This window comes from Gelidibacter sp. (genome assembly GCF_053579655.1).
Genome location: NZ_JBMDWE010000025.1, coordinates 1 through 57,671 on the forward strand (window position 1 = coordinate 1; position 57,671 = coordinate 57,671).

At 37.1% G+C, this 57,671-nt stretch carries 48 protein-coding genes and 2 tRNA genes; 28 read left to right on the plus strand and 22 right to left on the minus strand.

Annotated features, from left to right (window positions below; all coding sequences use genetic code 11):
- Positions 1-142: 142 nt before the first annotated feature.
- Positions 143-1,057, plus strand: a complete 915-nt coding sequence (locus ACOH2D_RS12825; protein ID WP_449535483.1) for a GYDIA family GHMP kinase — start codon at positions 143-145, stop codon at positions 1,055-1,057.
- Between the two features lie 57 nt (positions 1,058-1,114).
- On the opposite strand, the gene ACOH2D_RS12830 is transcribed toward ACOH2D_RS12825, so the two are convergent.
- The 6 genes from ACOH2D_RS12830 to ACOH2D_RS12855 form a co-directional block, all read right to left on the minus strand.
- Positions 1,115-3,262 (minus strand): peptidylprolyl isomerase, encoded by a 2,148-nt coding sequence (locus tag ACOH2D_RS12830; protein WP_449535484.1) that lies wholly within the window; start codon positions 3,260-3,262, stop codon positions 1,115-1,117.
- 603 nt (positions 3,263-3,865) lie between these two features.
- Positions 3,866-5,155, minus strand: coding sequence for a hemolysin family protein (locus ACOH2D_RS12835; RefSeq protein WP_449535485.1), 1,290 nt, complete (start codon positions 5,153-5,155; stop codon positions 3,866-3,868).
- Between the two features lie 297 nt (positions 5,156-5,452).
- The gene (lptC, locus tag ACOH2D_RS12840) at positions 5,453-6,019 is read right to left on the minus strand and encodes an LPS export ABC transporter periplasmic protein LptC (RefSeq protein WP_449535486.1); all 567 of its coding nucleotides are present in this window, start codon (positions 6,017-6,019) and stop codon (positions 5,453-5,455) included.
- Entirely contained in the window at positions 6,020-7,402 is a 1,383-nt protein-coding gene (locus ACOH2D_RS12845; protein WP_348035155.1) for a tetratricopeptide repeat protein, read from the minus strand. It lies immediately after the preceding gene.
- A gap of 18 nt (positions 7,403-7,420) precedes the next feature.
- On the minus strand, positions 7,421-8,728 hold the full coding sequence (gene bamG, locus ACOH2D_RS12850) for a BamG family beta-barrel-assembly machinery protein (RefSeq protein WP_348035154.1): 1,308 nt from the start codon (positions 8,726-8,728) through the stop codon (positions 7,421-7,423).
- A complete protein-coding gene (locus ACOH2D_RS12855; RefSeq protein ID WP_449535487.1) occupies positions 8,725-9,456 on the minus strand; it encodes a type III pantothenate kinase in 732 nt (243 codons plus the stop codon). Before ACOH2D_RS12855 ends, bamG begins: the two co-directional genes overlap by 4 nt.
- Before the next feature lie 102 nt (positions 9,457-9,558).
- Here ACOH2D_RS12855 and ACOH2D_RS12860 point away from each other — a divergent pair.
- A tRNA-Phe gene (locus ACOH2D_RS12860) sits at positions 9,559-9,634 on the plus strand.
- A 216-nt stretch (positions 9,635-9,850) separates the two neighbouring features.
- Complete coding sequence (locus ACOH2D_RS12865; protein WP_449535488.1) at positions 9,851-10,474, plus strand: transposase; 624 nt, start codon at positions 9,851-9,853, stop codon at positions 10,472-10,474.
- A gap of 158 nt (positions 10,475-10,632) precedes the next feature.
- On the opposite strand, the gene ACOH2D_RS12870 is transcribed toward ACOH2D_RS12865, so the two are convergent.
- The 3 genes from ACOH2D_RS12870 to ACOH2D_RS12880 form a co-directional block, all read right to left on the minus strand.
- Positions 10,633-11,589 carry a TerC family protein gene (locus tag ACOH2D_RS12870; protein ID WP_449535489.1) on the minus strand — a complete coding sequence of 319 codons (957 nt, stop codon included), beginning with the start codon at positions 11,587-11,589 and terminating at the stop codon, positions 10,633-10,635.
- A 77-nt stretch (positions 11,590-11,666) separates the two neighbouring features.
- Positions 11,667-13,004: an MATE family efflux transporter gene (locus tag ACOH2D_RS12875; protein WP_449535490.1), complete on the minus strand. Its 1,338-nt coding sequence runs from the start codon at positions 13,002-13,004 to the stop codon at positions 11,667-11,669.
- A 33-nt stretch (positions 13,005-13,037) separates the two neighbouring features.
- Positions 13,038-13,787: a hypothetical protein gene (locus ACOH2D_RS12880; RefSeq protein WP_449535491.1), complete on the minus strand. Its 750-nt coding sequence runs from the start codon at positions 13,785-13,787 to the stop codon at positions 13,038-13,040.
- 184 nt (positions 13,788-13,971) lie between these two features.
- Here ACOH2D_RS12880 and ACOH2D_RS12885 point away from each other — a divergent pair, with 184 nt between their 5' ends.
- The 6 genes from ACOH2D_RS12885 (at position 13,972) to ACOH2D_RS12910 (ending at position 22,442) form a co-directional block, all read left to right on the plus strand.
- Positions 13,972-14,658, plus strand: coding sequence for a response regulator transcription factor (locus tag ACOH2D_RS12885; protein WP_348036545.1), 687 nt, complete (start codon positions 13,972-13,974; stop codon positions 14,656-14,658).
- 167 nt (positions 14,659-14,825) lie between these two features.
- Positions 14,826-16,193: an ATP-binding protein gene (locus ACOH2D_RS12890; RefSeq protein ID WP_449535492.1), complete on the plus strand. Its 1,368-nt coding sequence runs from the start codon at positions 14,826-14,828 to the stop codon at positions 16,191-16,193.
- A gap of 440 nt (positions 16,194-16,633) precedes the next feature.
- Positions 16,634-17,890 carry a TolC family protein gene (locus ACOH2D_RS12895; protein WP_449535493.1) on the plus strand — a complete coding sequence of 419 codons (1,257 nt, stop codon included), beginning with the start codon at positions 16,634-16,636 and terminating at the stop codon, positions 17,888-17,890.
- Positions 17,890-18,894 carry an efflux RND transporter periplasmic adaptor subunit gene (locus tag ACOH2D_RS12900; RefSeq protein WP_348036209.1) on the plus strand — a complete coding sequence of 335 codons (1,005 nt, stop codon included), beginning with the start codon at positions 17,890-17,892 and terminating at the stop codon, positions 18,892-18,894. The genes ACOH2D_RS12895 and ACOH2D_RS12900 overlap by 1 nt, the downstream gene beginning before the upstream one ends.
- A 14-nt stretch (positions 18,895-18,908) precedes the next feature.
- The gene (locus ACOH2D_RS12905; RefSeq protein ID WP_348036210.1) at positions 18,909-19,208 is read left to right on the plus strand and encodes a DUF190 domain-containing protein; all 300 of its coding nucleotides are present in this window, start codon (positions 18,909-18,911) and stop codon (positions 19,206-19,208) included.
- 78 nt (positions 19,209-19,286) lie between these two features.
- Positions 19,287-22,442 (plus strand): efflux RND transporter permease subunit, encoded by a 3,156-nt coding sequence (locus tag ACOH2D_RS12910; RefSeq protein WP_449535494.1) that lies wholly within the window; start codon positions 19,287-19,289, stop codon positions 22,440-22,442.
- Positions 22,443-22,568: 126 nt separating this feature from the next.
- Here the strand turns inward: ACOH2D_RS12910 and ACOH2D_RS12915 are convergent, their stop codons facing one another.
- Positions 22,569-23,024 (minus strand): FKBP-type peptidyl-prolyl cis-trans isomerase, encoded by a 456-nt coding sequence (locus ACOH2D_RS12915; protein ID WP_449535495.1) that lies wholly within the window; start codon positions 23,022-23,024, stop codon positions 22,569-22,571.
- Between the two features lie 351 nt (positions 23,025-23,375).
- On the opposite strand from ACOH2D_RS12915, the gene ACOH2D_RS12920 reads away from it, so the two are divergent.
- The 5 genes from ACOH2D_RS12920 to ACOH2D_RS12940 all read left to right on the plus strand — a co-directional run bounded on the left by ACOH2D_RS12920 (position 23,376) and on the right by ACOH2D_RS12940 (position 27,809).
- The gene (locus ACOH2D_RS12920) at positions 23,376-23,987 is read left to right on the plus strand and encodes a laminin B domain-containing protein (RefSeq protein ID WP_449535496.1); all 612 of its coding nucleotides are present in this window, start codon (positions 23,376-23,378) and stop codon (positions 23,985-23,987) included.
- 257 nt (positions 23,988-24,244) lie between these two features.
- Positions 24,245-24,487, plus strand: a complete 243-nt coding sequence (locus ACOH2D_RS12925) for a hypothetical protein (protein WP_348034940.1) — start codon at positions 24,245-24,247, stop codon at positions 24,485-24,487.
- Entirely contained in the window at positions 24,478-24,795 is a 318-nt protein-coding gene (locus ACOH2D_RS12930; RefSeq protein WP_449535497.1) for a type II toxin-antitoxin system RelE/ParE family toxin, read from the plus strand. The genes ACOH2D_RS12925 and ACOH2D_RS12930 overlap by 10 nt, the downstream gene beginning before the upstream one ends.
- Positions 24,796-25,115: 320 nt before the next feature.
- Positions 25,116-26,408: a S28 family serine protease gene (locus ACOH2D_RS12935; protein WP_348034939.1), complete on the plus strand. Its 1,293-nt coding sequence runs from the start codon at positions 25,116-25,118 to the stop codon at positions 26,406-26,408.
- Positions 26,409-26,963: 555 nt separating this feature from the next.
- Positions 26,964-27,809 (plus strand): YqiA/YcfP family alpha/beta fold hydrolase, encoded by an 846-nt coding sequence (locus ACOH2D_RS12940; RefSeq protein WP_449535498.1) that lies wholly within the window; start codon positions 26,964-26,966, stop codon positions 27,807-27,809.
- 290 nt (positions 27,810-28,099) lie between these two features.
- Here the strand turns inward: ACOH2D_RS12940 and ACOH2D_RS12945 are convergent, their stop codons facing one another.
- From ACOH2D_RS12945 to ACOH2D_RS12955, 3 genes are read right to left on the minus strand one after another with little or no spacing between them, the layout of a single operon-like run.
- Complete coding sequence (locus tag ACOH2D_RS12945; RefSeq protein ID WP_348034937.1) at positions 28,100-29,086, minus strand: MlaD family protein; 987 nt, start codon at positions 29,084-29,086, stop codon at positions 28,100-28,102.
- Between the two features lie 4 nt (positions 29,087-29,090).
- Complete coding sequence (locus ACOH2D_RS12950; protein ID WP_348034936.1) at positions 29,091-29,843, minus strand: ABC transporter ATP-binding protein; 753 nt, start codon at positions 29,841-29,843, stop codon at positions 29,091-29,093.
- Complete coding sequence (locus ACOH2D_RS12955) at positions 29,844-30,626, minus strand: MlaE family ABC transporter permease (RefSeq protein WP_348034935.1); 783 nt, start codon at positions 30,624-30,626, stop codon at positions 29,844-29,846.
- A 264-nt stretch (positions 30,627-30,890) separates the two neighbouring features.
- On the opposite strand from ACOH2D_RS12955, the gene ACOH2D_RS12960 reads away from it, so the two are divergent.
- Together ACOH2D_RS12960 and ACOH2D_RS12965 are read left to right on the plus strand one after the other, a co-directional pair.
- Positions 30,891-31,841, plus strand: a complete 951-nt coding sequence (locus ACOH2D_RS12960) for a L,D-transpeptidase (protein ID WP_348034934.1) — start codon at positions 30,891-30,893, stop codon at positions 31,839-31,841.
- 131 nt (positions 31,842-31,972) lie between these two features.
- On the plus strand, positions 31,973-33,466 hold the full coding sequence (locus tag ACOH2D_RS12965; RefSeq protein WP_449535499.1) for a M28 family peptidase: 1,494 nt from the start codon (positions 31,973-31,975) through the stop codon (positions 33,464-33,466).
- Positions 33,467-33,662: 196 nt separating this feature from the next.
- Here ACOH2D_RS12965 and ACOH2D_RS12970 read toward each other — a convergent pair whose 3' ends face one another.
- Positions 33,663-34,445, minus strand: a complete 783-nt coding sequence (locus ACOH2D_RS12970; RefSeq protein WP_449535500.1) for an SOS response-associated peptidase — start codon at positions 34,443-34,445, stop codon at positions 33,663-33,665.
- A gap of 260 nt (positions 34,446-34,705) precedes the next feature.
- On the opposite strand from ACOH2D_RS12970, the gene ACOH2D_RS12975 reads away from it, so the two are divergent.
- The 3 genes from ACOH2D_RS12975 (at position 34,706) to ACOH2D_RS12985 (ending at position 38,279) form a co-directional block, all read left to right on the plus strand.
- Positions 34,706-36,958, plus strand: a complete 2,253-nt coding sequence (locus ACOH2D_RS12975; protein WP_449535501.1) for a S41 family peptidase — start codon at positions 34,706-34,708, stop codon at positions 36,956-36,958.
- Between the two features lie 121 nt (positions 36,959-37,079).
- The gene (locus ACOH2D_RS12980) at positions 37,080-37,931 is read left to right on the plus strand and encodes an SMP-30/gluconolactonase/LRE family protein (protein ID WP_449535502.1); all 852 of its coding nucleotides are present in this window, start codon (positions 37,080-37,082) and stop codon (positions 37,929-37,931) included.
- A gap of 210 nt (positions 37,932-38,141) precedes the next feature.
- Positions 38,142-38,279, plus strand: a complete 138-nt coding sequence (locus tag ACOH2D_RS12985; protein ID WP_449535517.1) for a transposase — start codon at positions 38,142-38,144, stop codon at positions 38,277-38,279.
- A gap of 109 nt (positions 38,280-38,388) precedes the next feature.
- Here the strand turns inward: ACOH2D_RS12985 and ACOH2D_RS12990 are convergent.
- The 7 genes from ACOH2D_RS12990 to ACOH2D_RS13020 all read right to left on the minus strand — a co-directional run bounded on the left by ACOH2D_RS12990 (position 38,389) and on the right by ACOH2D_RS13020 (position 44,544).
- A tRNA-Met gene (locus ACOH2D_RS12990) sits at positions 38,389-38,461 on the minus strand.
- Positions 38,462-38,627: 166 nt separating this feature from the next.
- Positions 38,628-39,533 carry a leucine-rich repeat domain-containing protein gene (locus ACOH2D_RS12995; RefSeq protein WP_348037892.1) on the minus strand — a complete coding sequence of 302 codons (906 nt, stop codon included), beginning with the start codon at positions 39,531-39,533 and terminating at the stop codon, positions 38,628-38,630.
- A gap of 212 nt (positions 39,534-39,745) precedes the next feature.
- Positions 39,746-40,276 (minus strand): DUF4136 domain-containing protein, encoded by a 531-nt coding sequence (locus ACOH2D_RS13000; protein WP_348037890.1) that lies wholly within the window; start codon positions 40,274-40,276, stop codon positions 39,746-39,748.
- 454 nt (positions 40,277-40,730) lie between these two features.
- On the minus strand, positions 40,731-41,456 hold the full coding sequence (locus tag ACOH2D_RS13005) for an SDR family oxidoreductase (RefSeq protein ID WP_348037888.1): 726 nt from the start codon (positions 41,454-41,456) through the stop codon (positions 40,731-40,733).
- A 93-nt stretch (positions 41,457-41,549) separates the two neighbouring features.
- Entirely contained in the window at positions 41,550-41,783 is a 234-nt protein-coding gene (locus ACOH2D_RS13010) for a hypothetical protein (RefSeq protein WP_348037886.1), read from the minus strand.
- A gap of 523 nt (positions 41,784-42,306) precedes the next feature.
- On the minus strand, positions 42,307-43,305 hold the full coding sequence (gene obgE, locus ACOH2D_RS13015) for a GTPase ObgE (protein WP_449535503.1): 999 nt from the start codon (positions 43,303-43,305) through the stop codon (positions 42,307-42,309).
- Between the two features lie 129 nt (positions 43,306-43,434).
- Positions 43,435-44,544, minus strand: coding sequence for an adenylate kinase (locus tag ACOH2D_RS13020; protein ID WP_348035440.1), 1,110 nt, complete (start codon positions 44,542-44,544; stop codon positions 43,435-43,437).
- Positions 44,545-44,698: 154 nt separating this feature from the next.
- Between ACOH2D_RS13020 and ACOH2D_RS13025 the strand changes: the two genes are divergently transcribed.
- The 4 genes from ACOH2D_RS13025 (at position 44,699) to ACOH2D_RS13040 (ending at position 49,671) form a co-directional block, all read left to right on the plus strand.
- Positions 44,699-45,853, plus strand: coding sequence for a 5-(carboxyamino)imidazole ribonucleotide synthase (locus ACOH2D_RS13025; RefSeq protein ID WP_449535504.1), 1,155 nt, complete (start codon positions 44,699-44,701; stop codon positions 45,851-45,853).
- Positions 45,854-45,950: 97 nt separating this feature from the next.
- Complete coding sequence (gene purE / locus ACOH2D_RS13030; RefSeq protein ID WP_348035438.1) at positions 45,951-46,436, plus strand: 5-(carboxyamino)imidazole ribonucleotide mutase; 486 nt, start codon at positions 45,951-45,953, stop codon at positions 46,434-46,436.
- Between the two features lie 212 nt (positions 46,437-46,648).
- A complete protein-coding gene (locus tag ACOH2D_RS13035) occupies positions 46,649-48,682 on the plus strand; it encodes a M3 family metallopeptidase (RefSeq protein ID WP_449535505.1) in 2,034 nt (677 codons plus the stop codon).
- A 431-nt stretch (positions 48,683-49,113) separates the two neighbouring features.
- Positions 49,114-49,671 carry a sigma-70 family RNA polymerase sigma factor gene (locus ACOH2D_RS13040; protein ID WP_348038312.1) on the plus strand — a complete coding sequence of 186 codons (558 nt, stop codon included), beginning with the start codon at positions 49,114-49,116 and terminating at the stop codon, positions 49,669-49,671.
- Positions 49,672-49,910: 239 nt separating this feature from the next.
- Here ACOH2D_RS13040 and ACOH2D_RS13045 read toward each other — a convergent pair whose 3' ends face one another.
- Entirely contained in the window at positions 49,911-50,741 is an 831-nt protein-coding gene (locus tag ACOH2D_RS13045; protein ID WP_449535506.1) for a UbiA prenyltransferase family protein, read from the minus strand.
- A gap of 209 nt (positions 50,742-50,950) precedes the next feature.
- Between ACOH2D_RS13045 and gcvP the strand changes: the two genes are divergently transcribed.
- The 5 genes from gcvP (at position 50,951) to ACOH2D_RS13070 (ending at position 56,951) form a co-directional block, all read left to right on the plus strand.
- Positions 50,951-53,800, plus strand: coding sequence for an aminomethyl-transferring glycine dehydrogenase (gcvP, locus tag ACOH2D_RS13050; RefSeq protein ID WP_449535507.1), 2,850 nt, complete (start codon positions 50,951-50,953; stop codon positions 53,798-53,800).
- A gap of 186 nt (positions 53,801-53,986) precedes the next feature.
- On the plus strand, positions 53,987-55,045 hold the full coding sequence (locus tag ACOH2D_RS13055) for a 3-oxoacyl-ACP synthase III family protein (protein ID WP_348038306.1): 1,059 nt from the start codon (positions 53,987-53,989) through the stop codon (positions 55,043-55,045).
- A gap of 1 nt (position 55,046) precedes the next feature.
- The gene (locus ACOH2D_RS13060) at positions 55,047-56,246 is read left to right on the plus strand and encodes a glycosyltransferase family 4 protein (RefSeq protein WP_449535508.1); all 1,200 of its coding nucleotides are present in this window, start codon (positions 55,047-55,049) and stop codon (positions 56,244-56,246) included.
- A gap of 154 nt (positions 56,247-56,400) precedes the next feature.
- Positions 56,401-56,634, plus strand: a complete 234-nt coding sequence (locus ACOH2D_RS13065) for a hypothetical protein (protein ID WP_449535509.1) — start codon at positions 56,401-56,403, stop codon at positions 56,632-56,634.
- Positions 56,634-56,951 carry a type II toxin-antitoxin system RelE/ParE family toxin gene (locus ACOH2D_RS13070; RefSeq protein WP_449535510.1) on the plus strand — a complete coding sequence of 106 codons (318 nt, stop codon included), beginning with the start codon at positions 56,634-56,636 and terminating at the stop codon, positions 56,949-56,951. The genes ACOH2D_RS13065 and ACOH2D_RS13070 overlap by 1 nt, the downstream gene beginning before the upstream one ends.
- Positions 56,952-57,671: the final 720 nt, after the last annotated feature.

Genomic DNA, 57,671 nt, shown 5'->3' on the forward strand with positions numbered 1-57,671 from the left:
GACGGATGACCGAAGACGGATGACAGAGGACGGATGACCGAAGACGGATGACAGAGGACGGATGACCGATGACGGATGACAGAGGACGGATGACCGAAGACGGATGACTGAAAACTGAAAACTATAAAACATACCCAACCAATTGACACTTCAAAAATTCTATAGCAACGGAAAATTACTCATTACAGGAGAATATCTCGTTTTAGATGGCGCACTTGCCTTAGCCATTCCTACTAAATACGGGCAATCACTGACTGTGGAGTCCTTTGAAAAAGGGCAATTAAAATGGGAAAGTTTTGATCAAGACGATAAATTATGGTTTGAAGCTAATCTTTCCATAAGAGATGGATTTCAAGTTTTGGATGATCTGGATGACCCTATTATTAATCGATTGTTAGAAATCCTCGGTGCTGCAAAAAGACAGAATGCCTCATTCTTAGATCAAGAAATAGGTTTCAAAATAAAGACCCATTTGGATTTCCCGCGAAATTGGGGCCTTGGCACGTCATCTACTTTAATAAATAATATAGCACAATGGGCAAATATTGATCCGTATATATTATTAGCAGACACTTTTGGTGGAAGTGGTTATGACATCGCCTGTGCAAGTCATAACAAACCAATAACCTATCAACTTGATAAAACCGGTCGAACCATTGTCGAATGCGATTTTGATTCGGAGTTTAAAGACCAGCTCTATTTTGTGTTTCTCAATAAAAAGCAGAACAGTAGAGACGGCATTGCCACTTACAAAAAGAATAAGCGCAACAGTAACTTGGCGCTTTCTGAAGTTAATGCCATTACCAATGAAATGATAAGTTGTACGAGTTTAGAGAGCTTTCAATCTTTAATAAACAGCCATGAAAGAATTATAGCCGACATTATTAAGCAGACACCTGTCAAGGAACTGCTTTTTAAAGATTTTAAGGGCAGCATCAAAAGTCTTGGGGCTTGGGGAGGTGATTTTATTTTGGTGGCATCTGAAGGAAACCCACAACACTATTTTAAAGACAAAGGATTTGAGACGACCATCGCCTATCGCGATATGATATTATAAAAAAAGAGGTCTTAAAAATTTAAGACCTCTTTTTTATTTAGTATAGCTTATGTTTCACTAGTAAAACGTAGCTCTATTGTCGTCAATAACTGCCGCAACTTTTAAAGCTTCGTATGCTTGTGATGGTGCTGCATTTATTTTCATCATGTTTAATCTGTTAACAATAGCGGTGTAATTATCAAGTTTAGGCGCTTCGGTTTTCTTAGTAACCTCTACCATAAACACACCTTTATTACCATCAATTAATTTAGAAGTTTGACCTTCTTTCAATCCAAATGCTGTTCCTACTACTTTAGGCTCTAAACCTGCGCCAGAAAGTGTTGGATTTTTCATATTGACTGCACTTGCAGTGGATACCGAAACATTTTGACTTTGAGCAACGGCTTCCACAGTTGAAGCAGAAATTTTCTCACGAATCATTTTTGCTTTTTTCTCTTTTCTAATTTCAGGAATCACAGTTGCTGAGGCCGCTTCTGGAGTCATTAATCCTTTTTTATTGATACTTGAAACCTGAACAACAGCATAACCTACTCCAGGAATTGAAAAGCGTTTGCAATCTCCAACTTTCGTGCCTTTTTCAAAAGCCCAACGTACAATAGATCTTTGAGCACCTAATCCTGGGATGTTTTCATCAAGTTCTTTGATATTATTTACCGGCTTAACTTGTGCATCGTTTTCTTTCGCCACATCTTGGAAATCTTTATTCTGTAATGCAATTTCAAACTTTGAAGTTCTGTTGAAAACATCATCAATCGTGTTTTCAGAAGGCTCAATTCTTTGGGCAAGCGTTGCAACTTTAATCATACGCGTTTTAGCTTTTTGATCTAAGATTTCAACAACGTGAAAACCAAAGTCAGTTTTCACAACACCGATATCACCTTTATTGTTTTCAAACGTGTAATCTCTAAATTCAGGTACCATAGAATTGTAGGTGTACCAATCTAAAACACCTTCTTTTTCATTACTTACTTTATCGATAGAAAAATCTAATAAGTCAGCAAATTTCGAACGGTTACCTTTAATGACATTCATCAAACTATCAGCAGTAGCTTTAGCTTGCGATTCTGTTTGCGTTGTCGTTTCGTCAGATGCACGTGAACCTACAAAAGGAATTAGTAAATGTCTTGACTTTACAGAATCTGGCATGAATTTCTCTTCAACCACTTTAGTGATTTTGTACATCCCATTGTCTTTGTATGGTCCATAATACTGACCAACACTTAGTTTGAAAATACTATCCTGTGCCACATCTGGTAAACTTGATTTAGTCACATAAGTATTCGTGTATTTTACATCAGAGTTTGCGTTGATAAAGCCTTCAATGTCTTTAGTCGCTTTTAATCCAACAATAGTATCATTCAATTTTGACACTTCATTGTATTCTACTCTAGTGTCCAACATTGCCGCTACGTTCGCTTTTACAGCGTTTTCATCTTCCAGTGATGCAGATTCGGTAAATTGTACAAAGTTGATATCTCTTGAAGCCTCAACTTCAAATCTCTTTTTGTGTTTGCTGATATAATCTGAAATCTCAGATTTTGATACTTTAATCAAGCTGTCTGATATTGAAGTGTAAGGTACATTTACAAATTTCACATCTACATTAGCGCTTTCAGCTTCGTATTCTACTTTTGCTTCAGCAAGCGTTGCACCAACACCAGCTTTGATCATGTTAAAATAAGTTTGCTCCTGCGCTCCAATCGCAATTGAAGCTTCATTATTAACCCACTCGAAATAATTGATTTGGAAGTTACCTAGTGGCGCTCTTTCAGGAGCAATGGCTTTTAAATTGGCGATAAACTCATTCAATTTATTTTCATCGAACATGCCAACTTCATTGGTAAATTCAGGAAAGTCTGAAAAGTTATTTCTCAAAAGGTTTCTCATTTGATCTTTTTCAACCGTAAGACCCAAACCTTCAATTTGTTCTTCCATTACAACACGTCTGACCTCTTGATCCCAAACTCTATTCATAGTTTGTGTGGTACTGGCACCAGGCCCCAATTGACGTTGCATATTTTCAACGCGGTTCATAAACTCTTCACGCTTAATTTCGTTGCCATTAATAGTCGCTATAGTGTCTTGTGAACTACCAAAAGCACTACCGTTTTGGAACAAGTCAGAAAGCACAAAAGCAAATAACGCCAATGCGATAATTGCGATAAGGAAAATAGAACGTTGCCTAATTTTATTTAAAACTGCCATTTTATTGTATATGTTAGAAAATATAAGTGCGCGAAAATACCAATTTCTATCAAATAATAAAAGTAGAACTCTATTTTATTAAATTAATATTGAATTGTTTGCTGTTTGAACTGTTTTTAGGGGAAAAAGATTGAAGATTGAAGATTATTGATTGTTGATTGGCGATTTTTGATTTTTGATTTATGACAGAAGACGGATGACGGATGTACACGTTGATAACAGATAATCGATAAGGCTAAAAATATCGCCTTCCCCTTTACACATTTAAAGCTGACAATGAAAACAGCCAAAAAATAGCAATTGGCCTTTAAACACCGAATGCTCTCCCTTTAAATGCTTTTGCGCGGGTGGAAAGACTGCTGACTGCGAGCGGAACACTGAAGACTTAAGACTGCCCGCCCGAAGCTTTAGCGGAGGCGGAAGACCGAAGACTGTAGATTGGCAGATTTTGATTTATGACAGAAGACGGATGTTTCCAATTGCAGACCAGACATTCGAAGTTAAAAAAGAAGATTCCTGATTTTTAAATAAGAATGATTGCCCAATGAATACTGAATACTGCCGACTGCCGACTGAAGACTGAAGACTGAAGACTAAAAAAAACTAATCCTCATCAAGGACCTTGAGCGACACCAAATTAATCTTAGTAGTGGAGACATCCAAAATGGTGAAAAGATAATGCCCAATTTGAACCTGATCATTGACGTGTGGAATTTCTTCGGTTTCATCAACGATCAATCCACCTAAAGTCTCATAATTCTCACAATCTGGGAGATCCAACTTGTAGACTTCATTAATATAATCAACTTCCAATCGCGCGGAAAACTTATAATTGTAGTCATCTATTTTCTCTTCGATCAATTCAATAGTATCGTGCTCATCTTCAATCTCTCCAAACAGCTCTTCAATAATATCTTCAACAGTTATAATCCCCGAAGTCCCGCCGTGTTCATCAATAACCACAGAAATACTTTTTCGTTTTTTGGTCAACACATTCAACACGTCCTTGATCAACATGGTTTCGGGAACAAACTCCACACCCATGACTATAGATTTAATATCCTTAGGTTTTTTGAACAATTCAAAAGAGTGCACATAACCTACAATTTCATCTACGGAATCTTTATATACCAAAATCTTGGACAATCCGGAAGAAGTGAACAAAGCATTCAAATTTTTAATAGAATCACTAATGTCCACCGCAATAATTTCAGTTCGCGGCAACATAACTTCTCTTGCTTTTACGTCTGAAAAATCAAGGGCATTCTGGAATATCTGTATCTCGCTATCCACTTCATCATGTTCTTCAACCGATTCCATTTGCTCACTGATATAATTGCCCAACTCCACTTTCGTCATTACCAATTGCACATCTTCTCCTCCGGTTTTGAAAAAACGTTTCAAAATCATATTTGAAATCCAAATGACAAAATCCGAAACCCAAGAAAACAATCCGTAGAAAAAATAAGCAGGCACTGCCAATATTTTAAGGAGTGAATTGGCATAAATCTGAAAAAAGACTTTCGGTAAAAACTCCGCAGTAATCAAAATAAGTAAGGTTGACAAAACAGTTTGAGTCAACAAACTCAAATCGGTCAACAAATAATTCAAAAAACCATAGTCGGTTGGCACCATGGATGCAAACCATTGCACCAGTTTTTGCCCCATTAAAAACCCATAAACCACTAATGCGATATTGTTTCCAATAAGCATGGTCGCAATAAATTTAGAGGGTTTAGCCGTAAGCTTTGTAAGGGTTTTTGCTAGAAAATCATTTTGCTTTTTTGCTATTTCTATATGGATCTTATTGGAAGATACATAGGCAATTTCCATACCTGAAAAAAAAGCAGATAAAATAAGGGACAGAATAATGATAAGTGCATTACCGTCCATAAATTATTGGTTGTTTTTCATTTTTCTTCTGAAAAACTTTTTGAAAAAATACATTCCAACTGCTAAGAGCGCAAATACTAGAAGCATAATTGCTTTGCCATTATCTTCATTCCACCATCTTACTGACTCGTAAATAAAAAAGACAGCGATGAATAAATAAGCGTACTGAATAACTTTTTGAACCGTTTGCATGGGTAATTTTAATTTAGCTACAAAGATAACCAATTATTTATCTGAACGTAAAATTTAAAAAATTGATTTGCGATGGATCTTGCTAGTTATAGATCAAAAAGAAGTCTATAAAGACGAATCATCATCTAAATAAACCGTACTGGTGACCTCGCTGATGCCGTAGCTTGTAAAATCACGGTTAGAGTCGAAGGCATTTCCGGTAACTATTTTGGTAGGAGACACGTATTTTATGGGCTTGTTGGAGAATACCCAATCGCGCTTTTGATCATAAAACAGTTGTTCTGCAAAAATACTGTCTTTGGTTTCTGTTGTAATCCGAACATTGCCTCTTAAATCAATTAAATCGGTATTGTTATAGACAACACCATAATCAGCAACGATGGTGCTTTTTTTATCGTTTTCATCAAAAAGGTAAAGCGTGACCCCTTCTGGAAATTCGTTATACGAAAAGTCTCTATTTGAAAAATCTAACATTTTAGGACTGATCAGATTTGCTTTAAGACGTCCGGAATCCGTGTATTTCAGATTCATATCCTTAGCAATACCAATAGGTTCATTTTGCAGAACACCTATTTGCTGCACCTCCTTAAAGTTGTTTTTACATGAAAAAAACATAGTCACAGCAAACGCTGTGACTATGTTTATTAAACTATATGATGTTTTTCGTTTCATTTATATTTTCGGAACGGTCACACTTAAACCAATCCAACATCCAATTTTTATGACTTCGCCACCATTACCTTTAGAGAATATTTCTGCTCTGGTAGGTGCTGAACCTTCATAATTTGCAGCTACACCGTCAGCATACGATTTTAAGTTACCATCAACTCTTCCTGCTTTTCTTGCTTCGGCAGCAGCTAACCAGAATACGGCTCTTTTGCTAAAGTGATCATCTCCACAGCTGTTTGCGCTCGCCGCATACATTTGAGCAATTTCAATGTGCGCTCTACCATTAGATGGATTCAACTCCAAAGACTTTTGGAAATAATTTCTCGCCGCACCTAAATTACCTTGTTTTCTTAAACTTTTACCAAATCGCATCGCCAAAGCTGCTTTTTTCAATGGGTTTTTTTCAAGATCATAAGATTGATCCAAATATGGTTTAGCTTCTCTTTCTTTTCCTTGTTTCATCAACAAATTGTAAACAAAGTATTTTGTATCTGCAGATGGCGCAGAAGCATCATAAGCTTTTACCAAATCAACATATAAAGGATCGTCCGTACATTCTTTGCTAAACATTCTGTTTACAGCACGTTTCAACCATACAGAATCATCTTTATACTTATCAAAATCTCTTTTGTATAATGGAATCAACACTTCACAATTGGCCAGTATACCCAATTTGCTGTCAATACTTCCTGAGATCTTCTCATAGTTATCCAAATAGCTCTCGTACTGTTTCTTGTATTGTGCAGTTTTAGCATCCAAGGTTTCGCCAGCTTCTTCTTTTTCAACAAGTGGATTCAACATTTGAGTGTAGTTGTCAACTTCCTGTCCAATTTTATCGATGACATCATCATACTTATTAAAGACATCTTGAACTTCTACTTCCTTAGCTTCAAACATATCAACGATGGTAGAGAAATAAACATACAAGCCTTTTGGATTTGTAAAACTTTCAGGAGATTTTTTGTATAGCTCATCAAAGGCATCATATACCTGCTTGTTGCCATAGCCTAAAGCCTCTCTGTAATCATATTTCAACATCGCTTTATCTTGAAGATTGCCGCCTGCTGTATATTTGTCGGGAAAATTTGCAAGACCTTCGTCCCAAAGTTTCATCAAATCATTGATGAATGCCACTTTCTCGGCTCCGGTTGCTTTTTCAATTTTGTCCTTTAGTATTCTATCGCCGTAGGCATAAGTTGCATAACTGTATTTAGGACAATTATTACGCACTTTCATGAAAGGCTCATAAGCCTCATCAAACCTTTTGCTTTTAGCATAATCGCTCATTAAAGTTATGTTGATCATGCATTCTTCATCCTGTTGGGCAAAACCCACATTGAAACTCAAGAATAAAGCAAGTAATATTAAAGTAACCCGTGTTTTCATGTTGTTAAATTTATCCTGTTAGTTATATTTTCTTTTTAAGAACCATCTATCGTTTAAAGATAAACTAATTTGCAAATTCATAAAATTCTCCTGAATTAAATTTGCTTTAGTTGTCCCTTTCTTACCGAACTCAAACCCAATATTGGCATTTGAGAAGAAGTCTGTCCCTACTGGTAACCCCACTCCAAAAGATATGCCAAACTCATTTATGGCCTCATTATTTATCTCCAGCCCTGTGTGTTCGAAACGCATACCTGCTCGGTAAACAATTCGTTTTAAGTAACTTGAGTATGAATTATAATCTGGGATAAAATATCCACCAATTGCAACTGCAGAAGCATCTACATATTTCGCATTTCCAATGGTAAAGATTGGATTGCCAAATTCGCTCGTTTTTTGTAAAGAATATTCAGCGCCAGCGAACCATTTTTGCGGCTTACCAATACCTGCACCAAATGAGAACATCGTTGGCAAAGTCAAATCTGTAGTTTTTAAATTGTCGCTTTCCAAATCAGCTTCAATCGTACTTATTACGACTTCCTGATTTACTGCCGGATCGGCAACTACCGAAGAGAATGCACGTTTGTTTTCTGATTTAATCGTGCTTTTCGGCATATAAGTCAAGCCTGTGGTGAGCTCTAGCTTACTAGTAATCATCGTCCTATAGCTCAACCCGAAGTTTAGATTGATACCACTTAAATCAGAACGATTATTCTCAAGCGTATGGTATTGCAAGGGCTGACCATCTTGATACCTGAATTGAAGTGCACTATTTTGGATGTTTCCAAAGTTATAACTCGCATCGACACCTATGCTCAAATTAGTGATAATTTCATACCCTAATCCCACAAAAGCTTTGTTAAGTCCACCATCGCCTTTATAGCGTTGATCAACCTCACCAGCAGCATTTAAATTCTCTAACCGATAGCCCACTGAAGTATATGGAACGAGCCCGAACCCTAGTCCGAATTTCCCCATTGGAACAGAAAGTGCCAAATAATCAAATGTAGTTGAGTTAGCGTTTTGACTACCACCATCTGATTTAAGGCTTAAATTACTTGAGCTTCCGCCAACCGTAAATACAACCGGCCTACTTTCATTATTCCAAATCTTAAGATTATTCCCAGCATAACCAGCAGGATTGCTGAAGTTGACGTGGATACTATCCGTAAAGACACTCAAGCCTCCCATGCTTCTGTTTTCCGCTGTTCCTTTGAATTTTAAATTTCCAATGCCGTAAAATGAATAAGGAGATGCTGTGCCGTCTTGTGCTTGCGCTTGAATTGCAAAAACGGTGATGAAAACTATTACAAGTTTTTTTATCATGAGTGTGTATTATATTCTAAAATAAAGTTTAATCCCTCCAAAAGAAAATTCGAGTTGGCAAATATGCTATTTTTTAATTGCTTTGACAAGAAATTGGCATCGCCTCCTGTTAAAATAACTGTTAAATCTGAATATTTGTCTTTATATTCATTAATGACCCCATCAATTTCTTTGATTACCCCATACATAACACCCGAGTGAATTGCCTCTGAAGTACGGTCTCCAATGATGTTTTTTGGCATCTCGGTATCTAATAACGGAAGATTTGCAGTGAAATTATGTAAACTCTTATAACGCAATCTTATTCCTGGAGAAATAGCACCGCCTAAATAATCGTTTTGATCGGTTATAAAATCGTAAGTAATGCAACTGCCGGCATCAATGATCAATACATTGCGGTTTGGATACTGTTTAACTGCGCCCGCTACAAGTGCCATCCGATCCACGCCCAAAGTATTTGGTGTGGCATAGCAATTATAAAACGGAAATTTCAAACTTGCATCCAAAATTAGCGTTTTATGCTTTTTTTGGAGGTCAATAATGACCTGTTTAGGCAATTTTCCCACCGAAGCGAGCATGCATTTATCGATTTTTGGATAATTTTTGAAAATTTTTTTAAGGGTGTTTTCAAACGCAGAAACCTCAACCACCATTTTTTCTAAGAGTTTATCTTCCTGAAAAACAGCAATCTTCAACAGCGTATTCCCTACATCTATAATTAAATTCATATCGAAACTTAAAGCTGCAAAATTACAAAAGCAATTTTTATATCTTTTATTTTTGCGAATATTAAAAATGCTTCTATATTTGCATCCTCGTTTAAAGCGACTGGTGCCTTAGCTCAGTTGGTAGAGCAAAGGACTGAAAATCCTTGTGTCCCTGGTTCGATTCCTGGAGGCACCACCAGAAAAAACCCGAACTTATGTTCGGGTTTTTTGGTTTTTAATACTTTTGGTTTTTGGGGATTTTTAAAAATGCTCATAGTTTCTCCTAAAACCCATCACCACTCGAGATTCATAACCATCTCACAGAGAGCTAGTTGTAAAAACATAAAGATAAATACTATATATTGCCTATAAATAAAAACGCATCGAAAGGGACTCCAAAGGGAAAGGAAAAAACGTGGAAAGACGCAATGCATTGCGTCTCAACGGCGTCTCAACAGCGTCTCAACGGCCTCTCAATATGGATAAATACAAAAACAAATATCGCATAGCATCCACCCGTCTACAAACTTGGGATTATGGCTCGAATGCCTCTTATTTTGTGACCATAAACACAAAAAATAGACTTCACTATTTCGGTAATGTATGTGATGCTAAAATGGAATTATCTGAAATAGGCAGAATTACAGAAACAGAATGGTTAAAAACATTTGAAATGCGTCCTGATATGAATTTACTAATGGCTGATTTTGTGGTAATGCCCAATCATTTTCATGCCATAATAATTATTGGTGCAAATGAATATAATATGGGCAATGAGGCTAAAGACGCAATGCATTGCGTCTCTACAGGGAAATCACAATCAATAAACCAATTTGGACCACAATTGAAAAATTTGGCGTCCATCATTCGTGGTTTTAAATCGGCCATTACAATTAATGCACGTAAAATTGATGCGTCATTTGCATGGCAACCATCATATCACGAACACATCATACGAAATAGCAAATCATTTAATACCATTTCAACTTACATACAAAACAATCCTAAAAATTGGGTAAATGATAAATTTAACGCTTGATGAGCATTTCTACAGAAAACCTAAATTCGCAAGGAAACGAACTGGTCAGAGTATAAAAACAAAAATCCTGAGCAAACACTCAGGACTTTCATTTAAAACAATATTTAAATTTTCTGGTCGAAAGCTTCGTTCAAAACTTCTGATCCAACATTCTCATGCTATAGTATTTCCTTCGGTTTTTCTGATTTTACCAAGGACACTAAAATCCCAACTGCAAGCGCTAAACCTATAAATCCTAAGGACACCCATTCTGGGAATTTAAAGTAGTGTACGATTAACATTTTAATACCGACAAAAGATAAAATGGCAATCAAACTGTATTGTAAATAACCGAAGCGTTCCAACATATTTGCCAAAAAGAAATACATCGAACGCAAGCCTAAAATGGCGAAGATATTCGAGCTAAATACTAGAAATGGATCTGAAGTAATTGACAAAATTGCCGGAACGCTATCAATCGCAAACACCACATCCATGACTTCAATAACAACCAAAGCCACAAACAAAGGTGTAGCTACCGTAAGATGACGCCGTTTCACAAAAAAATGTTCATTCTCAATATCTGTAGTAATCGGCATGATCCTTCTCAGCGTTTTAAAAACAAAGGAATCTTTAGGATGAAAGTCATGATCATCTTTAGTAAACAACATTTTTAGCGCGGTAAAGACTAAGAAAGCACCAAAGATATAAGTCATCCATGAGAATTTATGAATCAACATGACTCCCAAGAAGATCATCAATCCTCTAAATACTACCGCACCCAAAATTCCCCAAAACAACACGCGATGCTGGTATATGTGCGGAATTTTGAAGGAAGCAAAAACAATAGCAATCACAAATATATTATCAATACTTAAGGACAACTCAATAAGATATCCAGTGATATATTTAATCATCGCATCCTGGGGTAATAGCTGATCAGGATTATCAATATGCACGCCCCCACTATATAACCAATAGATCACTCCTGAAAACGCAAAAGACAAGGACACCCAAACGGCGGTCCAGATTCCGGCCTCTTTCGAGCTGATGACATGTGGATTCTTGTTAAATACGCCGAGATCTAAGGCCAAAAAGATAATTATTCCAATAATAAATAGAATCCAAACTGTCATTTAAATGGTGTTTTTAGTTATGCAAATATACTTTTAAATCATCCGATTTATTTTCAATATTAGGAAAATATTGGCTTTTAAATAGCTGCTTTTTTCATATCAAAAACTTTAAGGATTTTCGGGTAATAGGCTCCCAAAGCCACGCCTCTTACCACCACATAAAATATAAAAGACAGCCACAAACCGGCATTTCCGTAATAACGCACCAGAATCAAACCTAAGCCAATAAAAGCAATCAAGGCCAATATCGTAGCATTTCGCATTTCCTTACTTTTGGTAACGCCAATGAAAACCCCATCCAACTGAAAGGCCACAAAAGAAAACAAGATATAAAACACCGCGTAGTTTTTATAGTTGGAAGCGATAGTTTGCACATGCACATCTTTAGTTAACAAAGGAATTACAGAATCACTAAACAGAAATACGCTTAGCGCAAGAAAAACAGCCGTTACTCCAGCCAAAACTGTCGATTGTTTAATCTGACTTATGAAACCCAATTTATCCTTAGCACCAAAAGCTTTTCCGGCGAGCATTTCAACCACATGGGCATAGCCATCCAAAAAGAAAGCCGACAAGGTTACAAATTGTAATAACACATGATTGGCGGCAAGAGTATGATCGCCGAATTTAGCGCCCTGATTGGCAAACCAGCCAAAACCACTCAACAAAGCAAGGGTACGAATCATGATATCGGAATTCACTTTAAACAAGGCGATTAACTTGGATGGATATAAAATCTGCGTTTTCAACTCTTTCGCACGAGCTAAAGGCCGATTCAGACCTAGTTTATGAAACAACACATAACCAGCAAAAAATAAAGTTAGCCATTCTGCCAATACAGTTCCAAGTGCAATCCCCTTAACGCCCATTCCAAAGCCGACCACAAAAGTGATATTGAATACAATGTTTAATCCGTTGAGAAATAACTGTACCCAAAGCAATCGCTTGGTCCAGCCCATTCCGATGAGCGTTCCCAACAAGGAAAACGTAATTAATGTAGCGGGCGCTCCCCAAATTCGGATGTAGAAATAATCCTTAACCAACTCTTTAATTTCATCACTCGCACTCAATAAATAGACGGAGAACTCGCCAATTAATTTCTGTAAGACGACAAGAATGAAACCGATTGCAGCGCCAAGAAAAATAGTTCTAAAAACTAAAGCATGCAATTCGTTATTGTCTTCGGCTCCCGAAGCTTGCGCAACAAAACCGGTGGTGCCCATTCTTAAAAAACCAAATCCCCAATACACAAAACTAAAAATTAACGCCGCCAAAGCAATCGCCCCAAGATCAGCAGCAGATGCCGTTTGACCAATCGAAGCGGTATCTACCAGACCCAAAAGTGGCACCGAGGCATTAGCGATGATTATTGGTATCGCCAATTTGATGATGTGTATATAATTGCTTTTTTGCATTAATGGATTGACTTTTCTGAAAACTTATCGTATTTATATATTGTCTTTATTTTGAAAAAACTTAATTACTTTTTCATCCTTAATAAGTAATTCTGTATATTTTGTTATCGAGTCAGAAGACATTTCAGGACTTTTAATCTGCAAGGATCGTAAAGTTTGATCTTTTCGTGGCGCAATTAGGATTGTTTTACCGAAACTCAAATCAAAAATTCGTGTATTGACTATCGCATAAGCATTATTTTCAGCAGTTATAAAAGCTACATAGTCAATTCGATTATCTTTTGTGCTAATAAATCCTTGTCCCAAATAATCGGGATGATTTCTTGACAGAACAACACTATGCGCTAAATTATAATTTACATTATCAATCGTATCTGTTAACACTAAGATTTGGAAAAACACCTCATCTTTTCTTCCTATCAACCGGGCTTTATTTAAAGAGTTCTCTTTAACGAAAAAGCTTCTCATAAAAATTTTTCGATCTTTTATTTCAAATTGCCCAGCTACAACTCCTACGCCCTTAAAACTACCTTTGCCTATTAAGTCATATTTAGGCTGTGGAAATACGCCTAATTGAAAAGGTCCGGAATCTCCAAAATCGATATCTTGCTGGTCCTGCTTAAGCATTTTTATATCCCAAGTAGATGAGTCATTTCTATTATTGAGATGATTTTCTCTTTTTTGATGTTTCCATTGATTGTCTTCGGACTTAATTACCGAAGTTGTATTCGAACAACTTGATAGGACAAGAAGAATATTCAGAAACAATAACATTCTTTTCATAAGAATAGATTTTGCGAAGTCCTGATGATACCAGGTCATTTCGATTAAGACAAACCTAATCATCTTTTCAAGATCCACTTAAAATAAACTTCACTTTTAATAATATTTTTGACGTTAACCAATATTGAATCAAGTATTACTATGTTTCAATGTTATAGCAAAAGGATTTTGTAAATTTGTCTCTATGACAATTTTAATCATAGAAGACGACTTACGTGTTGCCGAACTTTTGCAAAGAGGTTTGGAAGAGCAAGGTTTTAAGCCAACTTTAGCTTATGATGGTGTTTCGGGTAAAAAATTAGCTTTACAAAACGATTATGACCTCATCATAACCGATATTATTTTGCCGAAAATGGATGGCATCGATTTGTGCAAACTTATCCGGCAAACCAAGCCGAATATGCCCATCATCATGTTGACTGCTTTAGGAACCACCGATGATAAAATTGAAGGTTTTGATGCTGGAGCGGATGATTATTTGGTCAAGCCTTTCGAAATGCGCGAACTCATGGCTCGCATCAGAGCATTACTGAATCGGAGAGCAAACAGCACTAACAACTCAACTGTTATTCTGAATTATGACGATCTGGAAATGAATTTGCACACAAAAATGGTCAAACGCAACGATCAGGATATCAGTTTAACGCCCAAAGAATTTAAGCTGTTGGAATATATGCTTCAAAATCCCGAGCGCGTTTTATCACGTTCTGAAATCGCCGACAAAGTTTGGGATACCCATTTTGATACTGGCACTAATTTTATTGACGTCTATATAAATTATTTACGCAAAAAAATCGATCGTGAATTTGAGCACAAACTCATTCATACCAAATCAGGAATGGGATTCGTTTTGAAACGGGAAGACAGCTAAAGAACCTGTGGTATCTCAAACAGAATGGAGGTCTACTTAATTCGTGAAATGAATAGTCGCATTTTACGCGATTTCAGCTAACGAATAGATTAGTGTAAATTCGTGAAATTCGTGTCTAAAATTTTTAGAATTACGAATTTAATTATCCATAAATTTTTAGTTGCGCTTTGAAAACAAGAACGAGACTCGCCATATTATTTAAGCTGATTACGGCCACCATACTGTTGATTTTTGCCGCTATCATCTACTATTCCACACAAGAAAGTCGCGAACGCGAATTTTATACCCTTCTTAAAAAAGAAGCGATCACCAAAGCCAATCTGTTTTTTAATGCCGAAGTAAACCCGCAGACACTTCAAGATATTTACCGAAGCAATCGTCAGGTTTTGAACGAAGTTGAAGTCGCTATTTATGACAAGGATTTTACGCTATTGTATCATGATGCTGTCGATATTGATTTTGTGAAGGAAACAAAATCCATGAATGACGACATCTATAAAAAGGGCGAGATCCAATTCGACCAAGAAGGTTGGCAAGTAATTGGCTTGCGCTATGAATTTGAGGGCAATAATTATGTGGTCACTGCTACTTCTTATGACCAATATGGCTACAACAAATTAAATAGCTTATTGAAAACAAGCGTTCTTGTTTTTGTGATTGCGATTGCATTCATCTATATCGCAGGGGTTTTCTTTTCGAAAAAGGCTTTTAAACCGGTTAGCGAAATGGCTGAAAAAGCCAAAAACATCACGGCTACAAATCTGGATTTGCGATTACCTTCCAATGACAATAAAGACGAATTATCCGAACTCGCGCAGACCTTTAATGCCATGTTAGACCGTCTGGAACAGTCTTTTGATGCTCAAAAACACTTCGTTTCTAATATTTCGCATGAACTCCGAACGCCATTGGCCGCAATCATTACCGAATTGGAATTATCGATTAACAAAGAGCGGAATGTTGAAGATTATAAAACCGCTATTGAAAACAGTCTTAAAGATGCTAAAAAAATTGTCCGACTTTCAAATAGCCTTTTGGATATAGCCAAAGCGAGTTATGATCCGTCGGAAATTTCATTTAAATCTGTACGCATTGATGAAGTTTTATTGGATGCCAGACAACAAGTACAACGCGGCAATCCTGATTATAAAATTGACATTCACTTTGAAACTGATTTTGATAATGATGAACAGATTTCGATTAATGCGAATGCCTATCTCTTAAAAGTCGCTTTTGCCAATCTCTTTGAAAACGGCTGTAAATTCTCTGAGGATCATCATTCCAAAGTTTCAATTGCTTTTAAATACCAGAGCATTCAATTGCAATTCTCCGATCATGGGATTGGCATTTCTGAAATTGATTTGAAAAATATTTTTAAACCTTTTTATAGAGGCGATAATCAGAAGTTCGCCGACGGCAATGGCATTGGATTATCCTTGACTCAAAAAATAATCTTATTGCATAAAGGCACAATTTCGGCGACTTCAAAACTTGGGGAAGGGACTGATTTCTTTGTTAGTTTTCCTAATGGGTGAAAAATAGAATCAAGACCGCTACGCTTTTAGAATAAAGAACAAAGACTAGAACAGTTAAGGGTTGAAAATATATAGTTAGAATTTACTTTTTTAGTCATTGCGAGGAGCAAAGCAAAAAACATCTAAATTAAAACAGAAGCATAATTGCGACGAAGCAATCTCATGAATCAAACTAAGCGAGCAAGGTATAGTGACTAATCAAAAATTCAGCGTTTCAACTTACAGATTGCTTCGTCGTGCCTCCTCGCAATGACGGTCGTGAGCGTTGTCGCACCTCTTCACAAAAAAACTCTCTGCGTCTGCGCGCCTCTGCGAGAGAAATTGTATCTTCTAATGAAATTCTAATTTTTTTCTATCAGTTCTCTAACCAACAAATAGAGAAACGAAGTGAATCTTTGCAGCAATATTAATACTGTACAAGAATTTACTTAAAAAACAGAATGAGGTTTATTTTTAAAACACTAATCTATTTAGCGGTATCCATCGCGTTTTATCTACCGGTAAACGCTCAAACAGAATTCACGCTAGAGCGCATCCTAAAAACGGCAAAACTCAACAATCCGATTTTGAAATCTGAGCATTTCAATATAGCGATTGCCGAAAGCGACATCTTAAGCGCAAAATTGCGTCCCAACTTGGTATTGAGCAATGAAAACATTCAGATTGCGAAATCTTCAGAATTTGATGGCACCGGCTGGAGCAATCCCGAAAACCGTGAAGTGCTTTGGCAATTATCAAAGGAGTTCCAAATTATGGGTCAGCGTCAAAATAAAATTGACGTTGCTCTGAAAAGTGCGGAATTATCTGAAAAAGAATACACAGAAATAGAGCGAGAAATCCTGTTTCAAGTTGCCGAAAAGTGGAACGAAGTATGGACGGCACAAAAGCAGTTGGAACTAATTCAATTTGCCAAAAACAATATGGACAGCTTGGTCATTACCAATCAGCATCGCTACAAAAACCAAGTCATAACGCAAACCGACGTATTCAGAACGGAATTATTAGCCAAACAATACGCTCTACAATTCGCCACAGAACGTCAAGAACTTTTAAACCGAAAGAAAGAACTTCAGTTTTTAATGGGCGTTCAAGATCCTATTGAAATTGATACGACTGAAGATTTCGGAAGGTATGCCTTGATGACTTTAGAAGAATTGCACGAACAATCCATAGCCTCCAGAAGCGATATTCAAACGGCAAAATCATATATTGATGTTTCAGAGAGCAATATCAAACTCCAAAAAAGCCTATCCTATCCGCAACCTGAAATTGGCGTCATCTATAATGCGCAACATAAAATTCCGCATTTCGGTTTCTCAGCTTCTATCGATTTACCTTTTTTTGACCGCAATCAAGGCGAAATCAAAAAATCACATATCCAAAGGGATCAGGCAGAACAGCAACTTTACACCTTACAAACGCAACTGCAAACGGAAATTGCAACGGCTTATGACAGGCATCAAATTCAGTTGGAAAACATAGCCTCTTACAAATCGCTATTGGAACAATCACAAACGATTTTAGATAATGTGCAATATGCTTACCTCAGAGGTGGCACCAGCATTATCGACTTCTTGGAAGCACAAAGTAGCTGGCTAGAAACGCAACAACAGTATAACGAAGCTTTGGAGCACTACCGTCAAAGCCATATCCAACTGCTTTACGCAGCAGGTTTAATCAATCAATTAGCACAATAATGAAGCACGCAATTTTTACAGGTTTTCTTTTATTTTTACTGTCGTCATGTGGCAGCGAAACTAAAACCGACCAAATTCAAAGGCCCTCGCCTATCGTTAGCCAAGACGGCTTAAACATTCAATTTCCAGATGCTGGACATTTGGATTTTTTCAAAACAGAAACTCTAAATAACGATACGCTTTCTGCAAAATTTACGGCGCCTGCCACTATCGCAGCTACCGTGGTCGCTTCTCGAGAAGGCGCTAGTCAGAATTTAATTTTGTTTGAAAATCCAGATTTAGCAAGTCATTACACCCAATTGACGCAATTGCAAATTAGCATCAATCAAATTTCGAACATCAATTTAAAACAACGTCGACAAGCATTGGAGCGCACCAAAGATTTGAAATCCCATGGCGTCGCTACCGGTCAAGATTTGATGGATGCCGAAAGTGCTTTATCCATGGAACAAAGTGGACTTGCCAATGAAAAAGCGGCATTGATTGAACACGAATCTAAATTAATTTCTGAAGGGTTTACGCCAGATGTCTTGCGAAAAGCAAAAGCCGGAACGGCATTTTTAATCTGTGATATTCCCGAAAACCAAATTGGAAATATTGAAGAAGGCAGTACCTGTGACATCAAATTCAACGCGTTTCCAAACACTGAATTCACTGGTAAAGTGGACGCTATCGCCGCTATTGTCGATCATAGCACACGGATGATCAAAGCACGAATCCTGGTTAACAATTCATCAAAAAAACTGAAATCAGGCATGTTCGCCAAGGTCACTTTCGATTTAAGTGACGATCATAATGTAAGCGTCAACAAAAACGCATTGGTTACAGTGCAAGGCAAACACTATGTATTTATTAAAACTTCCGAAAATGAATTTGAACGTAAACAAGTCAACATTGGTCAACAAATTGGTGATCGAATTATCGTTTTTGACGGTATTTCCAGCGCTGATGAAGTCGCGATTGAAGGCGTTTTACAACTCAAAGGTTTATCATTCGGATATTAAAAAAAAATTAAGAAATGTTACAAGCACAACTATTCATCGATAAAGACGAACTCAAAGGTGTCCGACCTTTACACGAGTTTATCATGAAATTACTCATTGAAAAAGGGATCGCCGGTGCCACTTCAGTCATGGGGTATTCAGGTTTTGGCAGACATAACCGTCTGAAACAACCGTCGCAATTATTCTCATTTGATGAAGCCTCCATGTACATCACGTTTATCGATACCGAAGAAAAAGTAAAAGCAGCCTTAAGTGTTTTAAGAACACAATATCGCGGCGGATTCATCGTCACGCACGCTGTCAATCTCTGGTAAAAACTAGCAATTTGTTTGGTCATCTCATTTAAAATCAAATGTGCTTAAAGCACTTATAATTTATAAATCATAATTCCTGTGATTAAAAATCTCCTCATATTCTCACATAAAAACCGTCCGTTGGTCGTCGCCTTAAGCTTGATCATTATGGGGATCGGTTATTATTGTTTCACGGAACTTAAAATAGAAGCTTATCCCGATATTGCCGACACCAACGTGATTGTTGTGGCCCAATATCAAGGTCGTGCTGCCGAAGAAGTCGAACAGCAAGTGACCATTCCGCTGGAACGTGTATTGCAAGACGTGCCCAATGTTATCGACCGCAGAAGCCGAACCATCTTTGGATTATCGGTCGTACAACTAACCTTTAAGGATGATACGGACGATTATTTTGCGCGTCAGCAAGTTATGGAACGCCTCGCCAGTGCTGAGCTACCTGAAGGTGTCATCTCTGAATTAGCGCCACTTTCCACTGCTGTAGGAGAAATTTTCAGATATGTGGTGGAAGCACCGCCAAGCTATTCGCCTACCGAATTAAGAGATTTACAGGACTGGGTCATCGAACCTTATTTGTTACAAACCAATGGTGTTGCTGATATCACAACCTTTGGCGGTCCGTTAAAACAGTTCCACATTCTAATCGATCCCGATAAGCTCCGTAAATACGATTTGAGTTTTTCAGAAGTGGAAGATGCGGTCGTTGCAAACAACCATAACACAGGTGGAAACATCATGGAACGCGGTGGGCAAGGTTTTGCCGTTCATGGCTTGGGCGCCATCAAAAATGAAAAAGACATTGAGAATATCGTCCTAAAGGCGATTAAAGGGGTTCCGATTTTTATCAGTGATGTTGCGAGTGTCGAAATTGCTCCGCCGCCGCCAAGTGGTGTTTTGGGCTATTCTGTTCCGGATGAAAACATTGAAGTGAACAATGGTGTTGAAGGTATTATTTTACTTCGGAAATTTGAAAACCCAAGTGAAGTTCTGGTGGAACTCAAGCAGCGCATCGCCGATTTGCAAGAGCACGAACTCCCTGACGATGTAACCATCCGTACACTTTATGACCGTGGTTTTTTAATTGACCACTCCTTAAGTACCGTTGGAAAAACACTTTTTGAAGGCGTTAGTATTGTCATTATCATCCTGATTTTCTTCTTAGGAAGTGTGCGAAGTGCGTTGGTAGTGGCTTTAACCATTCCGTTTTCGTTGTTATTTGCGTTTATTATCATGCGATTTACAGGGATTCCGGCCAACTTATTGTCGTTGGGCGCGATTGACTTCGGAATTATCGTAGACGGCGCCGTGATCATGACCGAACATCTCATCCGGAAATATCGAACCGCCACGCGAGAACAACGACAAGAAGGCATTGTGAGCATTACCTTATCAGCGGCTCAGGAAGTGGGTCGTGAAATCTTTTTCTCCGTAACGATTATCATCTTGGCCTATATGCCGATCCTATTGATGACGCGTGTTGAAGGCAAATTATTCTCGCCAATGGCCTTAACGCTATCCTTTGCCGTGTTAGGATCGATGGTGGCAGCACTGACATTTGTCCCCGTAATCATTTCGTATGTCTACAGTAAAACCATGTCTCAGCCCGACAAAAAGTTTAAAGACCCTAAAAATCCTATACTGACATTTTTAGAGAATCAGTACGTGAAAGCTTTAAATATTTTTACAACGCACTACAAAAAAACAGTGGCTATTGGATTTGCGATTGTATTTATTCTGATTGCGTTTGGAACTAAATTAGGTTCTGAATTTTTACCAGAATTGGATGAGGGCTCAATTTTCTTACAAGGAAATTTCCCGGCTGGAATAACGATTACGGAGAACGCGAAATACGCGCCTAAAATCCGCGAGGTCATTTCAAAATATCCACAGGTTTCGTATGTGATTACACAAACCGGACGCAATGATGATGGCACCGATCCATTCCCGGCAAATAGAAACGAAATTTTAGTCGGATTAAAAGATTACGCCGAATGGAGTGGTACACTTTCAAAAAGCGAATTGGTTCAAAAAATGCGTACCGATTTGGAGGATGAATTCCCAGGAGTCACCTTTACGTCTGGCCAACCGATTATTGACCAAGTGATGGAGATTGTAACGGGAAGTGCTGCCGATTTAGCGGTATCTATCGTTGGCGATGATTTGATTATGATGCGCGAAAAAGCAGAAGTCATTTCGCAGATTATGCAAACCATGGACGGAAGCGAAGGTGTGAATATTGAACAAGAAAACACGCAAGATCAATTGGCCATTAATATCAATCGTGAGCAAGCGGCGCGTTATGGCATCAACGTTGCCGATATTCAATATATGATCGAAGCGGCAATAGGCGGAAAAGAAATCTCGGTGTTATATGATGGCGCCAAACGTTATGATATTGTGGTGCGTTATCTACCCCAATTCCGTGAGAATATGAACGACCTCAAAAACTTGATGATTCCTTCTGCAACGGGCGCTTTAGTGCCGATGGATCAACTGGCGGATATTGGCTACGTTGAAGGACAAACTAACATTTACCGTTTGAACAATAAACGTATGGTTACCGTTCGTGCCAACATTGAAGGCCGAGATCAAGGTGGTTATGTGAGAGAACTGCAAGCTAAAATCGACGCCCAAGTTGAAATTCCAAAAGGCTACGAATTGGTATTTGGTGGACAATATGAAAATCTAGCCCGTGCAGGAAAGCAGTTGGCATTTACTATCCCGCTGACCTTAATCATGGTTATCGTTGTCCTGTTTATGTTGTTTAAAAACTTTAGGGATACGCTCATCACAACCAGTTGTGTTCTGTTTGCTTTAGCCGGAGGTATCATCGCATTAATGCTCAGAGGTTATTACTTTAACGTTTCTGCAGGAGTTGGATTTGTATCTATTTTCGGGATCTCAGTGATGGCAGCGGTGTTATTGGTGTCTGCATTAAATAGAGCCTCGGCCAAAGAGCCGTTAACCAAAACCTTGGTTATGGCAACCTCAAAAGAACAGTTGCGCGCGGTATTGACCATTCTTATTTTGGCAATCTTCGGATTAGTTCCGGCTGCGATTTCCAGTGGCATTGGATCGGATGTTCAGCGGCCATTGGCAACCGTGATTATCGGAGGATTAACGAGTACCTTGCTCTTTGCGCCATTATTAATTCCACCATTGTATTGGTGGGTTAATAAGCCGGCTGAAGTTGAAATTGAAATTGAAGATGAAGATGAAGTTGGAAATGAAGACTAGTCCCTTAACAAAGACCTTTCAGGTTTCTTGGTGGCTGAGCTTGTCGAAGCCAAAACCTGAAAGGTCTTAATAACCTAAACAAGGCTCTATAGTAAGATAAAAACTAATGTGATAAGTTATTTCCCACTAATTAACAGAAATTAAATGAATATCAAAAATAAGCACAGCCCCACCAGGAATACCAGGACGCCCCTGACTTCCATATCCTAAATGCGAAGGAATCAATAATTTACCTTTGCCACCTTCTTTAAAATAAGTAATTCCTTCTGTCCATCCTTTTATGACTTGTTGTAAACCAAACGAAATTCCATTAGCATCACTTTTATCAAAAGTCTTACCGTCTAAAAAATAACCTTTATAAGCTACGGTTACATTAGAGGTTGCGGCTGGTTGCTTACCAGAACCTGGCTCATCCATAACATAATACAAGCCGGAAACACTCTTTTGAGCATCCAAATTATTTTGGTCAATATATGCTATAATTTCTTCATTATTTTTCTCTTTATAGTCTGCAACGCCATCACTTTTACTACATGAAGTTAAGAAGGCAAATACCAAAACCATTAAAGTGTATTTTTTCATAAATATTTATTTTTTAAAGGATCAAATATAGGGGTAACGAAATAATAAACACTACCAAAATATTTTGTGATTTTCAACTGATAAAATAGCATAAAATTTGAACGCGCGGAACACAACCAAAAATCGAAATGAACGCAAAAACATAAAACCTTACGACCTTCGTATAATCCTCTGCAAACATTGAGGTGAACAATTACTCTATATTTTCTTCTATTAAATCCTTCGAACATGATCTTAAAAAAACTACTTTATTCAACTTTAAAATGGTAATTAACCAAAAAAAATTAACTAGTTAAATAAATCATTATTTTATATGTTTGAAAATCAAACTTATACTCTTAAAAACACATAATGAAGCATCTCATCACCTTTTTAAAACCCTTATTTCTAAGTCTTTTTGGCCTCATAATATTCACAGGTTGCAACAGTAAGAACTATATTATTAAAAGTGACTTCGCAACAAATACCGAAGGCTGGACGATTACAGGCGACGCTCAAGGCGAATTTTCAGAGCCATCTTACGCAACTGAAGGTGGTGTGACCGATGGCTACATATTTGCTGATGATGACGTACAAGGCGGGGTTTGGTATTTCACGGCACCAGATACTTATCTTGGGAATAAAAATGAATTTTACGGAGCCACACTTAGATTCAGTCTCTTACAGGAATCTAAAATGTCCAGACAATTTGTGAGTGATGATATCATTTTTCAAAATGGAAATAACCAGATTACATACATCTTTGATAAAGAAAATTATCCAGGCAAAAACTGGACTGAATATGAGGTAAAAATCAGTGCTGACCAAGGCTGGTTTAAAGGTGGATACAATAGTAAAGTTCAAGCTACCGAAGCCGAGATTAAAGCCATCCTCTCCAATATTACCCAATTTTCAATTCGTGGCGAATTTGAAACCGGCCCAGATACTGGCGCTTTGGATCATGTCATCATTTCTAAAAAATAAAGTTAAAACCTCACAGGTTTTGAAAACCTGAAAGGTTCGAGATCTCCATTTTTCAAGAATATTGTAACCTATAAACCGACGGCCAATCAAATTCACATCATATGATTGCACCAGCTATCGCTAGCAATAAAGTTTAGATATAATTTAATTTTGAGGCTTTTTTTTTAACATATGTTGGCAAAAGCAATCGCATCGTACTTATAAAAACAAGTTACTGAAAATGATAAATTCGTATCTTTGATTAAAAGTTTATAAAAATGGATTTAGAAGCCCGCAAAATATCTTTTGTTCAAGAATTTTTAAGACTGCAAAACGAAGAAATAATCAGCGGGCTGGAAAAATTATTGCGAGAAAGAAAAACCGAACTTATTGAAAAAAACATGAAACCAATGAGCATGGATCAATACAACGTTGAAATCGACCAAGCTATGGAGGATTCGGAAAATGGACGCATGATTAAAGCCTCAGACCTAAAAGCCAAAATCCAAAAATGGAGCTAGAGGTTTATTGGTTACAATTAGCCGAAGATAAGCTTGATGACATTTATACCTATTATAAATTAAAAGCGGGCAAAAGAATAGCCCAAAAATTAATTAACGGCATTGTAGACACCACTATTGATTTAGAAAATCAACCTGAAATTGGACAAGTCGAATTAAATCTATCGAACAGAAAACAAGAGTTCAGGTATTTGGTTTTTAAAAATTATAAATTAGTGTATTGGATAAATTCTGATTACAATAGAATTGAAATTGCAAACGTCTTTGATTGTAGACAAGATCCAGAAAAAATCCTAGAAACAAAATAATTCTAGTTCTGAATTCTTTATAAAATCAGTTACTAGTATCCTACTATTTACCACAACCTTCGCGAATTTCTCATTCAGTTAGCGTTTATTGAATCAGGTTATTATAGCCGGGAAATATTCAAATTATAAATAAAATAAAGACTTTTGATCTCAGCCGAGCAGAACCTATTGACATAGATATGTCAATCAAATTCACATCTTATGATTGCACCAGCCATCGCCAGCATTAAAGTTTAGATATAATTTAATTTTCAGCCTGTTTTTCCTGAGGAGTTCTTTAATTTTACGAAAAACATTTTCTTCACAATTACAAATCACTCATGAAAAAATCAATAGTTACCTTATTTTTAATCTTTGGATTCATCTCTTTTATAAATGCGCAAACAGAAACACTGGAAGATCGTCTTTATGAATTGCCAGATGTCATTTTTACAAAAATAGAAACCCCAGCTAATTATGAAGCGGCCTACGAATTAAAGATCAAACAACCTTTAGATCATAAAGATCCTTCTAAAGGTTATTTTTACCAAAGAGCTTATTTGTCTCACAAAGATTTCAAATTGCCCACCGTAATGATAACGGAAGGTTACACCGCTAACAGCAACAGAATTGACGAATTAACTCGTTTTATCGATGCTAATCAACTCCGAATTGAGCATCGGTATTTTGGCAAAAGCAATCCTGCCAAAATCGATTATCAATATTTAACTTTAGAACAAGTTGCTGGGGATTTACATCATATCAACAGCCTATTTAGAAATTTATATCCTTCCAAATGGATCTCTACAGGGCGCAGTAAAGGTGGCGCAACAACTTTATTTTACAGATATTTTTATCCGGAAGATGTTGATGTAAGCGTCAATTATGTTGGCCCTATCAATAAATCGTTTGAAGAGCAACGTGTTTATAAATTTTTAGATACGGTTGGCACAGCAGACTGTCGTGCGAAAATTGAAAAATTCCAAAGACATGTTTTAGAAAATAAAGCTGAAATCCTACCACTCATTAAAGCCTACAGCATTGGTGCAAAAGCAAGCTTTACCTATCAAAATATTGAAGAAGCCTTCGAATTTTCAGTGATGGAATATCCATTTTCATTTTGGCAATACGGTTCAGATTGCAGCTTAATTCCTGATGAAAACGCTTCGGCATTTGATTCCTTTGTTTACTTGACCTCAGTTTCAGGAATCTCTTTTTTTAGCGATCAGTCGATGACGGATTACGCGTCACACTATTACCAATCGGCTAACGAGTTTGGTTATTATGGCTATGACACCAGCAAATTTAAAGGACTTTTAGACGAGTTGCCTACGAATAAAAATCCGCATGCGGCTTTCACACCTAACCATATGAAAGTTCCTTTTAATGATAAAGCATTAAAAGGGCTGAATGCTTGGCTTCCAAAACACGGCAATAAAATTGTTCATATTTACGGAGCGTTAGACACTTGGTCAGCTTCGGCGGTGCCTCCATCTGATAAAGTGGATGCTTTATGGTTTATGATGAAAGGAAAACATCATGGCACCGCCAACATTACTGAAATGACGCCAGCTGAAAGAGAAAAACTCACCAAGGCATTAGAACGTTGGCTAAACATCAGAATAGGAAACTAAAGTTAAGTTATAAATCTAAAGGTATTTTTGATTGGTGTTTTATTTAAAGATTGTTGGTGAAAAACACCAACAATGGCAAAATTGTTGTTAGAAAACACCAACAACGGCAGCGGACAAAACACCTACACTGGAAGAATTAATATCCAAAATACTTACACATGAGTTGCAAATTGAAAAAGGATGAAAGAACCCCAGAAAAGAGCATTGCACTAACGAACAGCGTGGCCAGAACAACAATTTTCTCATTTGAACGGTAGTTGACATAATTCAATACCACTTGAAAAGCCAACGCCAACAGTTGTCCTACCATTATTTGTTTAGCACAATTTATTATGGGTTTTTGGAAATACAAAAAATAATTCGCACATATAACCACGATATAAAGTGAGGTTATTACAAACAAAACCGTCTTTGGAAATCTAAATCTTGAGGAGTTTGCCATGTTGCGCAGTTTATATCAAAAGTAATAAATCGGAAAAAATCAGAAGACAATAATTATTATGAAATACCAATTATTAAGAAAATAACATCTATTTTTTGAAATATTATTAAACTATGAACACTCTCTACATCCATGGCTTAAATGGCAGCTTAACTCCCGAAAAAAGAGTCATACTCGAACGCTACGGAAACGTCCAGTCGCCAGCCATCGATTATGAAAACAATCCAGACAGTATTATGTGGATTTACAACCAGTATAAAGATGCAAAAATTGATATCATCATGGGCAGTAGCATGGGTGGATTTGCTGGATATCATCTTTCCAAATTATTTAAAACTCCTGCTTTGCTGTTCAATCCGGCATTGTCTGAAAGAAGTGTTTTTCAAAACATCCCTGAAACAGCAGAAACCAACGGCTCTTGCATTAGTATTGTTTTAGGCTCTAAAGATACCGTGGTCAGCCCTAAAGACACCTTGAGCTTTTTAGGCGATATATTAATGCAATCACAAAATTATAATATCAGCATTCGGTATGACCTTGAACATCGGATTCCTGTTCATGTTTTTGAGGAAGAAGTCACTAAATTCTTTGAGAACGTTTCTCCAAATATTTTAAAACCGAGAAGACTCTTTTTAGACGATCTAAGATCTATTGTGATGGTGTATGACAAAACCTTTGAATCTGAATTTGATATTGTGAGAACCTACGATGACTTCGTGGATTACATCATGAAAAACGGTCTTCCCGAATTCATTAGTTTTGATAACGATTTGGGACTTGATGACAACGGAAAGCTTGCTCCAGACGGTTTAGCAGCTGCCAAATGGCTGGTTTACGAATCGGGTCTCGATTTGCGAACTCTACAATATAAGGTGCATTCAGCAAATCCTGTGGCTGCGGAGCAAATCCGTGGGCTATTAGGGAATTATATGAAGCACTTAAACAATTTAAACTCTTAAAAGAATATTGTTTTTAGGTAAAAAAGGACCATTTGAGCTAAACCTCTTTTTTAAGGAGAGTGTTCAGTTTACAAAGACAAACTAAACCACTTCTATTAACTAAAGTCCACACCAACCCGATAAGCGCTCTAGTAGTGTTTTTAAAACAGATCAAAAGTCTGTTGCATTCGTGAAATTCATATTGCGAAATTTGAGCCAGAATTACCACCGTACGAATAAGTCCGTGAAATTCACATCAAAATTTTCAGAAGCTAAGTGCATAGTTTTAGCTTAATTTAAGATCAATGAATTTACTTTTCTTTTGCTTCTTTCAACTTCTTCTTTTCTTGCCTTTTGAAATAGCCCCTGAAGAAGAAATTATGCTTTAGGGCCTCCATATTTTCATTCAATTTTTCAGACGCTTCTTTTATATTAATCATGGTGGAGTCAATGTTTTTAATCAAAATCTTATCCTGAGTGATATAATTCAAAGTGCCTTTGGAGGTTTTTATATCGGAAATATAATCTTCAAGACTTTTGGTCACTTCTTTGATATGATCACTTGATTTTTCAAGATTTCCAAATACGTGTTGGATTTGGTTTTTGGAAACGGTATCACTCAAAAGCAACGCTGCCGCACTATCGTCATAATTTATTTTGGAGACAATAGTATTGATTTGAGAGACAGCCTCGTTGGCACTCAAAGTCATTTTTCGCAACCCATCCATTGACCTTTTCAAATCTTGAGCCATTAAACTATCGCTCATTAAAGCCCCCAAAGTGCCCTTTCCCTCCACCAATTGATTGGTTATGGTCAACAAATTTGCAGAAATCAAAGCCACATTTTCATTCGTTCTGTCTAATGTAGAAAGCATCTCAGTAGTACTCGTTTTACTGTAAACTTGTAGGAGGTCTCCAGAAACTACCATCTGGGCGGACTTATCCTCTCCAGGAACGATATTTACAACCATACTTCCAACCAGACCGTCTGAACCTATTGAGGCAATAGCGTCTTTCTTAATAAAACGGGCTGCTTTCTCTTCTATAGACATGCCTACTGTAATCTTTCCCGCTTCCAACATTTCGATTCTGCTAACCGTCCCCACATTAACGCCAGAATAACGCACATTATTTCCCAATTGGAGTCCATTTACATCTTCAAAAATGCCATAAAGTAGAATGTTTTTACTGAACATTTGCTGGCGACTTCCAATAAAATAGAGCGCAACAATAAGCAGCAAGGTGCCCACGATGACAAAAATGCCGACTTTTATTTTTTGTGACGTTGATTTTCCCATAATATTAAGTTTTAAAGAAGGCCTGTACTTGTTCATCTTTTGAATTTGAAAGCTCCTCAAAAGTGCCTTCCACATAATTAACCCCATCCACCAGCAAAATTATTCGGTTCGAAACGAAACGCGCGCAATCCACATCGTGCGTAATGATGAGGGATGAAGTATTGTATTTCTTTTGAATATCGCGCATCAACTGAATGATCTCCTTAGCTGTAATTGGATCCAATCCTGTGGTGGGCTCGTCATACATAATGATTTTAGGTTTTAGGATCAATGCTCTCGCCATGGCGACGCGACGTTGCATTCCGCCAGAAAGCTCTGCCGGCATTAAATCTATGGCATGCAATAATCCCACGTTTTCCAAAGCTTCTTTGACCAAGACTTCAGTGCCTTGAAAGTTTTCTATTTTATCTTTATGTCGTCTTAAAGGAAACTCTAGATTTTCACGTACCGTCATGGAATCATAGAGCGCACTTCCTTGAAATAGAAAACCGATCTCCGTACGAAGCATATCCAACTCCTTTTGCCCCATCGTCGTAATATCCTCGCCTTCAATTGTAATGCTGCCGCTATCTGGCTGAATCAATCCCACCAAACATTTTACCATGACCGATTTCCCTGAACCCGACTTGCCCATAATGACCAAGGTTTCGCCTTTAAAAAGTTTCAGATTGAAACCCTGAAGCACATGATTGTCCCCAAAACTTTTTTTCAGATTTTTTATCTCTAATACTTGCTTTATGTTTTCTCCAGAATTCATTTAGGACTCAAAAAATATATTGGTTATGAATACAGCTATAAAATCAATTATAAACAACAACATCGAGATATAAACTACAGCAGAATTTGAAGCCTCGCCCACGCCTACGGTTCCTTTAGAACAGTTATACCCTTTATAGCAACCCACCAATCCAATGGCAAAACCAAAAAACACCGATTTTACCGTTGCCGGAAGTAAATCGCTGAATTGCAAGGCATCGGAAACTTGATTAAAGTAGAACTGAAACGACACATCCCCTTTAATATTTTCAACCAAAGCTGAACCTAAAAGAGCAATCGCATCGCCCATAAGAATCAATAAAGGCAGCATTAAGGTTGTCGCGACAATTCGTGTGACCACTAAATATTTAAAAGGATTGGTTCCAGAAACTTCCATGGCATCAATTTGCTCCGTAACACGCATCGACCCTAGTTCAGCGCCTATTCCTGAGCCAATTTTACCAGCGCAGATCAATGCAATGATTACCGGCCCAATCTCTCGAACAATGGAAAGACTAACCATCGAGGCCATCCAGGATTGCGCACCAAACTGCATCAACGTAGGTCGAGACTGTAAGGTAAAAACGAGTCCTAAAATAAACCCCGTCACACTGACCAATAACAACGAACGATTGCCCATATTATAACATTGACGAACCAGCTCTCGAAACTCAAAAGGCGGACTAAAAACTTCTCTAAAAAACCGTCCCGCAAATAAGGTCATATCGCCAATTTCGGCGAAGAATACTTTAATGGGGTCCAAGATGGAATTCGGTTGGCTCATTTATAAATGGTATACTTAAATGTAACTCTATTTTAGATAATACAGATGATATTGAGCAGCTAATCACCTTAAAAACACAATTCTGTGAAAACATTATTAGGAGTAATCTTATCCAAAAGTCGAGTTTTAATAATATTTTGAACTAAAAAGTTATTGGCTATATGGTCTATTTTGTTTCTGACAAAAAACTTATAATTCATTGTTGAACACTGCTGATATAATTAGTATATTCAAACAAACCTAATTAATACTAAATTCCAAGTAATGAAAACCATTTTAGTGATCGCTTTTTCCTTAGCGCTTGTAGGTTGTTTAAATTCCAATAAAAAGACTAACGAAGAAGAGATCAAAATCATTCCCGAAGAAGTGGTCGAAAAACCCAAACCCATTGAAATACGGGTAAAGAAAGATGTTCCCATTCGCTCCTACTTTAAATGGATGGACAGTATTGTTTCAGAACATAACCAAACCCACAACTATCCGATAGACGAATACATTATTGTTCATAATAACCCTTGGATTATTGATACTTTGGCGCATACTGATTATTACTATCTGAAGGACAAAGGCATCTTTAATGAAGATTCGCAAGCCCTGAATGCTTTGACAAAAGATCAAATTCTCACCATTCCCGATTCCCTAAAAACAGAAGAACTAAAAGCCCAACTAAAGGCCACCACACTGGAATTAAACATTCCAGAATTTAGACTTCGCATCCTTCAAGATGGAAAAGAGCTCTATAAATTTCCTGTTCGGGTGGGAAAAGTTGGAAAAAAATATATGGAAATGGCCCAATCCACGGTCGATAGGAGAACACAGCCAGGCATAGGAGAAATAATCAGGGTCAACAAAAATCCGACATTTAGGAACCCTCTGAATAATCATAAATATGTCCGAACCAATCGAGATGACGGCAAAAACACGGCCCTTCCAGCGATTCCATGGTTAGAACCAGCAATCAATGGTCGAAGGTTGGGTCAACTTATTCATCCCACCACCAATTTGGCGACCTTAGACAAAGCCTCTTCCAACGGCTGTGTTGGCTTAAGAGAATCGGATGCATGGATCGTTTATTGTTACGCGCCGATAGGAACCAAAGTGGTATTTAAATATGAGTTAGTTGGAAAAAATGATGCTGGAGAAACCGTAGAATTTAAAAATATCTATCCTGGTTTTGAAAAAATTAAATTAAAAAACATTTCATCTGAATTATAAAAAACAGCTCAAGACCTAGACATCGGTTGCTTAAAATGGCGCCTATTGCAAAAACACAGAGCGTGTGTGAAAATAGGATTTCTAACCATAATTAGTATAAAAAAATAACACCTAACACTAATCCAACTCAAATGAAAAAACTAGCACTACTATTGACCTTCGGATGCATATTTTCCTTAACGGCACAAACCGAAGCAGAAAAAGTAAAAGAAACCATTACCAAATCAGAAATTGAAGGTCATATTTACTTTTTAGCCGACGACGTTTTAAGAGGACGCGAAACAGGCTCTCCCGAAATCAAAATAGCCGCTTCGTATTTAGCCAATAGCCTTCGCAGTTATGGCGTCAAACCAAACCCACAAACAGGCACCTATTATCAGGATGTAAAACTCAAACGCGTATCTCCTCCAAAAAACTCCTCCATCGAAATAAACAAGCAAGCAATTACGGATTACGTATTTATCAATGCGGCAGCAATGACTTCTAACCAAGACGCCATTTATTTAAACCATGGTTTAGCTGATGATTATAAGGGTAAGGATGTTAAAGGCAAAGTTATTATTGTAAAAGCTGGCAGTCCTGAAACTAGCGAAGGAAGAGCTGCTTTCGGTTTACGTCGTACCAAGGAAAAATTGGCCAAAGAGCATGGGGTTGCTGCAATTTTTGAGTTGCTAAAAGTAGACGACAGCACCTGGAACTCCATAAATCATAATTTTAATGGACCGACCATAACCATTGCTTCAGGCGACAATGCGAAAAGTGAAGGTAAAGAAACTGCCTATGTTTGGGTTTTAGATAAAAACGGAAAAATGGCAGAACAATTAAGCACTGCCAAGAAGATAAGTTCTAAAATAGCTATTGGCGAAAAGCATGAAGAAGCTGTCGATTGTCAAAATGTTATTGGTATGGTTGAAGGCACCGATCCGAAGCTTAAAAATGAATACATTATTTACTCTGCACATTATGACCATGTGGGTATCGGCGCACCCGATGCTACTGGAGACACCATTTATAACGGCGCAAGAGACAATGCCGTTGGCACTACTACCGTTTTGAGCATGGCCAAAAACTTAGCTAAATATCCAACAAAGCGCTCGTCGTTATTTATTCTCTTTACGGGCGAAGAAAGAGGCCTTTTAGGAAGCAGCTATTATGTTGAAAATCCTGTATTACCATTAAACCAAATGGTGTATTGTTTTAATAGTGATAATGCCGGCTATAATGACACCTCTGTAATCTCAGTGATAGGATTGACCAGAACTACTGCTGAAAACAATATTTTTAGTGCCGCGGAAGCCTTTGGATTAAAAGCGATTGAAGATCCGGCTAAAGAACAAGGTTTATTTGACAGAAGTGATAACGTCAATTTTGCTAAAAAAGGAATTCCTGCGCCTACCTTCTCTTTAGGCTTTACCACATTTGATGGCGACGTTACCAAATATTACCACCAACCAGGAGACGAAGCGCATACTTTAGATTATGATTATTTGCTGAAATTCTTTAATGCTTATGTACTGGCAGGAAGAAACATCGGCAACGACCCAAAAACACCAGTTTGGAATCAAGGCGACAAATATGAAGAGGTTTCTAAAGAGCTTTATAATTTAAAAGGTACGAACAACTAACTTATAAAAACAACTATAGAAATACAATGCCATAAATTTTTAAGGGTAATTCCTTAAGCTTTATGGCATTTTTAATTTGAATCCCGTCTGATTGATGAACAAGGAAAGTACATCATCACACTTGAAGCTTCAACCGCAAACCGATGCGCTCAACCGTTATTTCAATAGATGGCATTTGACAATGTTTTATTAAGATTTAGTTTCCATCAAACCCAAAGTCGGGCAATTCTTCATAATGATAGTATTCTGAAACTTCCTCGCTATTTCCCAGACTGTTTTTCCCTCGTAACTTATGAACGGTGTGCGCCATCAACTCGTCAGTGGGATATGCTTTTATTAATTCGATAAGGGATTGTTTGTCCAAATCATCGGTGTAGGTCATCAGCCATTGGTCCGCCAAAGCCTCTGGTAATATCACAGGCATGCGTGGGCCGTCGAGTTTAGGGTTGTTATGGATTTTTGAGAGCATTGCATTGCCCTTAGTAGTGACGATGGAAAACGTATTCATTTTACCGCCCGTATCAGGATTGTGCCATTCACTGTAAAACCCTGCGAATATTATGGGTTCTTTATCTTTTCTATAAATATAAAAGGGATAGATTTCTTTCTGATAATGATGGTGTTCATAAAAGCCGTCCACATAAATAAGACACCGTGATTGTTTTGCCGCCTCACGAAAGGAGTTTTTATCAAAGATGGTTTCTCCACGTGCGTTGAGAGTATTATTCCACGTTTTATTCATTTGTTCCGTATCACTGACCCAATGCGTCAATAAGCCCCAAGTGGACACATCTGGAAAATCTGGCGAACGGTCGGTATAGATCAATACCGTGGGATGACTGAAACCCATGCTATGAAATAAAGGTAAATTGGTTAACGGAATAAGCCGTTCCATGATTTCATCCACAGCGCTTTTATCCCCTTTTCGCTCTGCGCGCTTCAGTAGCGTTTCAACACTAGCCTTTATATCGTAGCACATTTGTTTGAATATTATTTATCTAAGCTATTACAGTTAGAAATTTAAAGCATTAATCAAATATGAAAAGATTGACATTTAATGAGAAATTCATTGTGAGAATCTTTAAGAAAACATATAAATGAAGTCTCCTTAGAATAATTTTATAAAAATTGAACAATATTCATATCATGAAATAAATACAAACAAATGTTAAACTGAAATGTTAGTACGTAAAAACTAGTACTTTTCATAAAGCTAACCTCAATTAAAAATTTAGAATTATGAAAAAAACTATTTCAATAGTTTATGTCATTTTATTTTTTAGTGCCACTTATGCACAGCAACAAGAAAAAACAGACCATTTAAAAACCTTCGCAAAAGCTTATGGTTATGTGAAATACTTTCATCCAAGTGATGAAGCTTCAGAAATAGATTGGAATAGTTTTGCCGCATTTGGAGCTAGCGAGATTTTAAAATGTAATAATCCAAATGAGGTTTTAGCGACGCTCAACGATCTTTTCAAACCTATTGCACCTAGTATTATATTTTCTAATACAGTACAGGACTATGATCTTAACGCAATTACGCCTAGTAACTCCAAAGATTATCAATCAATTTATTGGCAACACCAAGGCGTTTCAAAAGACATGAACAACCAAGAAGGTCCTTATAAGAGTGTCAGAGTAAATAGTTTTTCTGAAATTGATGAATCCAGTGGTTTTGGCAGCCTCAGTGTTTCTATTGATCCAGAGAAATATAAAGGCAAGGAAATAAAATATACGGGTTGGGTAAAACTTAAGGAGGATTCTGAAGGTTCGGGTCATTTATGGTTAAGAGTTGACAAGCCTGATAATAAAATAGGCTTTTTTGAGAATATGGGTGCTAATCCCATTAAAAGTAATGAATGGAAGGAATATGAAATTATTGGAGAAGTCGATGATTTAGCATCAGTACTGTTTATGGGATATCTTTTAATTGGTAAAGGAACTTTATTTTTAGATGATGTGCATCTCTATTATAAGGAGAACAATATATGGATAGAAATACCTATTAAGAACAGCGATTTTGAAGCTAACACTATCGGCGTCAAAAATGAACAATCGGAATGGACTGGCAAACTTGAGGGCTATTCATATACACTATCAAATACTGAACAAAAAGAAGGCAAAAATAGTGCAGTTATTACCTATGAAGGACAAGTTAAAATAGTAAAAGAGGAGCCTCTTTTTGAGTACTTTCCGAAATTCGGGGAGCTCATAGAAAAAGAAATTGGGGCTGGCGTTTTTTGTCAAATACCCTTAAATATTTACGGTAACCAGGAAAATACGTACCCTAAAAGTAAAACTTTAACCACATTACAAAACAATTTGAAAAATGTAGATGACAGTCCAAATAATGTCGCCATGCGCTTAGGCAACGTTATAAATATCTACAATGTTTTTCAACATTTCTACCCTTATTTTAGTGAAGTGGATTTGGATTGGGATAAAGAATTAGAAACAGCTTTAGAAAGAAGTTTAAAAGATAAAACTGAAAATGATCATCTCATAACATTGCAGAAATTTACGGCCCCATTAAAAGATGGCCATGTATATGTAGGTGGTGTTGAAATTGATCTATATGTTCCGCCTATCAATTGGGAGTGGATTGAAAATAAGTTGGTTATTACCAAAGTTAAAGATGGATTTGTAGGAATAAAAATTGGCGATGTCGTTACCAAAGTAAATAACGAATTATCAGAAAACTATTTTAAAGAAATTAATTCTCGAATTTCTGCAAGTACTGACGGATGGTTGAAATATAGAGCGCGAAGCGAAAGTCTATTTGGAAAAAAAGATGAAAATCTAGTTCTAGAGATCAACAATAAAAATGTAATCCTAAATCGTGACAAAAAATATGATTACTATGAAAACGATATTAATATCCAGGAAAATAATTATAAACTATTAAATGATAATATATTTTATCTCAACCTTGACACCATTGAAATGGACACGATAACTTCGCTTTTACCACAATTACAACAGGCAAAAGGTATCATTTGTGATTTAAGAGGTTATCCTAATGGGAACCATGAATTCATTTCACATCTCTTGAAAGAAAAAGACACTTCTACAGCGTGGATGAGAGTCCCTAAAATCATATATCCAGATCACGAAAAAATCGTAGGCTATGAGAACCATGGATGGGAAATGGAACCAAAAAAACCATATTTAGGAGATAAAAAAGTGGTCTATATTATTGATGGCAGATCCATAAGCTATGCCGAAAGTTATATGAGTTTTATTAAAGATTATCAATTAGCAACCATAGTGGGCCAACCAACTGCAGGTACAAATGGATATATAAATCCATTTACGCTTCTAGGAAATTACAATATTAACTGGACTGGAACGAAGGTTGTAAAGCACGACGGCTCTCAACATCATACTATAGGCGTATTACCAGACATCTATGTCAGCAAAACTATTGATGGGATTAAATCAGGAAAAGACGAATTTTTAGAAAAAGCTATAGATGTTATTTTAAATTAAGCCCTTTTAGGGCTTTTTGAGTTTAAAATAACGGCCCTGAATCATACAATGAGAAGTTCAATTTTCTCATATTATTCGTATATTGAAAGCTTGTTCACACCCATTAAACCCTCGTATAAAAATGAAAAAACTTATAACCTTCGCTCTATTAATAGCATTGACCTCCTCCTGCAAAGTACAACAACCCTTAAAAAGTCATGATTTTACTAAAGAAGGCAGTTTCACACCTGGCGTTGAAGGCCCAGCCACAGATTATCAAGGAAACATTTATGCGGTCAATTTTGAAGAACAAGGCACTATTGGGAAAGTGACGCCCAATGGGGAAGCTTCTGTATTTGTAAAACTACGTAATGGCAGTATTGGGAATGGTATTCGCTTCGGGGAAAAGAATCAAATGTTTGTGGCCGATTATACCAATCATAATATTTTGGAGATTGATTTGGTCACTAAAAAGATTTCCATATTTGCCCATGAATCGACCGCCAACCAACCTAATGATATCGCGATTGCTCCAAACAAAACGCTTTATGCCAGTGATCCCAATTGGTCAGATAACACTGGGAAATTATGGAAAGTTACCAAAGACAAAGGTTTCGAACTTTTAGAAGAAAACATGGGAACCGTCAATGGTATTGAAGTCAGTCCTGATGGTAAAAAACTATATGTCAATGAATCTGCCCAACGCAAAATATGGGTTTATGATATCGTCGAAAATAGCTTGATCCAAAACAAGCAAGAACTGATGTCCTTTGAAGATCATGGCTTAGATGGCATGCGTTGCACACCTAATGGAAATCTCTATGTGACGCGCTATGGCAAAGGAACCGTCATCATTCTCTCTCCAAAAGGTAAATTATTAAAGGAAATAGAATTGATAGGTAAAAAACCAAGTAACCTGACTTTTAGCAATGATTACAAAAAAGTCTATGTGACGATGGCTGATCGTGGTAATATTGAAGTTGTTAATTTGTAGTGGGTAAGATTTCTAAAGTAAATAATCTCAGCATTTATATTAGACTTCCCTTTTTTAGAAAACTTCTCTATAGACTAACAAAAAATTATTGAAGTTAGCCTAAAGCCTCTTTTTTTAAACGCAAGGAGCGCAAAGGAATTTCGCAAAGGACGCCAGGAAACTTTATCACCTTGCGAACTTAGCGGTTAAATTAAATTCTCAAAACTTAAAATCCCACAACTTTTTGACTTGATCCCCAATGCCTCTGCAGAATCGTTCAATGCCAAAATAAAAGCTTTTAGGGCGCAGTTCAGAGGGGTTAGGAACGTAGAATTCTTCCTATATAGACTAACAACAATTTATGCGTAATCTTAAAATCCCACAACTTTTTGACTTGATCCATTTTATGAAGCAATCCACTAAAATTTTATCCATAAAAAAAGCCTCTCAATTTCTTGAAAGGCTTGTTTTTTTCTAGTAGCGGGAACCGGACTCGAACCAGTGACCTTTGGGTTATGAGCCCAACGAGCTACCTACTGCTCTATCCCGCGATATAAATTAAAATGATGCTCTTAGCTTTTAACTCTCGGTTCATAATGCCGACTGTATCATTTAACGAGTGCAAATATACAAGTTTTTTATCGAATACAAAACTTTATTTCATAAAAAACTCCTAACAAATCAATGCTAGGAGTTGGTTATAGGGTATTGAAAGCGCTAATCCTCTGTGTCTAAACTAACAAGCACACCGCCGTTATTGCCATTTTGTGAATCAAATTCAACTAGTTTAGGAAACTTTTTTTGTAATTCTGCTAATTCGCCTTTAAAACTATTGTTTCCGATAAGCAATGTCTTTAGTTTGGACAACTTTTCCATCTCTGAAGGCAGCTCTCCGTAAAAACCATTGTTTGCCAATACCAATTCTTCAAGATTTGCCAAATCTCCAATTGAACTAGGAATCGCACCTAATAATTGGTTATCAAAAACGCTGAGTGTTTTTAATTTTTTAAGTTGTGATAAATCTGAAGGCAGTTTTCCTGATAAGGAGTTACTACTAATAACAAGTGTCTGCAAATTGGTAAGATTTTCTAGCGATGTTGGAATGCTCCCAATTAAACTATTATTGTATAATTCTAAAGTTTTTAAGTTGGCCAAGTTGCCAATGGTTTGTGGAATCCTTCCGGTCAGTTCGTTCATAAATAACTGCAGAGATTCAAGCGCTGTCAAATCGGTCAACTCGACAGGGATAGGGCCTTTAAGTTGATTAAAAGCCAAGTTGATTTCTTTCAAAGCACTTAACTTCCCAATACTCGCTGGGATGTTTCCGGAGATCGCGTTTCTAAATAGGCTTAAATGCTGCAGATGAACTAAATCACCCAATTCATTGGGTAAAGTTCCTTTTAATTTATTGGCATCCAAATTAAGCGACACAACCTTGTCACCCACAACTTCAACACCATACCAAGTATGAGGCGGAGTTTTTAAATCCCAAACCGTCTGCCATGAAGCACCGCTAGTTGAATTATAGAGCGCAATTAAAGCATTCTTTTCTTGGGTTGAAATCTGACCGAAAGAAAAAACGGTCATCAGTAGGAACAACAATGTAATTTTAAATGTTTTCATAAAAAATAAAATTTGGTTGGCATATCTAGAAGACTAATGTAAAATATTATCGACGAAATTCCAATTATATTCGATGAACCGCACTCAAGGACACTGCGCCAATCCACATAACACTGTAAATCAACTTGTTGTATTTTTTAATGAGTTTCAAAAACCACTCTTAAAACATCACAATAAGTTGCCATGATCTTCTTCTTATTGTCAAATAATTATTACTTTTTAGAAGCTGGTGGATATCCCGCCAATACCTTTGTTACGACTGCTTTGAACTGAGCTTCTCGTGCCTCTGGCTTGGCGTTTGGTTGATACGCGCTTTCACTTCTGGCTTGCCAAAACAATCCTGTTTTATTTTCATCCACAAATTCAAACACTATTTCTCTGTTGATCGTTGCTTGTCCAACGGGAATGCCAATGGAAATCCCGCCACCAACATGACCGCCGCCACCGCCAAGACCTACGCCAACATTATTACGTCCGCCTTCCTGAAACGTGCTGCTTTTGATATTAATCAGGAAATCCGGAGAATCGGAAACATACATTCCTTTGGCCTGCATGCCAGCCTCCAGCACCTCTAAAAGTCTTTTGGTATCCAGCTCACTCATGCCCGTATTCATATCGGTATAAAAATTATAAGATTTGTAAGTGTTGAAATCGGTGCGTTTTTCATAATCATAATTCACGCGAACCGCCGCACAGGAAAAGACAATTAAAGTAAGTCCAAATAATAGGAGTGATTTTTTCATAACTTCTTTTTTATTTTAAAGGTAACAAAAAAAATGCCTCGATAGCATCTCTCAACGTCCAAGGACATGAAATTGCACGAGGCATTTTTTAAAACATTACTAGTGTTTGAGAAAAGAATTAAGACACTTCGACAAGCTCAGCAAACGCCGCTTCGCTACTTAGAATCAAGACTTAAATCATTAAATCTAAACAAGCATATCAAAAACCTTATACCTCCCCTGCAAACTTATGACAGATCAGACTAAAACCCATTCTTCCAACTTTATAAAAAACAAATTAAGGTCTATTTTATTCGTGAAATTTACAATAAAGATGTAAGTTCAAATTTTCAGGGCACGAATGAATTTGTGAACATTCGTAATCCCGTCAGCCATCGGGAGTGTCAAAATTTTTAGATACTTAATGGAGATCCATTAAAGACATCGTGTTGTCTTGAAAGCAATAAAATATGAATTACTTACTTGCCGGCATCGTCGGTCTGACCTCAATTTTACTTGGCAAGGTACGTTCATTCATTTTTAGAATACTGACGACCAATTCGCCAATGTCTTCACTTTGGATTTTCCAAGCGTCACTATTATCCGGTTCATGACCATTAAAATGCGTGGCTACAGATCCTGGCATTATGGTACTCACCTTAATATTATGCTCTCTCAAATCTAACATTATCGATTGTGTAAATCCGGTTACGCCAAATTTACTCGCATTATAAGCTGAACCGCCTGCAAAAAAATTAGTGCCTGCCAAACTGGAAATACTGATAAAATAACCTTTCGATTTTTTCAAGGCCTCAACACTCGATTTAATGGAAAAGAACACGCCGGACAGATTAGTATCAATAGTTTCCTGCCATTGCTCTGGCGTCAATTCTTCAATGGATCCAAAATGCCCCAAGCCAGCATTGGCAATGACAATGTCCAACTGTCCAAATTCAGCTAACACTTGTTTAACGGCATTTTGTTGGCTTTCATATTTCCGGACATCGGCCATTACCCCTATTGCTTTTGCGGAGGTTGTGGTCATTTTTTGAAGTTCTGCGGCTGCTGCTTTGGCTCTTGCTTCATCTCTACTGGTTATGGCTACATTAATTCCTTCGTTCAACAAACTTAGTGCAACACCGTACCCAATGCCGCTACTGCCACCTGTGATCAAGGCCACTTTATTTTTTAAATCTTTCATATTATATGGTTTTATCCAAAGTTACAAAACGAAAAACTCAAGACTTCATATGAACTATTAAACTTGTATTAAAACTTTGTAAAACCAAGGCTATTATTGCTTTTTAGAAGTATCAACGACATCATCTGGTTCATCGACAGAGTTAGCCAAAGCGCAAGAAATGAAACCAATAGTAATGGCCAAAATCCTCAAACCGATCATCAGTAAGATAAATGCAAAGACCTTTCTGCCAATAGTTATAGGATACACATCCCATAACCAACTGTGGTTAAAGTGATAATCACCACCAAAAACTATCAAAACAGATGATAAGTGTTCCAGCTGCACTTGATTTTCAAAGTAATAAATGCCAGCGGCAGCGAAATAAATAAGATTTAGAGAGAAGAAAACAAATAAGAATATTTATTCTTAGGCACTTAGGATCGCTCTTGAAAATTGGCTCATGGCTTTATTATAGCGAACCAACTTTAAAATCCTGAAAAAACGTAAAAAACGAAGTGCTCTTAATTAGGCGAATTTTACTTTCTGATCGTCCACATAAATCCTTAATCAAAATTCAACCGTAAAATAAAGTACACTAAAAAAATAGATATATCGCAGTGTTCTTCAAGTTTACGGCTCAAGATCAGGAAGCGTTTCCATCGAAAAGGTAACGACGGAAATCTAAATTAAAATTTGGATTAAAATAGAAAAAATACGCCCTGCTCTATTATCAGTGCTATCGATAATGTCTTTAATGGTGTCTTTCATTGGTTGCTTTTAGAGAGAATTTAAAAATTCGCAACGACAAGTTGCAATTTAAATTTATTTTTTATGTCACTAAAGCAACAGAACTTACTTTATTTTAAAGTTAAGCATGCAACATTTTCCAAAGCTTGTCCTTAAGTTCAGGAATGCCTTTTTGCGCTACAGATGAAATAAACATATAATCTATCGGCAAGGTTTTATCCAGTTCCTTTTTGAGTTCCGCTTCAAGTTCAGCGTCTAACATATCGCTTTTTGAAATGGCGATCAAACGATCCTTGTCCAACATTTCAGGATTGTAGCGGCGCAATTCATCCAACAGGATTTCATATTGTTTAAGGATATCTTCCGCATCGGCAGGAATCAAAAATAATAGAATTGAATTACGCTCAATATGTCTTAAAAAGTAGTGTCCAAGACCTCTTCCTTCCGCAGCACCTTCAATAATCCCAGGAATATCGGCCATGACAAAAGACTGAAAATCGTGATACTCCACAATACCCAAGTTGGGTTTTAGAGTCGTAAATTCATAATCGGCAATTTTTGGTTTTGCTGAAGTGATTACCGATAATAAGGTCGACTTTCCAGCATTTGGAAAACCTACCAAACCAACATCTGCCAAGAGCTTAAGCTCAAGAAGGATATCGCGCTCTTGTAGAGGAATACCAGGTTGCGAATAGCGAGGAGTTTGGTTTGTTGACGTCTTAAAATGCCAGTTTCCGAGGCCACCCATACCGCCTTCGGCAATAATTTTCTCTTCACCATGTTCGGTAATTTCAAAAATCACCTCATTGGTTTCGAAATCCCTTACCACAGTTCCTAAGGGTACATCCACATAAACATCGGCGCCGTCAGCACCTGTACTTCTGGAAGCACTCCCGTGACCACCATGCTCTGCTCGGATATGTTTTTTAAACTTTAAATGAAATAAAGTCCATTGGTTGGCATTGCCCCTCAAGATCACATGACCACCACGACCACCATCACCACCGTCAGGACCGCCTTTTGCCACATATTTTTCACGATGCAAATGCATTGAACCTTTACCCCCGTTTCCGGATTGAACGTTCATTCTAATATAGTCAACAAAATTTCCTTCAGTCATGATCATTTCCCACGAACGCGGGACTTTTATTAATTAAAATCTAGTCTATTAAAGTACGTAAAGATAAAATCTGAAAATTCACAAAAATTTAGCGTTCAAAAAATGATGGATGCTTTTAGTTGTGAAATCTTATAATTTATCTATAACCTGAGTCAAACGATCCGTAATATCTGAGATACTGCCAACACCATTCACACCACAATATTTACCTTGGGCGTCATAGTAATCTTTTAAAATTGCCGTTTTTTCGTAGTATTCCTTGATACGGTTTCTGATGATTTGCTCATCAGCATCATCCGGTCTTCCACTGGTCTTTCCACGACCTAACAAACGCTCCACCAAAACCTCATCCTCAACTTCAAGGGCAACCATCGCATTAATTTGCGAGTCCTTACTATCCATCAATTCATCTAAAGCTTTTGCCTGTGCATTTGTCCTTGGGAAACCATCAAAAATAAAGCCATTGGCATCCGTATTTTTCTCTACTTCGGCATTCAACATATCAATAGTGACCTGATCGGGAACCAATTCGCCTTTATCCATAAAAGATTTGGCTAGCATTCCGAGTGCAGTTTCATTTTTAATATGATGTCTAAACACATCACCGGTAGAAATATGAACGAGGTTATAAGTTTCCTTTAAAAAGTTGGCTTGCGTCCCCTTTCCTGCTCCAGGAGGTCCAAATAGGACAAAATTGGTCATGTATTGTGTGGTTTTTAATTGATATACTTCTGGTAAATTCCGTCCCAATCCGTCGTAATCCAATCCGTATCCGACGATGAATTTTGTAGGAACATTAACACCAATATAATGAAGTTTAAAGTCTTTTTTGTAAGCTTCCGGTTTATGGAATAAGGTGGCAATCTTTAATTCATTAACCTTTTCATTTTTAAAAATACGGTGGATTTCTTCTAAAGTATTTCCTGAATCGATAATATCTTCAAGGATGACAACGGTTCGTCCAGTCAAATCCTGTGTCAATCCTATTAAGCGTTGAATATCTTCAGTAGACTTCACACCTTCATAAGACGCCAGTTTAATAAACGTCACCTCACATGGCTTCGGATATTTTTTGACAAAATCACTCACAAACATGAATGATCCGTTTAAAACACCAACAAACACTGGGATTTCATCTTTGAGGTCATGGGCTACCTCATCCACCATTCTTTGGATGGCCACATCAATTTCCTTTTCAGAAATGAAGGGCTTAAAATATAAATCGTGAAGCTTAATCAAAATAATTGGATTTTAAAAGACGCAAAGATACACTTTTGATTTAAAATTTACTCCCGATATTTCATGATTTGATGGATTAATTTCGGAGTTTAAGTGTATTTTTGCAAGATTGATGACAAAAATTTAAATCATTCTCCCCGTAAGATCCTAAAACATGACTTATTTCTCTTCAAATTTTAAACTTGGTATTCTTGGTGGTGGTCAATTAGGCAAAATGTTGCTTAGCGAAACCCGCAAATTTGACATTTACACTTGCGTGCTAGACCCTAGCGATGAAGCGCCTTCCAAAATTGCCTGTAATGAATTTACCCAAGGCGATTTAATGGATTATGAGACCGTAGTAAATTTTGGAAAAAACGTTGATGTTCTGACCATTGAAATTGAAAATGTGAATGCCAACGCTCTAGAGACTTTGGAGAAAGAAGGCGTCAAAGTATTTCCGTCTTCCAAAACTTTAAGAATCATTCAAAACAAAGCCACACAAAAATTATTTTATGTGGACAATAACATTCCAACGGCCGATTTTGTGCGTTTCGCCTATGTTTCAGAAATTGAAGATGCTATTGATAACGGCGGACTTCAATTGCCGTTTGTATGGAAGGCTGCACAGTTTGGTTATGATGGCAATGGTGTGAAAGTGGTCCGATCGAAATCTGATTTAAAGGACTTGAAAGATGGCGAATGTATTGCAGAAACCATGATTCCCTTTAAGAATGAACTCGCGGTTATTGTCAGTAGAAATAGCAGTGGCGAAGTCAAAACCTATCCTGTGGTAGAAATGGAATTTCATCCAGAAGCCAACCAAGTGGAATATGTCATTTGTCCGGCGAGAATTGATGTCCAAGTGGCTCACAAAGCCCTATTGGTTGCATTACAAGTTTCGGAAGCCTTTAATCATGTTGGTTTGTTGGCGGTAGAAATGTTCCAGACTCAAAACGATGAAATTTTAGTCAATGAAGTTGCTCCAAGACCACACAATTCCGGTCATCATACGATTGAATCGAGCTACACATCTCAATTTGAACAGCATTTAAGAGCCGTTTTAAATTTACCACTAGGAAAAACAGCAAATAAAATTGCTGGTGTCATGGTTAATTTAGTTGGTGCCGAAGGCTATTCTGGAGATGTCCTTTATGAAAACATCGAAGAAATCTTAGCGATGGATGGTGTCACGCCTCATATTTATGGCAAAAGACAAACCCGACCGTTTCGTAAAATGGGCCATGTCACAATTGTTAATGAAGATTTGAATGAAGCCCGAAAAATAGCAGAAGACGTTAAAAATATAATTAAAGTGATCAGTCAATAAATTGAAGATGAAGTTGAAATCGAAATTGAAATCGAAATCGAAATCGAAATCACCTATTGTCAGACAGAACATTTGACTATTAAAATTTAAAAGAATTATGAGCAAAGTAGGAATCATCATGGGAAGCAAAAGCGACTTGCCAGTTATGCAGGAAGCTATCGACATGTTAAATCATTTTAAAATCGACTTTGAAGTGGATATTGTTTCCGCACACCGTACGCCAGAAAAACTTTTTGATTACGGCAAGCATGCACATACCCGCGGATTTTCAGTAATCATTGCAGGTGCCGGCGGTGCTGCACATTTACCAGGAATGATTGCCTCTTTATCGCCGCTACCCATTATTGGTGTGCCTGTAAAAAGCACCAATTCTATTGATGGTTGGGATTCCATTCTGTCCATTCTTCAAATGCCAGGAGGCGTTCCGGTAGCGACTGTCGCTCTCAATGGCGCAAAAAACGCAGGCATTTTAGCCGCACAAATTATTGGAAGTTCTGATCCACAGGTTATGGATAAAATAATAGCTTATAAGGAAGACCTTAAAGCAAAAGTTATAGATTCTGCCAAAGGATTAGAGTATTAAAATAGAAAAACCTCGACGAAAGCCGAGGTTTTTCCTGCTATTAATCAATTATAACAAAGGGTCCTTATTAAAGGCTTCTTTACAATTGCTGGGCAAATTTAAAAATATTTTCTACAAAATAAAACCAAAAATTTGTTAATAATCAGACGACTAGAACGCTATTAAGAAAACTCGCTCACTGAATTTTTCACACACATCACCATCATTTACTTATGAATATCCTAAATACTCCTTTCGATACTTTATTTAATACGGCTCCTTTTTCTAAAATAAAAGACGTTGATTTTTTGCCCGCATTTAAATTGGCTATTGACAACGCTAAAGCAGAAATTGACGCCATCACTCATTCTGAAGATGCGCCATCTTTTGAAAACACCATTGAAGCGTTAGAGTTTAGTGGTCAACAATTGGATCGGATTTCGAGTATTTTCTTCAATTTGAATTCGGCCGAAACAAGCGACAATATTCAAAAAATAGCCCAGGAAGTTTCGCCTTTATTATCTGAATTCAGCAATGACATTACCCTAAACGAAGATTTGTTCAAACGCGTCAAAGCGGTTTATGATTGCAAGAGCAGTTTAAACTTACCGACAGAACAAGATACACTACTGGATAAAAAATACAAGAGTTTTGCCCGTAATGGGGCCAATCTTTCAGAGGATAAAAAACAAAAACTTCGAGAGATCGACAAACAATTGAGCCAACTAAAGCTCAAGTTTGGCGAAAATGTCTTGGCAGAAACCAATAATTTTGAGATGTTAATCACGAACGAAGATGAACTTTCTGGACTTCCAGAAGGGGAATTGGAAGCTGCCAAACAACTCGCAGAAAGCAAAAATCAAGAAGGCTGGCTGTTTACTTTGGATTACCCAAGCTACATCCCATTCATGACCTATGCGGACAACAGGGAACTGAGAAAAAAACTAGCCATTGCTGCAGGAAAAAAAGCATTTAAAGGCGATGCATTGGACAATCAAGACAATGTATTGCAAATAGCAAAACTCCGATTTGAGCGCGCCCAATTATTAGGCTATAAAACTCATGCTCATTTTGTATTGGAAGAGCGCATGGCCAAAACGCCAGAAAAAGTCGAAGCTTTTTTAGAAGAACTTTTAGAAAAAGCAAAACCAGCGGCCGCTCGCGAATTTCAAGAACTGCAAGATTTCGCCACTGAATTAGACGGCATTACCCAATTGGAAAAATGGGATTCGGGCTATTATGCAGAAAAATTAAAACAAAAACGTTTTGATTTGGATGACGAAAAGCTAAAACCTTATTTCAAGCTTGAAAATGTCATTGACGGGGCTTTTAAAGTGGCACAAAAATTATTCGGATTAGAATTTGAAGAAATAAACACCATCGACAAATACCACGAAGATGTTTTAACTTATAAAGTAACCAATGCCAAAGGCGAATTTATTTCGATTTTTTACGCCGATTTTTTCCCAAGAGCAGGAAAAAGAAATGGCGCCTGGATGACCAGCTACAAACCTCAATATATAAAAAACGGTACCGAGGAGCGTCCGCATATTTCCATCGTGTGCAACTTTACCAAGCCTACCAAAACAAAACCGTCCTTATTGACTTTTAATGAAGTGACGACTTTATTTCATGAATTTGGACACGCACTGCATGGGATGTTAGCAAATACAACCTATCCAAGTTTATCGGGCACGAGTGTGTTTTGGGATTTTGTGGAATTACCAAGCCAAATTCTCGAAAATTGGTGTTATGAAAAAGAAGCTTTGGAATTATTTGCCACCCATTACCAAACTGGCGAATTGATCCCCATGGATTTAGTTCAAAAAATAAAAGATTCGGCTGCTTTTCATGAAGGCATGCAAACCCTACGTCAACTGAGTTTTGGCCTCTTGGACATGAGTTGGCATGGCAGTGATCCATCATCAATAACTGAGGTGAAAGCACAAGAATTAAAAGCTTTTGAACATACACAACTCTTTCCAGATGTGAAGGAAAATTGTATGAGCACCTCGTTTTCTCATATTTTTCAAGGCGGCTACTCCTCCGGATACTACAGTTACAAATGGGCGGAAGTATTGGATGCCGATGCATTCGAATTCTTTAAGGAAAAAGGCATTTTCGACAAAGAAGTAGCCACAAAATTCATGGACAACGTACTTTCTCAAGGCGGCATTGAAGATCCAATGGTACTTTACAAACGCTTTAGAGGAAAAGAACCTCAGCCGGAAGCCTTATTAAGACGCGCTGGACTTATTGAGAAGTAAGTGTTTTAATTTTTCATAACTATAAATGCGGTCGAAACCGATAGGATCAATAGCTGAGATCCTATCGGTTTTGAATTTTTTTGTATCAAGCATTGAGAACCCAAAACCTTTAGACATTCTTTATCATTGTTGTCCGGAAAAGAATTAAGACCGCTTTGCTGATAGAACAAAGAACAAAGACTAAACACGTAATTAATTGAAAATAAGGGCTGTGAAATTCAGAATTAGAATAGGTTATGATGTTTTAGCATTAGTTTTCAAAAAACCTCGAAATGAAGGAGATTGAGGATCAAAAACATTGAAGGACCTTTATTTATCTCTATTCTTAGTAGATCAACGCAGATTTAATCGGACAACAATGATTCTTTATATAACTTATTGAAAACTTAGGATTTATTTCCTTAATTTTAATACAAATCGCTGCTAAACAAATGTCTAATCATCTGCTTAATCCTAATAAATGGATCGAACTTTATTCGGATTATCTTTTTAATTATACCATTTCACGTATAAATGATCGTGAAATAGCCAAAGATATCATTCAGGATACTTTTTTTGCTGGCTTAAAGTCGATGAAGAATTTCAAAGGCGAAGCAAGCGAACGCACTTGGTTGATTTCCATCTTAAAACGAAAAATCATCGATTATTATAGAAAAATAAATTCCACAAAAGGACAGGCAGAAGTACGAATGACTTACAGCAATGATGACAATGAAGGCGATTGGCTTGAAGAACGTGTGGAAGATGAAGGTTATTTAAACGCTTTGGATACGCTTGAAAACACGGAGCTTGGCGATGCCATTTACGATTGTATGGCCAAGCTCCCCGAAAAACAAGCCACCGTTTTTAAAATGAAAAGTATTTTAAATTATGATACTGAAAAGATCTGTAATGAATTAAAAATTACACCGTCTAACCTATGGGTCATTATTCATCGTGCGCGCACCTCTATGGCAGAATGCTTAGAAAAAAACTGGTTTAAATTATAGCAATGTTAAGGTTGATATTAATTTCAAAAGAAGAAGCATATCATATTTGTGACAAATCACAATACTGCGAATCTACGCTATGGGAAAAGATTAAATTGAGACTGAGATATCTGTGGTGTCCCAATACACGTAATTATGTGAAACGCAATAAACAACTTACCTATGCCATAAAATCTTCAAATCTTGACTGTTTGCATTATAGCGAGCGTAAAGTCATCGCCGACCGTTTAAATAGACATCTAAAAAAACAGATGTAAGATAAGCCATAGTATCGGCACACTTTCTACCCAAAAAGAACTGTAATAACCACTCCTTTTCCTATTGGCGAATAGGATAAAAAGAAGAGTTATTAAGGTTACTGCGAAGGTCAACACAATTAACTTCTGATTTAATTCCGCTTTAAAAAATTCCAAAAACAGAAAGACCATGCCCAATAAAACCCCCATGATCTTGGTATTCTTTATGCCGATTTTCTGCGGGATGGTCGACAACTTTAAACTGTCATATTGCAAATCCCGAATCTCAAACGGAAGCATCAACATCATTACCAAAACAAAACGCTGAATGGCCGTAATCCAGACATCCCAGTCAAATGATTGATTACTGTCTAATATCGGCAATAAAACCGTTACGCCACCCCAGACCAATCCAATCACATACACTTTTAGTCCACCTATTTCCCTGAGATTCCTTTGCTCGTCAATAAAAAAACGTTTCGGTAAAAGAGGAATCGTATATAAAAAGGTAACCACTCCAAAAACGCCAATATACATAAGGGTTTCAGGCTGTAACTGCCATGCAAACCAAATCATCAATAAAAAACAAAATAAGGAAAACACTTGAATAACACGCAACCATCGCGCCAAACTGCGATGATGGAATTTGGCAATCCCAAAAAACTTTACAAAATTATAACCCGTAATAGTGGAAAAAAAGACAAAATAAAGCAAGCTCCAATTCGTTGGCAATCTGAATTCCAAAAGGCTCACAAAAGTCATGGAAAACACCGATAATGCCACGTGCATACTGCTATTGATGTAAAAATCAAATATGGGCTTTAATTGCTTCATTATACAAAAATAATCAATGTGTTAATAAGACTTGCAATTGGTTAAAAACTTTAGATTTCGTTAACTTAAAATGGACAATATTTCTCGTAATTTCGCGCAGGAGAAAAAAGCACTTCAATTCCAGTGAATTAAAAGGCTTTTTATAAATTATTTTTCTCGCTTATGCGCTTTTCGGCAGACTGGGTGGGATTTAACACAACACTATTTTAATGAATACAAACTCTTTTGCTCTTCGCCACATTGGTCCTAACGAAAGTGACCAAAACGAAATGCTCAAAACCATTGGAGCTGACAGTTTAGATCAACTTATGTCTGAAACTGTTCCTGACGACATCCGATTGAAAAAAGGATTGAACCTTGATGCACCAATGAGCGAATATGAATATATCAACCATATTCTCGAGCTATCAAAAAAGAACAAAATCTTTAAATCTTATATTGGTTTAGGCTATCACCCGACCATTGTTCCCGCTGTCATTCAGCGTAACGTTCTTGAAAACCCAGGTTGGTATACGGCTTACACGCCTTACCAAGCTGAAATTGCACAAGGTAGATTGGAAGCCCTTTTGAACTTCCAAACCATGGTTACGGACTTAACAGGAATGGAAATCGCCAATGCCTCTTTACTTGACGAAAGTACTGCAGCTGCAGAAGCCATGGCCTTATTGTTCGCGGTTCGTGAGCGTGACCAAAAGAAAAATGACGTCAACAAGTTTTTTGTTTCTGACGCTATTTTACCTCAAACCCTATCTTTATTGCAAACCAGATCAACGCCGATTGGCATCGAATTGGTAGTGGGCAACGAAGCTGAATTTGATTTTTCAAACGAATTTTTCGGGGCTATTTTACAATATCCTGGAAAAGATGGATTGGTAAGTGATATCAAAACCTTTATTCAAAAAGCAAACGACAACCAAATCAAAGTTGCGATTGCGGCTGATATTTTGAGTTTGGTTAAATTGGAAGCACCTGGTAAATTTGGTGCTGACGTGGTCGTCGGAACAACACAACGCTTCGGAATCCCAATGGGTTACGGCGGACCTCATGCAGCCTATTTTGCAACGAAGGATGCTTACAAACGCGATTTACCTGGTCGTATCATTGGAGTAACCAAGGATATGAATGGCAACAGAGCGTTACGTATGGCTTTACAAACGCGTGAGCAGCACATTAAACGTGATAAAGCCACTTCAAATATTTGTACAGCACAAGTATTATTGGCCGTTATGGCAGCGATGTATGCGGTTTATCACGGTCCAAAAGGCTTGCAGTTTATTGCCAACACTGTTCATAATACCGCAGCCAGTGTCGCTAAAGCATTGGGGCAATTAGGTTACAAACAAAAAAACACCTCGTTTTTTGATACGCTAAGTATTGAGGCAAACGCCGATGCTATTAAAAAGATAGCGGAACGTCACGAAGTGAATTTCAATTACCCAAATGCAGATACAGTTACGATTTCCATCAATCAAACGACTTCTTTGAAAGATGCCAACGAAATCATCACCATTTTTGCTGAAAACCTTCAAAAAGAAACGATTACTTTAACAGTGATCGAAGACGCTAACTTCATCGCTGAAAATCTGCAACGTCAATCAGAGTTTTTAACTTTAGAGGTTTTCAACAAGCACCACTCTGAAACGCAATTAATGCGTTATATCAAAATGTTGGAGCGTAAAGATTTATCTTTAAATCACTCCATGATTCCTTTAGGTTCTTGTACAATGAAACTTAACGCTGCCGCAGAAATGCTACCGTTAAGTTGGCCAAATTGGGGATCTATCCATCCTTTTTGCCCAATAGAACAAGCAGAAGGGTATCACATTGTTTTGAAAGCTTTAGAAGATCAATTGACTGAAATCACTGGTTTTGCCGGCACTTCCTTACAACCAAACTCTGGTGCACAAGGAGAATTCGCCGGTTTAATGGTTATTAAAGCCTATCACGAATCCCGCAATGACCACCATCGTAATATCTGCTTAATTCCATCATCTGCACATGGTACCAATCCTGCAAGTGCAGTTATGGCCGGAATGAAAGTTGTGGTCACAAAATCTACAGAAGAAGGTAATATTGATGTGGAAGATTTACGTGCTAAAGCCATTCTGCATAAAGACAATCTCTCTTGTTTAATGGTAACTTACCCATCCACTCATGGTGTGTATGAATCAGCCATTAAGGAAATCACTCAAATTATTCATGATAATGGCGGCCAAGTCTATATGGATGGTGCCAATATGAATGCACAGGTTGGCTTGACCAATCCTGGAAATATCGGAGCGGACGTTTGTCATCTTAATTTACATAAAACATTTGCTATTCCTCATGGTGGGGGTGGCCCAGGTGTTGGACCAATTTGCGTTGCGGAACAATTAGTACCGTTTTTACCTGGAAATCCAATCATCAAAACGGGTGGAGAAAAAGCCATTACCGCTATTTCTGGGGCTCCTTTCGGATCTTCATTGGTCTGTTTGATTTCTTATGGTTACATCAAAATGTTGGGTGCTGAAGGATTAACCAAGGCGACAAAAACAGCCATTTTAAACGCCAATTATATTAAAGAACGTTTACAAGGACATTTCGACACTTTATATTCTGGAGAGCGCGGACGTGCAGCGCACGAAATGATTGTGGATTGCCGACCTTTTAAAGAAAACGGCATTGAAGTAAGTGATATCGCCAAACGTTTGATGGATTATGGATTCCACGCACCAACCGTTTCGTTTCCTGTAGCAGGAACCTTGATGATTGAACCGACCGAAAGTGAAAGCAAGGATGAAATGGATCGTTTTTGTGATGCTATGATTTCTATCAAAAAAGAAATTGACAACGCATCCAAAGACGATAACAATAACGTGCTTAAAAATGCGCCACACACTTTGGCCATGCTAACTTCTGATGTTTGGGATTTCCCATATTCAAGAGAAGAAGCGGCCTATCCGTTGGACTATATTAGAGATAATAAATTTTGGCCATCGGTAAGACGTGTCGATGATGCTTACGGCGACAGAAACCTTATTTGTACCTGCGCTCCTATTGAAGAATACATGGAGGCCTAACCTCTATTAATCAACTAAATTCCCAAAAAGCGCTCTTTTAAATTATATAAGAGCGCTTTTTTATTGATTTTGATTTGTTACATGAAAATTTTTAATAATTTGGCAAAAATCATTAAAAACGACAAAACTGTCAACAAACACAACGAATATTAATTACATTAGTAAATCGATTAAATTTCAAAAAAAATGGCCATAAAGATTACAGGAACCGGTAGCTACATCCCAAGTAGCATCGAAAAAAATGAGAATTTCAATAAACATCATTTCTTAGATACCGATGGTTCGGAGTTGAAACATCCAAATGCTGTAATTATTGAAAAATTCAAGGCCATTACGGGTATTGACGAACGCAGATATGCCTTTGATCACTTAACCTCTTCCGACCTTGCTTTTTTTGCTGCAGAAAAAGCAATTGCCAATGCCAATATCAATCCTGAAGAATTGGATTATATCATCATGGCTCATAATTTTGGAGACGTTAAACACAATACCATTCAATCGGATGTGTTGCCTTGTTTGGCTTCCCGCGTCAAGCACAGTTTACGCATTAAGAATCCGAAATGTGTGGCCTACGACATTCTTTTTGGTTGCCCAGGATGGATTGAAGGCGTCATCCAAGCCAATGCCTTTATAAAAGCTGGAATCGCTAAAAAATGCCTTGTCATTGGTTCTGAAACCCTCTCCAGAGTCGTCGATAAACACGATCGGGATTCTATGATCTATAGTGATGGTGCAGGTGCCGCAGTTATTGAAGCTACGGCTGATGAAGGCGGAATTTTGGCCCATGAAACAGGAAGTTATACTTATGACGAAGCCTATTATTTATTCTTCGGAAATTCCAATAACAAAGATTTGTGTCCAGACACACGCTACATCAAAATGGATGGTAGAAAAATCTACGAATTTGCATTGAACAACGTTCCATTGGCGATGAAATCCTGTTTGGACAAAAGCGGTGCTGACATTAAAGATCTGAAAAAAATATTCATCCATCAAGCCAACGAGAAAATGGATGAAGCTATTCTAAAACGCTTCTACAAACTTTATAATACAGAAATCCCTGAAGGCATCATGCCCATGACCATTCATGAATTGGGAAACAGCTCTGTCGCCACCATTCCAACCTTATTTGATTTGGTCAGGAATAACCAATTAAAAAATCAAACCCTCACTAAAGGCGATATCATCATGTTTGCAAGTGTAGGTGGCGGAATGCATGTGAATGCCATAGTATATCAGTACTAAAATGAATATTGGTGTCGTTGTAGATAACGAATTTGATCACGATCATCGGGTTCAAAAAGAAATACGTTTATTGCAAGAGGACGGGCATACCATTTTTGTACTCTGTTTTGATTTCAAAAAAACCTATAAAACATATTCTGACCTTAAGGTCAAAAGGGTCACGATTCATAGAAAGTTCAGAGACTTATTTGTACTTCTGAGTACCAATTTCGGGTTTTATGAACGGTTATGGCAAAAACATATTACTGAATTCATTACTGAAAACAAATTGGACGCTTTACATGTCCATGATTTGTATTTAGCCAAAGCGGCTAAAAAAGGCATTCAAAAATCGGAGCGGAACATTCCGTTAACTTTGGATCTCCACGAGAATTATCCAGCGGCTATTAATTCCTATCAATGGGCTATTAAAGGATGGCGTAAACATGTGGTACAACCTGAAAAATGGTATAAAAAAGAAGGCGAATATTTAAATTACGCCGATGATCTTGTGGTATTGAGCAACTCTTTTAAACAAGATTTAATGGAGCGGTTTCCATTTTTGAAATCAGACGCTATTTATGTACATCCCAACATGCCAGATTTTGATAGCTTTCAAGCTTTTGAAAAAAATGAATTCTCGGTAAACTTTGAATCTGAACAGCCCACGTTATTTTATTTTGGCGTGGTCGCCAAACGACGCGGCATCATTGACCTTCTCCCATGGATTATTCAATTACTGGAAAATGGCAATAAATTCCATACGCTGATTATTGGCCCCATAGATAAGGCCGATAAAAATCAATTTTACACCTCTATTAATCATCCACTTTTAAAGCAGCACCTGACCTATATTCCTTGGGCAGATGTGAAATACCTTCCCGCCTATCTTAAAAAGATTACGATTGGCCTGGCACCATTTGAAGTCAATGCCCAACATGATTCGGGCGTAGCCAATAAATTATTTCAGTATATGTATGGGGAAATCCCTATACTGGCTACAAAATGTAAAGCACAACAGGAACTTATTGAAACCTCAGCATGCGGTTTATTATACGACACCCAAGAGGAGTTTAATACGGCCTTAAAACGTTTGATTGAAAACGAATCCTTGCGCCAAACTTTAGGCGCAAACGGGAAGATAAAATTGCTTGAACTTTATCGAAATAAGGCGGATAGAGCGTTTTTGGAGATATATGATTCAAAAAGTATTAAGAATTGAGTATCAAGAATTAAGATTTTAAACTTAGATTATTGAAAATATAATTTTATTATTGATACTCCACTGTTGGCAACAAGCTGAAAAAACTTGGCAAATCAAGGAAACATATTTATTAAATTGATTATTTTGTATCTTTGATAAAAAGCTGAATAAAATGAATTTAGAAGCTCGTAAAATAGAATTTGTACAGGAATTTTTAAAACTTCAAAGTGAAGAAGCCATATCTCATCTCGAAAAAATACTGAGAAAAGAAAAGCAAGCTGCAGAAGATCGCATTTTTAAACCTATGACTCAAGATGAGGTGAATAAACGAATTGACCAATCAGAATCTGATTTCCGAAACAATCGTTTTAAAAGTAGTTCAGAACTTTTAGCCAAATATGAATAATGTCATTCAAAATTATTTGGTCTGAATTCGCTGAAAATCAACTTGATGATATCTACGAATATTACGAAAAGAAAACTAGCCCAAGAATTGCCAAAAAACTCCTGAAAGGAATTATCAACGAAACCCAAAAGTTGATAAAATCACCACATATTGGACAAGAAGAAGAATTACTTCAACAAAGAAAAATCCATTATCGATATTTAGTTTTCAAAAATTATAAACTGATTTATTCTGTGGAAGCAGAAAACGGATTTATAAAAATCGCCGACGTTTTTGATACTCGTCAAAATCCGCCAAAACTGAAACGCACAAAATAAAAGCCAGTTGCCGACACTGTGTGAAAATAATTGCTAGTTCTCGTCTACATGGAAATTTTTACTGTTTAAGGTGTTTAACTCTTGCAACTATTTATACACCAAACGGTTGCAATAAATAAAAAACAATTCGGAAAAGATGAAAACAAAAAAAATATCAAGACCTATGAATCTCGATATTTCATAAATTTAATACTAGTAAATTTCTATAATGAAGTTTTCATTCTTTTACGATCAAAAAGAATTAATAAAAAACCAATTATGGGAACTAATACTGTGAAATAAGTATAAACCCATTTTTTACTTTTTCCATAATTTGATTTGTTCCAAATATCATACAATACATAAAACATTAAAAATATATTCAAAAAGAGGGCGATATACATGAAGCTTGCTTTATCCATCATCATAGAATTATATTTAACACTTGTCTAAAATACACTTAAAGGTTGAGTATAAAAACCGATAGACAACATTTGCGAAAACAAACAAAGTGATTCAGCGAACCAATTAGAACACTTTATCATAAATCCAAGAGAAACTTAAACTCCTCTTATTCAGTTAATTTTTAGTGCTTTAAATTTTTGTATACAACAACTACAAATAACCTTTACCAGTCATTCTAAAACCAAAAACATGAACGAAACAGATTTAAAACAACACGAATCACCAAAATACCAATAATCGTCACAGGAAATTGTCGGATTTAGTTCTCAACTGCCT

What these genes read in the sequence shown, in the direction of transcription:
- ACOH2D_RS13070 (WP_449535510.1), top strand. Translation starts at nt 56,634, where the DNA reads ATGTCATTCAAAATTATTTGGTCTGAATTCGCTGAAAATCAACTTGAT.
- ACOH2D_RS12855 (WP_449535487.1), bottom strand. Translation starts at nt 9,456, where the DNA reads ATGAATTTAATTATAGATGTAGGGAATACGCTGTTGAAGATTGCTGTT.
- ACOH2D_RS12845 (WP_348035155.1), bottom strand. Translation starts at nt 7,402, where the DNA reads ATGAAAACACGGGTTACTTTAATATTACTTGCTTTATTCTTGAGTTTC.
- ACOH2D_RS12915 (WP_449535495.1), bottom strand. Translation starts at nt 23,024, where the DNA reads ATGAAAAAATACACTTTAATGGTTTTGGTATTTGCCTTCTTAACTTCA.
- ACOH2D_RS13065 (WP_449535509.1), top strand. Translation starts at nt 56,401, where the DNA reads ATGAATTTAGAAGCTCGTAAAATAGAATTTGTACAGGAATTTTTAAAA.
- ACOH2D_RS12870 (WP_449535489.1), bottom strand. Translation starts at nt 11,589, where the DNA reads ATGACAGTTTGGATTCTATTTATTATTGGAATAATTATCTTTTTGGCC.
- ACOH2D_RS12980 (WP_449535502.1), top strand. Translation starts at nt 37,080, where the DNA reads ATGAAAAAACTTATAACCTTCGCTCTATTAATAGCATTGACCTCCTCC.
- ACOH2D_RS12925 (WP_348034940.1), top strand. Translation starts at nt 24,245, where the DNA reads ATGGATTTAGAAGCCCGCAAAATATCTTTTGTTCAAGAATTTTTAAGA.
- ACOH2D_RS12920 (WP_449535496.1), top strand. Translation starts at nt 23,376, where the DNA reads ATGAAGCATCTCATCACCTTTTTAAAACCCTTATTTCTAAGTCTTTTT.
- ACOH2D_RS12905 (WP_348036210.1), top strand. Translation starts at nt 18,909, where the DNA reads ATGTTACAAGCACAACTATTCATCGATAAAGACGAACTCAAAGGTGTC.
- gcvP (WP_449535507.1), top strand. Translation starts at nt 50,951, where the DNA reads ATGAATACAAACTCTTTTGCTCTTCGCCACATTGGTCCTAACGAAAGT.
- ACOH2D_RS12955 (WP_348034935.1), bottom strand. Translation starts at nt 30,626, where the DNA reads ATGAGCCAACCGAATTCCATCTTGGACCCCATTAAAGTATTCTTCGCC.
- ACOH2D_RS12995 (WP_348037892.1), bottom strand. Translation starts at nt 39,533, where the DNA reads ATGAAAACATTTAAAATTACATTGTTGTTCCTACTGATGACCGTTTTT.
- ACOH2D_RS12940 (WP_449535498.1), top strand. Translation starts at nt 26,964, where the DNA reads ATGAACACTCTCTACATCCATGGCTTAAATGGCAGCTTAACTCCCGAA.
- ACOH2D_RS12930 (WP_449535497.1), top strand. Translation starts at nt 24,478, where the DNA reads ATGGAGCTAGAGGTTTATTGGTTACAATTAGCCGAAGATAAGCTTGAT.
- ACOH2D_RS13035 (WP_449535505.1), top strand. Translation starts at nt 46,649, where the DNA reads ATGAATATCCTAAATACTCCTTTCGATACTTTATTTAATACGGCTCCT.
- ACOH2D_RS13005 (WP_348037888.1), bottom strand. Translation starts at nt 41,456, where the DNA reads ATGAAAGATTTAAAAAATAAAGTGGCCTTGATCACAGGTGGCAGTAGC.
- ACOH2D_RS12975 (WP_449535501.1), top strand. Translation starts at nt 34,706, where the DNA reads ATGAAAAAAACTATTTCAATAGTTTATGTCATTTTATTTTTTAGTGCC.
- ACOH2D_RS12970 (WP_449535500.1), bottom strand. Translation starts at nt 34,445, where the DNA reads ATGTGCTACGATATAAAGGCTAGTGTTGAAACGCTACTGAAGCGCGCA.
- ACOH2D_RS12960 (WP_348034934.1), top strand. Translation starts at nt 30,891, where the DNA reads ATGAAAACCATTTTAGTGATCGCTTTTTCCTTAGCGCTTGTAGGTTGT.
- ACOH2D_RS13040 (WP_348038312.1), top strand. Translation starts at nt 49,114, where the DNA reads ATGTCTAATCATCTGCTTAATCCTAATAAATGGATCGAACTTTATTCG.
- purE (WP_348035438.1), top strand. Translation starts at nt 45,951, where the DNA reads ATGAGCAAAGTAGGAATCATCATGGGAAGCAAAAGCGACTTGCCAGTT.
- ACOH2D_RS12945 (WP_348034937.1), bottom strand. Translation starts at nt 29,086, where the DNA reads ATGGGAAAATCAACGTCACAAAAAATAAAAGTCGGCATTTTTGTCATC.
- ACOH2D_RS12830 (WP_449535484.1), bottom strand. Translation starts at nt 3,262, where the DNA reads ATGGCAGTTTTAAATAAAATTAGGCAACGTTCTATTTTCCTTATCGCA.
- ACOH2D_RS12885 (WP_348036545.1), top strand. Translation starts at nt 13,972, where the DNA reads ATGACAATTTTAATCATAGAAGACGACTTACGTGTTGCCGAACTTTTG.
- ACOH2D_RS12950 (WP_348034936.1), bottom strand. Translation starts at nt 29,843, where the DNA reads ATGAATTCTGGAGAAAACATAAAGCAAGTATTAGAGATAAAAAATCTG.
- ACOH2D_RS13025 (WP_449535504.1), top strand. Translation starts at nt 44,699, where the DNA reads ATGACTTATTTCTCTTCAAATTTTAAACTTGGTATTCTTGGTGGTGGT.
- ACOH2D_RS13060 (WP_449535508.1), top strand. Translation starts at nt 55,047, where the DNA reads ATGAATATTGGTGTCGTTGTAGATAACGAATTTGATCACGATCATCGG.
- ACOH2D_RS12965 (WP_449535499.1), top strand. Translation starts at nt 31,973, where the DNA reads ATGAAAAAACTAGCACTACTATTGACCTTCGGATGCATATTTTCCTTA.
- lptC (WP_449535486.1), bottom strand. Translation starts at nt 6,019, where the DNA reads ATGAAACGAAAAACATCATATAGTTTAATAAACATAGTCACAGCGTTT.
- ACOH2D_RS12895 (WP_449535493.1), top strand. Translation starts at nt 16,634, where the DNA reads ATGAGGTTTATTTTTAAAACACTAATCTATTTAGCGGTATCCATCGCG.
- ACOH2D_RS13055 (WP_348038306.1), top strand. Translation starts at nt 53,987, where the DNA reads ATGGCCATAAAGATTACAGGAACCGGTAGCTACATCCCAAGTAGCATC.
- ACOH2D_RS12880 (WP_449535491.1), bottom strand. Translation starts at nt 13,787, where the DNA reads ATGAAAAGAATGTTATTGTTTCTGAATATTCTTCTTGTCCTATCAAGT.
- obgE (WP_449535503.1), bottom strand. Translation starts at nt 43,305, where the DNA reads ATGACTGAAGGAAATTTTGTTGACTATATTAGAATGAACGTTCAATCC.
- ACOH2D_RS12835 (WP_449535485.1), bottom strand. Translation starts at nt 5,155, where the DNA reads ATGGACGGTAATGCACTTATCATTATTCTGTCCCTTATTTTATCTGCT.
- ACOH2D_RS13045 (WP_449535506.1), bottom strand. Translation starts at nt 50,741, where the DNA reads ATGAAGCAATTAAAGCCCATATTTGATTTTTACATCAATAGCAGTATG.
- ACOH2D_RS12875 (WP_449535490.1), bottom strand. Translation starts at nt 13,004, where the DNA reads ATGCAAAAAAGCAATTATATACACATCATCAAATTGGCGATACCAATA.
- bamG (WP_348035154.1), bottom strand. Translation starts at nt 8,728, where the DNA reads ATGATAAAAAAACTTGTAATAGTTTTCATCACCGTTTTTGCAATTCAA.
- ACOH2D_RS12900 (WP_348036209.1), top strand. Translation starts at nt 17,890, where the DNA reads ATGAAGCACGCAATTTTTACAGGTTTTCTTTTATTTTTACTGTCGTCA.
- ACOH2D_RS12935 (WP_348034939.1), top strand. Translation starts at nt 25,116, where the DNA reads ATGAAAAAATCAATAGTTACCTTATTTTTAATCTTTGGATTCATCTCT.
- ACOH2D_RS13000 (WP_348037890.1), bottom strand. Translation starts at nt 40,276, where the DNA reads ATGAAAAAATCACTCCTATTATTTGGACTTACTTTAATTGTCTTTTCC.